Source organism: Aquabacterium sp., assembly GCF_035476535.1.
In the GTDB taxonomy this organism is placed as follows: Bacteria; Pseudomonadota; Gammaproteobacteria; order Burkholderiales; family Burkholderiaceae_C; genus Pseudaquabacterium.
Window position 1 is genome coordinate 1 of sequence record NZ_DATILJ010000203.1, and the last position, 48,056, is coordinate 48,056.

Annotated in this window: 45 protein-coding genes and 1 tRNA gene; 26 read left to right on the top strand and 20 right to left on the bottom strand. The window is 69.0% G+C overall.

The annotated features are described in order from the left end of the window. Together VLK61_RS19880 and VLK61_RS19885 are read right to left on the bottom strand one after the other, a co-directional pair. Positions 1-285, bottom strand: a 285-nt coding sequence (locus VLK61_RS19880) for a hypothetical protein (protein ID WP_325423363.1), incomplete at its 3' end; no start/stop codon positions are given. Positions 286-485: 200 nt separating this feature from the next. Next, positions 486-1,667, bottom strand: coding sequence for a sensor domain-containing diguanylate cyclase (locus VLK61_RS19885; protein ID WP_325423364.1), 1,182 nt, complete (start codon positions 1,665-1,667; stop codon positions 486-488). Between the two features lie 165 nt (positions 1,668-1,832). On the opposite strand from VLK61_RS19885, the gene VLK61_RS19890 reads away from it, so the two are divergent. The 5 genes from VLK61_RS19890 (at position 1,833) to VLK61_RS19910 (ending at position 10,794) form a co-directional block, all read left to right on the top strand. After that, positions 1,833-3,005, top strand: a complete 1,173-nt coding sequence (locus VLK61_RS19890; RefSeq protein ID WP_325423365.1) for a vWA domain-containing protein — start codon at positions 1,833-1,835, stop codon at positions 3,003-3,005. Positions 3,006-3,010: 5 nt separating this feature from the next. Continuing rightward, positions 3,011-4,822 carry an autotransporter assembly complex protein TamA gene (locus tag VLK61_RS19895; RefSeq protein WP_325423366.1) on the top strand — a complete coding sequence of 604 codons (1,812 nt, stop codon included), beginning with the start codon at positions 3,011-3,013 and terminating at the stop codon, positions 4,820-4,822. Between the two features lie 5 nt (positions 4,823-4,827). Further along, entirely contained in the window at positions 4,828-9,096 is a 4,269-nt protein-coding gene (locus tag VLK61_RS19900) for a translocation/assembly module TamB domain-containing protein (RefSeq protein WP_325423367.1), read from the top strand. 17 nt (positions 9,097-9,113) lie between these two features. Continuing rightward, positions 9,114-9,188 (top strand) — tRNA-Arg (locus VLK61_RS19905). Between the two features lie 163 nt (positions 9,189-9,351). Continuing rightward, on the top strand, positions 9,352-10,794 hold the full coding sequence (locus VLK61_RS19910) for a S41 family peptidase (protein WP_325423368.1): 1,443 nt from the start codon (positions 9,352-9,354) through the stop codon (positions 10,792-10,794). 62 nt (positions 10,795-10,856) lie between these two features. Here the strand turns inward: VLK61_RS19910 and VLK61_RS19915 are convergent, their stop codons facing one another. From VLK61_RS19915 to VLK61_RS19925, 3 genes are read right to left on the bottom strand one after another with little or no spacing between them, the layout of a single operon-like run. Continuing rightward, complete coding sequence (locus VLK61_RS19915; RefSeq protein WP_325423369.1) at positions 10,857-11,543, bottom strand: hypothetical protein; 687 nt, start codon at positions 11,541-11,543, stop codon at positions 10,857-10,859. Positions 11,544-11,550: 7 nt separating this feature from the next. Continuing rightward, entirely contained in the window at positions 11,551-13,230 is a 1,680-nt protein-coding gene (locus VLK61_RS19920) for a vWA domain-containing protein (protein ID WP_325423370.1), read from the bottom strand. Next, positions 13,227-14,360 (bottom strand): hypothetical protein, encoded by a 1,134-nt coding sequence (locus tag VLK61_RS19925; protein WP_325423371.1) that lies wholly within the window; start codon positions 14,358-14,360, stop codon positions 13,227-13,229. Before VLK61_RS19925 ends, VLK61_RS19920 begins: the two co-directional genes overlap by 4 nt. Positions 14,361-14,582: 222 nt before the next feature. Here VLK61_RS19925 and VLK61_RS19930 point away from each other — a divergent pair, with 222 nt between their 5' ends. Then, positions 14,583-15,338, top strand: a complete 756-nt coding sequence (locus VLK61_RS19930; RefSeq protein WP_325423372.1) for a HesA/MoeB/ThiF family protein — start codon at positions 14,583-14,585, stop codon at positions 15,336-15,338. 56 nt (positions 15,339-15,394) lie between these two features. Here VLK61_RS19930 and VLK61_RS19935 read toward each other — a convergent pair whose 3' ends face one another. Next, positions 15,395-16,078: an HAD family hydrolase gene (locus VLK61_RS19935; protein WP_325423373.1), complete on the bottom strand. Its 684-nt coding sequence runs from the start codon at positions 16,076-16,078 to the stop codon at positions 15,395-15,397. Positions 16,079-16,138: 60 nt separating this feature from the next. Here VLK61_RS19935 and VLK61_RS19940 point away from each other — a divergent pair, with 60 nt between their 5' ends. Continuing rightward, positions 16,139-17,047, top strand: coding sequence for a TIGR00730 family Rossman fold protein (locus VLK61_RS19940; RefSeq protein WP_325423374.1), 909 nt, complete (start codon positions 16,139-16,141; stop codon positions 17,045-17,047). Between the two features lie 34 nt (positions 17,048-17,081). After that, positions 17,082-18,002, top strand: coding sequence for an arginase (gene rocF, locus VLK61_RS19945; protein WP_325423375.1), 921 nt, complete (start codon positions 17,082-17,084; stop codon positions 18,000-18,002). 16 nt (positions 18,003-18,018) lie between these two features. Here the strand turns inward: rocF and VLK61_RS19950 are convergent, their stop codons facing one another. Then, positions 18,019-19,278, bottom strand: coding sequence for a cytochrome c biogenesis protein DipZ (locus VLK61_RS19950; RefSeq protein WP_325423376.1), 1,260 nt, complete (start codon positions 19,276-19,278; stop codon positions 18,019-18,021). Between the two features lie 14 nt (positions 19,279-19,292). Continuing rightward, complete coding sequence (locus VLK61_RS19955) at positions 19,293-19,784, bottom strand: DUF2147 domain-containing protein (protein WP_325423377.1); 492 nt, start codon at positions 19,782-19,784, stop codon at positions 19,293-19,295. A 157-nt stretch (positions 19,785-19,941) separates the two neighbouring features. Here VLK61_RS19955 and VLK61_RS19960 point away from each other — a divergent pair, with 157 nt between their 5' ends. The 4 genes from VLK61_RS19960 (at position 19,942) to VLK61_RS19975 (ending at position 23,692) form a co-directional block, all read left to right on the top strand. Continuing rightward, the gene (locus tag VLK61_RS19960) at positions 19,942-20,712 is read left to right on the top strand and encodes a response regulator (protein ID WP_325423378.1); all 771 of its coding nucleotides are present in this window, start codon (positions 19,942-19,944) and stop codon (positions 20,710-20,712) included. After that, positions 20,709-22,079 carry an ATP-binding protein gene (locus tag VLK61_RS19965; RefSeq protein ID WP_325423379.1) on the top strand — a complete coding sequence of 457 codons (1,371 nt, stop codon included), beginning with the start codon at positions 20,709-20,711 and terminating at the stop codon, positions 22,077-22,079. The genes VLK61_RS19960 and VLK61_RS19965 overlap by 4 nt, the downstream gene beginning before the upstream one ends. A 33-nt stretch (positions 22,080-22,112) precedes the next feature. Further along, positions 22,113-22,490: a hypothetical protein gene (locus VLK61_RS19970; RefSeq protein ID WP_325423380.1), complete on the top strand. Its 378-nt coding sequence runs from the start codon at positions 22,113-22,115 to the stop codon at positions 22,488-22,490. Between the two features lie 74 nt (positions 22,491-22,564). Then, the gene (locus tag VLK61_RS19975; protein WP_325423381.1) at positions 22,565-23,692 is read left to right on the top strand and encodes a PQQ-dependent sugar dehydrogenase; all 1,128 of its coding nucleotides are present in this window, start codon (positions 22,565-22,567) and stop codon (positions 23,690-23,692) included. Positions 23,693-23,719: 27 nt separating this feature from the next. Here the strand turns inward: VLK61_RS19975 and VLK61_RS19980 are convergent, their stop codons facing one another. Then, positions 23,720-24,649: a LysR family transcriptional regulator gene (locus VLK61_RS19980; protein ID WP_325423382.1), complete on the bottom strand. Its 930-nt coding sequence runs from the start codon at positions 24,647-24,649 to the stop codon at positions 23,720-23,722. Positions 24,650-24,766: 117 nt separating this feature from the next. Between VLK61_RS19980 and VLK61_RS19985 the strand changes: the two genes are divergently transcribed. The 4 genes from VLK61_RS19985 (at position 24,767) to VLK61_RS20000 (ending at position 27,296) form a co-directional block, all read left to right on the top strand. Continuing rightward, positions 24,767-25,042 carry a hypothetical protein gene (locus tag VLK61_RS19985; protein WP_325423383.1) on the top strand — a complete coding sequence of 92 codons (276 nt, stop codon included), beginning with the start codon at positions 24,767-24,769 and terminating at the stop codon, positions 25,040-25,042. Beyond that, complete coding sequence (locus VLK61_RS19990) at positions 25,018-25,677, top strand: TenA family transcriptional regulator (protein WP_325423384.1); 660 nt, start codon at positions 25,018-25,020, stop codon at positions 25,675-25,677. The genes VLK61_RS19985 and VLK61_RS19990 overlap by 25 nt, the downstream gene beginning before the upstream one ends. Positions 25,678-25,690: 13 nt before the next feature. After that, a complete protein-coding gene (locus VLK61_RS19995; RefSeq protein WP_325423385.1) occupies positions 25,691-26,710 on the top strand; it encodes a crotonase/enoyl-CoA hydratase family protein in 1,020 nt (339 codons plus the stop codon). 139 nt (positions 26,711-26,849) lie between these two features. Continuing rightward, positions 26,850-27,296, top strand: coding sequence for a hypothetical protein (locus tag VLK61_RS20000; protein ID WP_325423386.1), 447 nt, complete (start codon positions 26,850-26,852; stop codon positions 27,294-27,296). 7 nt (positions 27,297-27,303) lie between these two features. On the opposite strand, the gene VLK61_RS20005 is transcribed toward VLK61_RS20000, so the two are convergent. Further along, positions 27,304-27,798, bottom strand: coding sequence for a Crp/Fnr family transcriptional regulator (locus tag VLK61_RS20005; RefSeq protein ID WP_325423387.1), 495 nt, complete (start codon positions 27,796-27,798; stop codon positions 27,304-27,306). Between the two features lie 148 nt (positions 27,799-27,946). Between VLK61_RS20005 and VLK61_RS20010 the strand changes: the two genes are divergently transcribed. Further along, positions 27,947-32,761, top strand: coding sequence for an NAD-glutamate dehydrogenase (locus tag VLK61_RS20010; RefSeq protein ID WP_325423388.1), 4,815 nt, complete (start codon positions 27,947-27,949; stop codon positions 32,759-32,761). A 7-nt stretch (positions 32,762-32,768) separates the two neighbouring features. Continuing rightward, positions 32,769-33,308 carry a DUF1697 domain-containing protein gene (locus tag VLK61_RS20015; protein WP_325423389.1) on the top strand — a complete coding sequence of 180 codons (540 nt, stop codon included), beginning with the start codon at positions 32,769-32,771 and terminating at the stop codon, positions 33,306-33,308. A 19-nt stretch (positions 33,309-33,327) separates the two neighbouring features. Here VLK61_RS20015 and VLK61_RS20020 read toward each other — a convergent pair whose 3' ends face one another. Beyond that, positions 33,328-33,693 (bottom strand): nuclear transport factor 2 family protein, encoded by a 366-nt coding sequence (locus VLK61_RS20020; protein WP_325423390.1) that lies wholly within the window; start codon positions 33,691-33,693, stop codon positions 33,328-33,330. 142 nt (positions 33,694-33,835) lie between these two features. Here VLK61_RS20020 and VLK61_RS20025 point away from each other — a divergent pair, with 142 nt between their 5' ends. The 4 genes from VLK61_RS20025 (at position 33,836) to VLK61_RS20040 (ending at position 35,289) form a co-directional block, all read left to right on the top strand. Then, on the top strand, positions 33,836-34,261 hold the full coding sequence (locus VLK61_RS20025) for a PIN domain-containing protein (protein WP_325423391.1): 426 nt from the start codon (positions 33,836-33,838) through the stop codon (positions 34,259-34,261). Continuing rightward, positions 34,258-34,476, top strand: a complete 219-nt coding sequence (locus VLK61_RS20030; RefSeq protein ID WP_325423392.1) for a ribbon-helix-helix protein, CopG family — start codon at positions 34,258-34,260, stop codon at positions 34,474-34,476. Before VLK61_RS20025 ends, VLK61_RS20030 begins: the two co-directional genes overlap by 4 nt. A 124-nt stretch (positions 34,477-34,600) precedes the next feature. Continuing rightward, positions 34,601-34,786 (top strand): hypothetical protein, encoded by a 186-nt coding sequence (locus tag VLK61_RS20035; protein ID WP_325423393.1) that lies wholly within the window; start codon positions 34,601-34,603, stop codon positions 34,784-34,786. Continuing rightward, a complete protein-coding gene (locus tag VLK61_RS20040) occupies positions 34,786-35,289 on the top strand; it encodes a hypothetical protein (RefSeq protein WP_325423394.1) in 504 nt (167 codons plus the stop codon). The genes VLK61_RS20035 and VLK61_RS20040 overlap by 1 nt, the downstream gene beginning before the upstream one ends. Before the next feature lie 35 nt (positions 35,290-35,324). On the opposite strand, the gene VLK61_RS20045 is transcribed toward VLK61_RS20040, so the two are convergent. The 5 genes from VLK61_RS20045 to VLK61_RS20065 all read right to left on the bottom strand — a co-directional run bounded on the left by VLK61_RS20045 (position 35,325) and on the right by VLK61_RS20065 (position 38,900). Beyond that, a complete protein-coding gene (locus VLK61_RS20045) occupies positions 35,325-36,638 on the bottom strand; it encodes an RNA polymerase sigma factor (protein WP_325423395.1) in 1,314 nt (437 codons plus the stop codon). Positions 36,639-36,645: 7 nt separating this feature from the next. Further along, positions 36,646-37,173 carry an SRPBCC family protein gene (locus tag VLK61_RS20050; RefSeq protein WP_325423396.1) on the bottom strand — a complete coding sequence of 176 codons (528 nt, stop codon included), beginning with the start codon at positions 37,171-37,173 and terminating at the stop codon, positions 36,646-36,648. Between the two features lie 139 nt (positions 37,174-37,312). Continuing rightward, entirely contained in the window at positions 37,313-37,756 is a 444-nt protein-coding gene (locus VLK61_RS20055; RefSeq protein WP_325423397.1) for a GNAT family N-acetyltransferase, read from the bottom strand. Then, positions 37,753-38,424, bottom strand: coding sequence for an FMN-binding negative transcriptional regulator (locus VLK61_RS20060; RefSeq protein WP_325423398.1), 672 nt, complete (start codon positions 38,422-38,424; stop codon positions 37,753-37,755). The genes VLK61_RS20055 and VLK61_RS20060 overlap by 4 nt, the downstream gene beginning before the upstream one ends. A gap of 5 nt (positions 38,425-38,429) precedes the next feature. Then, a complete protein-coding gene (locus VLK61_RS20065; protein ID WP_325423399.1) occupies positions 38,430-38,900 on the bottom strand; it encodes an OsmC family protein in 471 nt (156 codons plus the stop codon). Between the two features lie 93 nt (positions 38,901-38,993). Between VLK61_RS20065 and VLK61_RS20070 the strand changes: the two genes are divergently transcribed. Then, complete coding sequence (locus VLK61_RS20070) at positions 38,994-40,424, top strand: PLP-dependent aminotransferase family protein (RefSeq protein ID WP_325423400.1); 1,431 nt, start codon at positions 38,994-38,996, stop codon at positions 40,422-40,424. 20 nt (positions 40,425-40,444) lie between these two features. Here VLK61_RS20070 and VLK61_RS20075 read toward each other — a convergent pair whose 3' ends face one another. Then, positions 40,445-42,727 (bottom strand): hybrid sensor histidine kinase/response regulator, encoded by a 2,283-nt coding sequence (locus VLK61_RS20075; protein ID WP_325423401.1) that lies wholly within the window; start codon positions 42,725-42,727, stop codon positions 40,445-40,447. Positions 42,728-42,782: 55 nt separating this feature from the next. Beyond that, entirely contained in the window at positions 42,783-44,462 is a 1,680-nt protein-coding gene (locus tag VLK61_RS20080) for a hypothetical protein (protein ID WP_325423402.1), read from the bottom strand. Positions 44,463-44,665: 203 nt separating this feature from the next. Between VLK61_RS20080 and VLK61_RS20085 the strand changes: the two genes are divergently transcribed. The 3 genes from VLK61_RS20085 to VLK61_RS20095 all read left to right on the top strand — a co-directional run bounded on the left by VLK61_RS20085 (position 44,666) and on the right by VLK61_RS20095 (position 47,410). Continuing rightward, entirely contained in the window at positions 44,666-45,724 is a 1,059-nt protein-coding gene (locus VLK61_RS20085) for an ABC transporter substrate-binding protein (protein WP_325423403.1), read from the top strand. A gap of 85 nt (positions 45,725-45,809) precedes the next feature. Next, positions 45,810-46,646 (top strand): ABC transporter ATP-binding protein, encoded by an 837-nt coding sequence (locus VLK61_RS20090; RefSeq protein WP_325423404.1) that lies wholly within the window; start codon positions 45,810-45,812, stop codon positions 46,644-46,646. Then, a complete protein-coding gene (locus VLK61_RS20095; RefSeq protein WP_325423405.1) occupies positions 46,643-47,410 on the top strand; it encodes an ABC transporter permease in 768 nt (255 codons plus the stop codon). The genes VLK61_RS20090 and VLK61_RS20095 overlap by 4 nt, the downstream gene beginning before the upstream one ends. 31 nt (positions 47,411-47,441) lie before the next feature. On the opposite strand, the gene VLK61_RS20100 is transcribed toward VLK61_RS20095, so the two are convergent. Both VLK61_RS20100 and VLK61_RS20105 read right to left on the bottom strand, forming a co-directional pair. Next, complete coding sequence (locus VLK61_RS20100; protein ID WP_325423406.1) at positions 47,442-47,666, bottom strand: hypothetical protein; 225 nt, start codon at positions 47,664-47,666, stop codon at positions 47,442-47,444. A 117-nt stretch (positions 47,667-47,783) separates the two neighbouring features. Then, positions 47,784-48,056: hypothetical protein (locus VLK61_RS20105; RefSeq protein WP_325423407.1), on the bottom strand; the 273-nt coding region annotated here is incomplete at its 5' end.

Consider the following 48,056-nt stretch of genomic DNA (forward strand, 5'->3'; position numbering starts at 1 on the left):
GAATGCAGCGATCTTGCCGCCAGCAAATGCGGCGCCAGCGTCCTTCGGCGGTAGCGGTTGCGGGTTCAGCGCGACCTTGTCCAGCAGCGAGCCGAGCAGCGAGCCGAGCCCGTGCGGAATCGGCGGATGGCCCGGCGTCGGTGTGCCGCACGGTGGCACATCGTCGACCGACGCGGCCGACGTGCTGGAGGCCGAGTGGGCGGCAGCTTGCTCAAGGGCAATGCTGGACAGTGCATGCAACGAGGCGGTCGAAACCCCGCCACTGACGGCGAAATTGAAAGACATGGGACGCTCCTTTGATCGAGGGGACGGCGCGTGTCGACATGACTGCGACGTGGTGTCATTTCATGGCGTCGAGCGAAACGCAACAAGCCGTGATCTGTCCCAATCGGACGAGTCCGACTGGGATCGACCCCAGCGCGGTGCGCCACTCTGTTCGCCGCGGCTCTGCTCAGCCTGCCCATGCGAGCGCGACGCGCCGGCGCTCAGCTCGCGATACGCGCCACCACCGTGCGGTTGCGGCCATTGTTCTTGGCCTGGTAGAGCGCCCGATCGGCCCGCTCCAGCACATGGCTGGGCGCTTCGTCGGCATCGGTGCCCAGCGCAGCGCCGATCGACACGGTCAGCCGGATCGGCTGGTCTTTCCAGCTCGTCTCGGCGTCACCCAGCGCCTGGCGCAGGCGCTCGGCGGCGCGGCGCACCGTCATGTGCTCGGAGCGCGGCAGCAGCACGCCGAACTCCTCGCCGCCGAGGCGGCCGATCACGTCCACCTCGCGGGCCGAGGCGGTCAGCACCTGGGCCACGGTCAGCAGCACCGCGTCGCCGGCGGCATGGCCCAGCGTGTCGTTGATCTTCTTGAAGTGGTCGATGTCGATCATCAGCACGCCGAAGGGCTCGCCGAAGCGGCCCAGCCAGCGGTGCTGGGCTTCGAGCTGGCGCGTCCACTCGGCGCGGTTGTAGAGGCCGGTCAGGGCATCGCGCTGCGACAGGTGGCGCAGCTTGCGCACCATGCGCTGCAGCGCCATCACCACCATGCTGGCGTGCTGGAGCAGCGTCAACAGCAGGATCAGCAGCGCCGAGGCCACGTTCAAGGGCGTGTCCATCGGCAGCGGCTGCAGCGTGGGCGCCTGGGGAATGAAGCCCACCGTCATGCGCAGCGTGAACATCGCCACGCCGGCCACCAGCGGCGCCACCAGCAGGAAGGCGGTGCGCTCGCCGAACTCGCCGCGCAAGGTCGGGTAGGTCTGCACGCTCATGCGCATCAGCGTCCAGGCCAGGGCACCGCAGGTCAGCATCACCTGGGCCAGGTGCACATGGGCCGCGGGCAACAGCAGGGCCAGCAGGTTCGACACCGTCACCAGCACCAGTATCAGCACGGCTTCGCTGTCGGCCATCGGCTGGCGCAGGAACAGCAATGCGCCGCGGCGCATCGCCAGCACCGACAGCACGCTCAGCACATTGCCACCGCTCATCGCCAGCCAATCCGGCGCCGTGCCGCGGGCCAGGATCAAGGCCAGGCTGAAGGCACAGAACAGCGCCGACCAGGTCCAGTGGCGCGCCGCCCGTTGCGACAGGTTCAGTGCCCGCCCGGCCATCGCCCAGCCGGCTGAAGCCGCGAGCAGCAGCAACAGCAAGGTCAGCAGAGTGAGCGCGACGTTTCCCAGCATCGTCGGGTCATCGACCGAGATAGTTCACAACTTGAGACAATTAGGCCGACACAGAGCATGCTGCGTGCCCGGCGGAACACCCCGTGTGAAGTCTGCACGGCCCCTGTGCTGCGGCTATGCTCGCCACCTGACCCTGCCCTGCCCGCCCCCGACCGGGACCTGACCATGCTGATCAACTTCTTCTTCACGCTGCGCGCGGCCAAGCTGCCGGTCTCGGTCAAGGAATACCTGATGCTGCTGGAAGCGATCAAGGCCGAGGTCATCGGCCCCTCGGTCGACGAGTTCTACTACCTGTCGCGCGCCTCGCTGGTCAAGGACGAAGCCCATTTCGACAAGTTCGACCGTGCCTTCGGCGCCTACTTCAAGGGCGTGGAGATGCTGGCCGACTTCACCAAGGAAGTGCCGCTGGACTGGCTGCGCAAGAACCTGGAACTCGAACTGACGCCCGAGCAGAAGGCGCTGATCGAGAAAATGGGCTGGGACGAGTTGATGGAGACGCTCAAGAAGCGCTTCGAAGAACAGAAGGAGCGCCACGAAGGCGGCAGCAAATGGATCGGCACCGGCGGCACCAGCCCCTTCGGCGCGTATGGCGTGAACCCGCAGGGCATCCGCATCGGCCAGGACAAGGGCCGCAACAAGAGTGCGGTGAAGGTCTGGGACCAGCGCGCCTACAAGGATTACGACGACACGCTGGAGCTCGGCACGCGCAACATCAAGGTGGCCTTGCGCCGGCTGCGCCGCTTTGCGCGTGAAGGCGCCGAGACCGAGCTGGACCTCGACGACACCATCCACTGCACCGCGGCGAATGCCGGCTACCTGGACATCAAGATGGTGCCCGAGCGCCACAACAAGGTGAAGGTGCTGCTGCTGATGGACGTGGGCGGCACGATGGACGAGCACATCCACCGCGTCGAAGAACTGTTCTCGGCCACCAAGAGCGAGTTCAAGCACCTCGAGTTCTATTACTTCCACAACTGCGTCTACGACTTCATGTGGAAGAACAACCGCCGCCGCTACAGCGAGAAGACGGCCACCTGGGACATCATCCGCAAGTACAACAAGGACTACAAACTGGTCTTCGTCGGCGACGCGACGATGAGCCCCTACGAGATCCTGCAGCCCGGCGGCAGCGTCGAATACAACAACGAAGAACCGGGCGCCGAATGGTTGCAGCGCCTGACCCACGCGTTCCCGAAGTTCGCCTGGATCAACCCCGAGCCGCAAGGCGTGTGGCAGTACCGCCAGAGCATCTCGATCATCCAGCAGTTGACGAACCAGCGCATGTTCCCGCTGACACTGGCCGGGCTCGAGGGGGCGATGCGGCTGCTCAGCAAGTGAGGGAAGTGAGAGATTGGCGCGTCTGGGCTGCGGCCCTGCTGATCGCCGCACTCGGCGGCGGCTGCGCCCAGCTGAAGCCGGCACCTGCCGCGGCGGACACCGTGCCACCGCCGCTGGTGCTGGTGGTCGAAGCCCCAGGCCCGTCGAAAGCCTTGCTCGAGCAGCACCTGGACCTGGCGCGGCTGGCGGCGATGCGCGTCGACGAATCCCTGGACGACACCGAATGGGCGCGGCTGATTGCCGCCACGCCCGCGCAAGCCCGCGAGCTGCTGCAGACCGAAGGCTTCTTCGAGGCCACGGTGCAGGTCACGCGGGAAGACACCAGCCCGCCCCGGGTGCGCGTGCGTGTGACACCGGGGCCCCGCGCCGAAGTCGACACCGTGCGCTTGTCCTTCGACGGCATGTTCGCTCAGCAATTGGCCGCCAAGGAGCCGCAGGCCCTGGCGCTGGAGAAGCAGTTGCAGGCCGCCGGCCCGCTGCGCCCAGGCAGCCCGTTCCGCAATGCCGACTGGTCCGAGACCAAGCTGCAGTGGCTGGCCCGGCTGCGTGCGGCCGGCTTTGCCTCGGCGACGGTGCAGCACAGCCAGGCCGATGTCGATGTGCCGACGCGCCTTGCACAGCTCGCGGTCACGCTGGCCAGCGGCCCGCTGTTCCTGGCCGGCCCGCTGCACATCGAAGGCCTGAAGCTGCACGACGAGCGCACCGTGCGGCGCCTGGCCGGCTTCGGGCCCGGCACGCCCTTGACCGAAACGCTGTTGCTGGATTACCAGGACAGGCTGCAGAAGAGCGGCTTGTTCGAGGCAGTGTCGGTCAGCTTCGATCCGGACGCCGCGCAGGCCAGTGGCGCCGCGGTCAGCGTGCGCCTGTCCGAGCTGCCCTTGCAGCAGGCCACCATCGGCGCGGGTTTCAGCGACAACACCGGCCCGCGCATCTCCATCGAACACACCCACCGCAAGCTGTTCGGCGCACGCGTCACCAGCTACAACAAGCTGGAATGGGGCCGCGACGCGCAGAAGCTGACCGCCGACTTCTACAGCCACCCCGGCGAGGACTTCGGCCGCAACCTGCTGGGCGTGCAGGCCGAGCGGGTCAAGGGCGACACCGACACCGTGCTGTCCCAGCGCCTGCGCCTGGGCCGCACCACCGACACGCCGCAGCTCGAGCGCCTGTACTTCGGCGAGCTCCTGCGTTCCCGGCAAAGCCTCAACAGCGGCGGCTTGATCGATGCCCGCGCGATCAGCGGCAACGTTCACCTGGTGCTGCGACGACTGGACAGCGTGCTGCTGCCAACGCGCGGCTACAGCGCGTCGCTGCAATTGGGCGCCGGCCAGGCCAGCAGCAACGTCGGCGAGCGCGGGCCCTTCGGCCGCGTCTACAGCCGGCTCACCGGCTACTGGCCGCTGGGCGGCCAGTGGTTCGGCACGGCACGCATCGAAGCCGGGCAGATCATCAAGCGTGATGCGGTGATCGTGCCGGACGCACTGGGCTTTCGCGCCGGCGGCGACGATTCGGTGCGCGGCTACGCCTACCGCACGCTCGCACCGCTGCGCGACGGCAACATCATCAGCGGCAACGTGCTGCTGACCGGCAGCGCCGAAATCGCGCGGCCGATCTTCGCCAAGCTGCCGGCGGTATGGGGCGCGGTCTTCGTCGACGCCGGCCGCGCCGCCGACAGCTGGGCCGACTACAAGCCCGCGCTGGGCTACGGCGTCGGCCTGCGCTGGCGCAGCCCGATCGGCCCGCTGCGCGTCGACCTGGCCTGGGGCGAAGAGCTGCGCAAGGCCCGGTTGCACCTCTCCGTAGGCATCGCATTTTGAACCCCGTGGACGACAGCCCCGATCCGACGCCAGCCGGTGCTGCCCCACCGGCGCCGCCGCCCAAATCGCGCCGCGCCCGCCGCCGCGCGGCCTGGGCGCTGGCCGTGCTGCTGCTGGTCGTCGTGGCGCCGGTGCTGCTGCTGATCGGCCTGTGGCGCTCCGAATCCACGCTGCCCTGGGGCCTGGGGCAGGTGTCCGGACTGGTCACGCAGGGCGTGCGCGGCAGTTTCTCCAGTGGTCATCTGGAAATCGACCAGCTCGACTGGACCTTGCCCGGCAACGCCGGCCGGCTGCAGCTGCGCGGCCTGGTGCTGCACGGCTTGGAGCTGCAGGACAAGCCCTGGCACTGGCGCGGCCTGCCGCGCATGCGCATCGAGCAGCTGCGCGTGCGCCAACTGACTTTCCGCAGCGGGCCGCCCTCGACCAGCGCACCGGTCGTGCTGACCGACCTGCGTTCGCCGCTGGCGCTGCAGATCCAGTCGCTGCAAGTCGAGACGACGCAAATCGACGAGCTGGCGCCGCTGCTGGGCCTGAAGGCCCGCGTCGACATCGGCGCCGACAACGGCAACTTGCACCGCCTCGACGCGCTGGCAGTCGATTGGGAGCAGGCCCGTCTGCGCGGCAGCCTGCAGATCGGCGCTGTCGATACGCTGGCGCTGCAGGCCCGGCTGCAGGCCGAATCGCTGGGCGGGCGCCGCTGGCAGGCGCAGGCGCAGGCCGATGGGCCGCTGGCGCGCTTTGCCTTGCAGCTGTCGGCCGAAGGCGAAGCCAGCGAAGGCCACGCGGCGCCTGCGCTGCAGGCCAAGGCGACGGTCACGCCGTTCACCGGCTGGCCGCTGGCCGCGCTGACGCTGACGACGCGGCAGCTCGACCTGGCCGCGCTCTCCGCGCGCCTGCCGCAAACCGCCATCAGCGGCAGCGCCGAGGTGCACACCAGCGGGCTGGATCGCAGCGCCAGCGCCAAGCTGCAGCTGGACAACGCCCAGCCGGGCCGCATCGACGAAGCCCGCCTGCCGCTGCGCCGGCTGCTGCTGGACATCGCCGGCGAGCCGCGGCGCCTGGACCAGCTGGCGCTGCAGCACTTCGAGCTGACGCTGGCCGACGCGCAGGCCACCGCCGGCACGGTGCGCGGCAGCGGCCGCTGGTCCGGCGACAAGCTCGAGCTGACGCTGCAGCTCGACGCGGTGCAGCCCGCGCGGCTGGATGCTCGCGCAGCGCCGCTGCGCGTCAGCGGCCCGTTGACGCTGCAGGCCAGCGGCTTGCCGGCTGCAGGCGCCAGCGCGCCGGCCACGCCGCGCATCGCCCTGCAGGCCCAGCTGGCCGGCCAGTCGCTGGACCGCAGCGGCGTGCCGGTGCAGCTGAAGCTGGACGCCGAAGGCGATGCTGAGCATTGGCAGCTGCGCCAGGCCGAAGCCAGCGCCGGCACGGCGCGCGCCACGGCCAGCGGCGAGGCCCGGCGTGAAACGGCCGGCTGGCGACTGGCGCTGCAGGCCCAGCTGGCGCAGTTCGACCCGCTGCCATGGTGGCGCGGCGACGCGAAGTCCGCCTGGCGCCAGGGGCCGCATCGCCTGAACGGCCGCGCCGAGGCCAAGCTGCTGTGGCGCGACCAGCCGGGCACCGTGCGCCCGGCCGGACCGGTTCTGCAGTTGCAACAAGCCTGGCGCGGCGACCTGAAGCTCGACCTGGCCGACAGCGTGCTGGCCGGCGTGGCGCTGAGCGGCCAGCTGTCGCTGGCCAACAGCGATGCCACGCTGAAACTCGGCACCACGCTGCAGGCGGCCGGCAACCGCATGACGGCCGAAGGCCAGTTCGGCGCCGATGGCAACAGCCAGCGCGGCCGCGTGCAGATCGCTGCGCCGACGCTGGCCGCACTCGCGCCGCTGCTGCGCCTGGTCGGCGACGCGGTACCGGCAAGCGCCGGCTGGCTGCCCAGCGCCGGCGCACTGGAAGGCGAGGCCGAGTTCGACGGCCGCTGGCTGGCCTGGCGCAGCAACGGCCGACTGGCGCTGCGCGCGCTGCGCAGCCCGAATGCCGCGCTGGCCCAGGCCGATCTCAGCTGGGCCCATGGCGACACGGCGCAGCAGCCGCTGTCGCTGAAGCTCGCGGCACGCGGCCTCCAGGTCGCGACGCAACCCAGCACGGCCGTGCAGCTGGACCGCCTGACGGCCGATGTGAGCGGCAGCCTGGCCAGCCACCAGTTGCGGCTGTCGGCCGACAGCCCGATGAAGCCACCCGCCTGGACCGAGAATCTGGCCGGCCCGGCCGGCAGCGGCAGCCGCATCGACGCGGCGCTGCAGGGCGAGTGGCAGGCCGGCAACGACGGCAGCCGCTGGCGCCTGCGCAACCTGTCGCTGCGCGGTGGCTCGCGCGACGCGGCCGAAGGCAGCGCCCCGTGGTTCGCCACCAGCCAGGTCAGTGGCGAGTTGGCGCTCGACGCCCGAGGCGCGCCGCTGAACCTGCTGTTGGCACCAGGCCGCGTCGAGCTGCTCAACTCGGCGCTGCGCTGGCAGCAGGTGCAGTGGCAGGCGGCACCTGCTTCGGCGCCCGACGCGTCGCGGCTGAGCTTGTCGGCCGAGCTGGAGCGCATCGATGTCGCGAGCTGGCTGAAGCGCCTGCAACCGACGATGGGTTGGAGCGGCGACCTCAGCATCAGCGGCCGCATCGACATCCGCAGCGACCGCAAGCTCGACGCCGACGTGGTGCTCGAGCGCAGCGGCGGCGACCTGGCCATCACCGACGAGCTCGGCAACCGCCAGGCGCTGGGCCTCACCGACCTGCGCCTGGCACTCGGCGTGCACGATGGGCTGTGGCAGTTTGCGCAAGGCCTGGCCGGCCGCCAGGTCGGCGAGATCGCCGGTGCCCAGGTGATCCGCACGACGCCCGAACGCCGCTGGCCGGCGCCCGAGGCGCCGATGGAGGGCGTGCTGCAGGCGCGGGTGGCCAACCTCGGCGTTTGGGGCACCTGGGTGCCGCCGGGCTGGCGGCTGGCGGGCAACCTGCGGACCACGGCCTCGCTGGGCGGCAAGTTCAATGCGCCGGAGCTGCGCGGCGAGATGCACGGCAGCGGCCTGGGCCTGCGCAACCTGCTGCAAGGCGTGAACTTCAGCGACGGCGACCTGGCAATCACCCTGAGCGGCGAGCGCGCGCAGATCGAGCGCTTCAGCTTCCGCGGCGGCGACGGCAGCCTGACGCTGACCGGCGGCGCCACGCTGGGTGAAAAGCCGACCGCGCAGCTGAAACTGGCCGCCGACCACTTCCGGCTGCTCGGCCGCATCGACCGCCGCATCGTCGCCAGCGGCCAGGCCGACATGAAGCTCGACGCCACCCAGCTGCAGCTGGACGGCCAGTTCAAGGTCGACGAAGGCCTGGTCGACCTGAGCCGCTCCGATGCACCGTCGCTGGACGGCGACGTGAGGGTGCACCGCGCCGTCGCATCGGCAGCGTCGGCGGCCGGCCCGGGGGCCAACGGGTCGGCCGCAGCGCGCTCAGCCGCGGCGCCGGGCGCGGCAGCATCGGCCGCCGGCAACGGCGCAGCAGCCGCCGACGCGCTGCCGGCGCCGCTGCGCAATGCCCAGGTCGCCGTGCGCATCGACCTGGGCGACAAGCTGCAATTGAAAGGCCGCGGCATCGACACCGGCCTGCGCGGCGACCTGCGCGTCAGCAGCCCCGGCGGCCGGCTGGCCTTGAACGGCAGCGTGCGCACGCAGGGCGGCACCTATGCGGCCTACGGCCAGAAGCTGGAGATCGCGCGCGGCGAAATCGTCTTCCTGGGCTCGATGGACAACCCGCGGCTGGACGTGCTGGCGATCCGGCCGAACCTGGACGTGGTGGTCGGCGTCAGCGTCGTCGGCAATGCGCAGAACCCGCGCATCCGCCTGACCAGCGAGCCCGAGATGGCCGATTTCGACAAGCTCTCCTGGCTGGTGCTGGGCCGCAGCCCCGACGGCCTGGGCCGCACCGACACCGCGCTGCTGCAGCGCGCCGCAGTGGCCCTGCTGGCCGGCGGCGATGGCAACAAGGGGCCGACCGACAAGCTGATCGAATCGCTGGGCCTGACCGACTTTTCGCTGCGCCAGTCCGAAGGCGAAGTGCGCGAAACCATCGTCAGCCTGGGCCGGCAACTGTCGCGGCGCTGGTACGTCGGCTATGAGCGCAGCGTCAACGCCACCACCGGCACCTGGCAGCTGATCTACCGCGTAGCCCAGCGCTTCACGCTGCGTGCGCAGTCGGGCGGGGAAAACTCGGTGGACGTGATCTGGTCCTGGCGCTGGTGAGGCAGAATTCGACGCCCGCCGCCGTAGTTCAATGGATAGAACGAGCGCCTCCTAAGCGCTAGATACAGGTTCGATTCCTGTCGGAGGCGCCAGGACATCACTTTCATCCCTTTGCAACTTCACAGAAGTTTGCGCATTCCGGCCGCATCTGGAATGCAACTTTTGTCAGTACCCGCTGTCGTAGAACGCTTGTGGTCCTTATACTGGACCAGGTCGTTCGTGGATGGCACCCTGGCGTGCCAAAGGTGGGTGAAGATGGGTCGCAAACTCAAGGTCGTCGGGCTTCTGTCATTGGGGGCGGTCGCCGGCGCGCTCACCACCATTCAACTGCAGGCCGTCGCGCAGAACTGGATGGCCCCCTACCCGCTGGACGAGTTGAAGCAGCTCGCCAACGTGTTCGAGATGGTCAAGACGACCTACGTTGAACCGGTGGACGAGAAGAAGCTGATCTCCGATGCCATCAACGGCATGGTGTCCGGCCTGGACCCGCACTCGCAATACTTCGACAAGAAGAGTTTCAAGGAATTCCGCGAAGGCACGACCGGCAAGTTCGTCGGCGTCGGCATCGAGATCGGCATGGAAGACGGCCTGGTCAAGGTCGTGACCCCGATCGAAGGCTCGCCCGCCTTCCGCGCCGGCCTGAAGAGCGGCGACCTGATCACCAAGATCGACGACACGGCGGTCAAGGGCCTGACGATGGACCAGGCCGTCAAGAAGATGCGCGGCGAGCCCAACACCAAGGTGCTGCTGACGATCTTCCGCAAGGACGAAAGCCGCAACTTCCCTGTCACCATCGTGCGCGAAGAGATCCACGTGCAGAGCGTGCGCGCCAAGGTCATCGAGCCCGGCTATGCCTGGGTGCGCGTCAGCCAGTTCCAGGAACCGACGGTCGACGACTTCGTGCGCAAGGTCAACGAGCTGTACAAGACCGACCCCAACATCAAGGGCCTGGTGCTGGACCTGCGCAACGACCCCGGCGGCCTGCTCGAAGGCGCGGTGGCGATTTCCGCGGCCTTCCTGCCGCAGGACGTGACCGTCGTGTCCACCAACGGCCAGATCGCCGAGTCCCGCTCCACGCTGAAGGCCTCGCCCGAGTACTACGTGCGCCGCGGCCCGGATCCCCTGAGAAAGCTGCCGGCGGCGTTGAAGTCGGTGCCGATGGTGGTGCTGGTGAACGAAGGCTCGGCCTCGGCCAGCGAAATCGTCGCCGGTGCGCTGCAGGATCACAAGCGCGGCGTCGTGATGGGTGCGCAGACCTTCGGCAAGGGCTCGGTGCAAACCGTGCGTCCGCTGACGGCCGACACCGGCATCAAGATGACCACCGCGCGCTACTTCACGCCCAACGGCCGCTCGATCCAGGCCAAGGGCATCGTGCCCGACGTCTGGCTCGATGAAACCGCCGAAGGCAACGTCTTCGCCGCCCTGCGCATGCGTGAGGCCGATCTCGAGAAGCACCTCGTCAACGGCGAGGAAAAGAAGGACGAAGCCCGCGAGAAGGCCCGCGAGGAAGCCAAGAAGAAGCTCGAAGAGCAGATGGCCAAGAGCAAGGAACCCCCCAAGCCCTTGCCCGAGTTCGGCAGCGCGTTGGACTTCCCGCTGGAGCAGGCCTTGAACCAGCTCAAGGGCCGGCCGGTCGCGGTGAGCAAGACGGTCACCGAGCGCAAGGCCGCGCTGGACGTCGAAACCAAGACCAAGTAAGGCGCCTACCGGCGGCATGACGCCGCCGGTACTGCCCCGCTATTCAGTCGGGCCCCACGGATTCACCGGCTCGCGCCGTCCGACAAGCGGCCATCGGGCTGGCCGCCGGCATCCAGTTCTTGCTTCAGGAAGCGCGAATGCAGCAGGAAGGCACGCGCATCCTGCGATGCCAGGTCGTCACCGAGCTGGCGCACCTTGGTTTCGAGCTCTGCGATCGTGTCCTTGAAGGTGTCCTGCGCCGTCTTGCCGTTGTCCAGCAGTTTGCCGGTGGCATAGGCCGCGGGAATCGACAAGTAGGTGTTCAGCGCTTCGGGCAAGTACTGGATTGCAATGTGCCGGGCGTGGAAACTGTCCTGCAGCGACAAGCTGCCGCGTGAGCGCTCCCACTGGTCCAGCAGGCCCTCGAGCGCCTTGCACAGCTCCAGCACCCGCGCCTGCAGGCTGGCCGGGATGCGGTTGTCCGGGTTGTGCTCGGTGAGCCGGCGCACACCGGACAGGGCCCGCCCCATCGCCTCATTCGCATCGCCTTCGTCGCTGAACTGCAAGGCTTCCCACTTGGGCGCCTGGGTCGACGGAAAACCCAGCCACATGCCGCCGATCACGAATCCGGCGGCATAGGCCAGCACCGCCAGCCCCAGGCCCAGCGTGCCGAGCAGACCCAGCGCCTTCAGCACCAGCACCACGATGGCCAGCCCCAGCCCGCACCAGTTGGCGGGCGAGGCAATCAGGCGCCACAGCTTCGCAGCCATCTCGTCTCTACTGATAGGCCCGGATGTCCTTGAACACGCTGTACAGCGGCGTCTTGCGCGCGTCGAAGACGCGGCCGCCGGTGACGCTGACAAGATCTTTCAGCGCCGCATCGTTGGCTTCGCCGAACAGCACCATGAACACCGGGATGCCGCGCACGTCTTCGGGCAGCGCCGCGTAGTCGCGCTTGAATTGCTCCAGCGAGCGGCCCTTGTTGTTCTCGCCATCGGTGAAGGCCACCACCGAGTACTGGTACTTCGGGTTCTTCTTCTTTTCGTCGAGCATGTGCTTCAGCGAGTCGTACACCGCGTCGTACAGCGCCGTGCCGCCGGTCATGTTCAGCCCGTCCGCGAACTCGCGCACCTTGGCCAGGGTCTGCTGCTTGGCGTCGCTGTCCGCCTGCAGCGCCACGCCCTTGGCGGCGGCGGCGCCGGCCGGCACCTCGAAGGCCGTCAGGCCATACGGCGATTCGGCAAAGGGCTGCAGCCACAGCCGTTCCCGATTCGTCAGCTTGGCGATGCGGCCGGTCAGCGAGGCATCCGCACCGGCGATGTAGTGCATGGCCTGCACCAGTTGCTGGCGGCGGCCGCCGCCTTGCATGCTGCCGCTGGTGTCGAGCACGAAGGTCGATGCGATGGGCGCGCGGAATTCGTTCAGGTAGGCCGCGATCAGGCCATCGGCCAGTGCGCGGTCCGGCGAGAACGGCAGTTCCACCTGCATGCCGCCCTTGGGCAGCAGGTCTTCGACACGTGCGGCGAACTCCGGCTTGATCGGCCGGCGCAGCGTCTGGCGCGCCAGCCACAGCTGGGCGGCTTCACCCTTGAGGTACTCGGCGACCTTCAGGTAATCGGCGCGCTTGCTGTCGTCCAGCAGCATGAAGGGGTAGTCTGCCGTGCTGACCCCTTCATGCGGGTAGATCAGCTGCAGCTTCTCGCGCAGCTTGCCCGAGGCATTCAGGCTCAGCAGCCAGCTCTCGTAATTGATGAAGGCATTGACGCGCGTGCCCTGCTGCAGGATGAACTGCTCGGACAGGTAGGTCGAGTTGTCGCCGGGCAGCTTGTAGCCCTTCAGGAAATCGCTGATCGCGCCGCGGTCGACATCGGCGGCGGTCAGCGCCTCGGCCTTCTGGCTGGCCGCGGCCACCACGCCCATCAGCGCCATGAAGCCCTGGTTCGAGGTGGCGGGGTTGGACAGCGCATACGTCAGCTTGCCGTTGCGCGAAGCCGTGGCGATGTCCTTCCAGCTCAGCTTGGCAGCCACCGCGGGATCGGCCCAGCCCAGGCGCTTGGCGTCCGACTCGCTAACGCCGACGACGATCGGCGACAGCATGATCTTTTCCTGCAGCTTGACGCGCGACTGGCCTTGCGCATCGCTCAGCAGGTACTTGGCATTCGCGAACCACGCGGCATCGGACTTGGCATTGCCGGTCAACACCGCCTCGGTGCTTTCCATGGTGCCGCCGAAGCGGAACTTCAGCTTCACGCCGGTGGCCTTGAGCACCATCTCTTCCAGCGGCTCGACATCCTTCAGGTCGCTGGTGGCCAGCACCTTGAACTCGGTCTGCGCAACCGCTGCCGTGGCCGATTTCGGTGCTGGCGCTTCCTCCTTGCGCTGACAGGCCGCCAGCAGCAGCACCAGCGCGGCCAGGCCCAGCGTCGCGCGCAGTGTCGCAATTCGACGGCTCATCATTGCGTCATCTCCTTGGCCACCGTGTCGATCATCTCGGCCATGATTTCGAACGAGGGCGGATCCACCACCTGCGTGAGGCGCGGCTCCACCGCCAGCCCGGTGGGCTGCACCGCGGCCATGAAGCGCTGCGTGTCGGCGATGCGGAAGCCGTACTCCACGGCAATGCCCTGCAGTTCGGCGTTATTGGCCAGCAGTTCACCCAGCGCCTTGGCGCGCTCGTTGAGCGACACGAAGACCACCTTGTTGACGATGGTGGGCTGCGGGTACAGCAGCACCATGTCGGCGCCGACGCCCTTCTTCGCCAGCGCGTAGTTCACCAGCTGGTTCTCGTAGATGAAGGCCATCGGCGTCTTGCCGATGCCGATGGCCACGTAGTCGTCGAAGTTGCCGTTGACATAGTTCTCCTGGTAGCCCTGGCGCTTGAACAGCTCGACCAGCTTCATCGCCGTCTGCTGCGCGGCGGCGCGGTCGGTGACGATGTCGCCGGTCAGCGCATGGCTGGTCAGCGCCAGGTACATCGCGGCGGAGTTGCTGCGCCGCACGTCGGTGGTCGAGACCAGCACGCTGCGGCTGACGTCATAGGCCGCTGCGTCCTTCAAATCCTTCCACTTCTTCTTCGCCAGCATCGCAGCGGTGAGCTTGGCCATGTCCACCGCATAGACCTTGGGGCTCATCGGCTTGGCCAGGCCGTTGGCCACCAGGATCTTGGCGATCGGCTCCCACGAAGCGATGACCATGGGCGTGAAGAACGGCGAGGCCTGGGCCGCCGCGATATTGGCCTTGCGCGCCGCATCGACCACCTGGTTCGCGGCGACGACACCGGAGGGAAACAGGAAGTCCGGCGACGCCCCGGCGACCACCTTGGCCGCCATCTCCCGGCTGCCGACGCGCACCACGCTGACCGGCAGCTTGTGCGCCGCCAGCACCTTGATCACCCGCGGGTCCTTGAAGAAGGGCTCGACATCGAGGGCGATGATGCCCTTCAACTCCACCGCATTGGCAACCGCCTGGGCTTCCTGCCACTGGGCCTGGTCTTCGCGTTGGCCCCGCAGCGCGAAGAACAAGGCGCCGCCAAACATGCCCGCCAGGGCCAGTGTGATCAACGCCCGCTTGCCTGTCGACATCGCCATGTGTGCGCCATACCCGCCCCGACCACCATGCGAGGCCGGGGGCATTATGCGGCGCGCTAAGGAGGCCGGAAGTCACCGTGCGACGAGTGGCAGCAGACGTCATATGCTCGTGGAGATGAAACCCCCACGCTCACTTCGTTCGCTGCCCCCAGAGACGCCAAAGGCGTCCCTTCGTGACGCTGGGGCGCGTCGGCCCCTTGGGAACGGCCCGGCGGTGCCGACATGAACGACGACCAACTGCTGCGCTATTCCCGCCACGTGTTGCTCGACGAGATCGGCATCGAAGGCCAGCAGCGCCTGCTGCAATCGCATGCGCTGGTGATCGGCGCCGGTGGCCTGGGCTCGCCGGTGGCGCTGTACCTGGGCACCGCCGGCGTCGGCCGCATCACGCTGGTCGACCACGACACGGTGGACCTGACCAACCTGCAGCGCCAGATCGCGCACAACCTGGCGCGCGTCGGCCGGCCCAAGGCCGAATCGGCCCGTGACAGCATCGCCGCGATCAACCCCGATGTGCAGGTGATGCCGGTACTGCAGCGCGCCGATGCAGCGTGGCTGGACACCGCGGTGGCCGAGGCCGACGTGGTGCTGGATTGCAGCGACAACTTCGCCACCCGCCAGGCCGTGAACCGGGCCTGCGTGGCCCATCACAAGCCGCTGGTGGCCGGTGCCGCGATCGGCTTCGACGGCCAGATCTCGGTCTACGACACCCGCCAGCCCGAGGCGCCGTGTTACGCCTGCCTGTTCCCGCCCGAGGCCACCGTGGCCGACGCGCACTGCGCGACGATGGGTGTTTTCGCGCCGCTGGTCGGCATCATCGGCACGATGCAGGCGGCCGAAGCGCTGAAGCTGCTCACCGGCGTCGGCCGTTCCCTGGCCGGGCGCTTGCAGATGCTGGATGCGCGCACGATGGAGTGGACCGAGATCCGCGTGGCCCGCCAGCCGGACTGCCCGGTGTGCGCACAACGCGCCACCTGAGCGGCAGTCCGAGCGGTTTTCAGAGCGACCGTCCGAGCGGCCGCCTCACCGATGGGTCAGCTGCCCAGTTCGTCCGCCAGTGCCAGCAGATCGTCCACCGTGTGATGCGGTGTGCCCTGCGGCGCCGGGGCCGGCAAACCGCTGCGCCGGACCCAGGCGGCCCGCAGGCCGGCGTTCAGCGCGCCGTCCACGTCCAGCGCGCCATCGTCACCGATGTGCAGCACCTGCGCCGGCGCCACGCCGAGTTGCCGGCAGGCGGCATGGAAGATCATCGGCGCGGGCTTGCCGACGCCGAACTCGCGTGCGCTCAGGCTGGCGCGAAAGAAGCGGCCGATGCCGATGCGCTGCACATCGGCATTGCCATTGCTCAGCGCCAGGATCGGCCAGCGTGCGGCCAGGCGCTCCAGCGCCGGCAGCGCATCGGCGTACAAGTCCACCTGCTGGCGCGCGGCGAAGAAGGCCTCGAACGCAGGTTCGGCCAGCGCCGGGTCGTCACCCTGCTGCTGCAAGGCCAGGCGGATCGATTCGCGGCGGATGCGGCTGAAGTCATGCGCCCAGTCGGGCTGCCGGCGCTCCACCTCATTGCGCAAGGCGCGCAGCGTGCGCGTGTCGTGCGCCGCCGCGGTGGCCGGGGCGTGGTGGTGCAACCACTCCATCAGCAGGTGCTCGGCGCGTTCGATCGCCGGCCACACCGGCCACAGCGTGTCGTCCAGGTCCAGGGTCAGTGCCAGCGGTGTCATGTCGGCGTTGGGGGTTTGATGTCGGATCGTAAGCGCTGCGCTTTGGCTTAAGCTGCGCGCATGGATACCTCCAAGCCAGAAGACCTGACGGCCCGCAACTTTCCCACTGCCGAAGAGGACGCCCATGCGGCCAAGCCGCCGTCACGCTACGACGGCCCGAAGAGCGCCTATCGGCTGGCCTTCACCGACACCGAGTTCCTGCTGCGCGAGGAGTTGCGCCCGGTGCGCATGCAGCTGGAGCTGCTGAAGCCCGAGATGGTGCAGACCGAGTTGGGCATCGAATCGACGATCGTGATCTTCGGCAGCGCGCGCATCCTGCCGCCCGAAGTCGCCGAAGCGCGGCTGGCCCAGGCCCGCGCCGCGGACGACGCACCGCTGGTGCGCCGCGCCGAAGCCGCAATGGCGATGAGCCAGTACTACGACGAAGCACGCCGCTTCGCCGGCCTGGTCACCGAGCGCTCACGCACGCTGGAGACGCCGATCTACGTCGTCACCGGCGGCGGCCCCGGCATCATGGAAGCCGGCAATCGCGGCGCACACGAGGTCAACGGCAAAAGCATCGGCCTGAACATCGTGCTGCCGCACGAGCAGGAGCCGAACGCCTACATCACGCCCGAGCTGTGCTTCCAGTTCCATTACTTCGCGCTGCGCAAGATGCACTTCGTGATGCGCAGCATCGCGCTGGTCTGCTTCCCCGGCGGCTTCGGCACGCTGGACGAGCTGTTCGAGACGATGACGCTGATCCAGACCGGTAAGAGCCGCCGCCGCCCGATCCTGCTGTTCGGCCGCGCCTTCTGGGAGAAGTTGATCAACTTCCAGCACCTGGTGGACACCGGCATGATCAGCCCCGGCGACCTGGACCTGTTCCACTTCGTCGAGACCGCCGAGGACGCCTGGTCGCGCCTGGCCGAGCACTATGGCTTCGACATCGCACCCACCGAGACCGGCGAGTTCGCCGACGACATCTGATCCGACGCGCCCACTCGCCTTTGCGCTGCGTGCCATGAACAAACGAGTCAGCCTGATCGGCGCGCCCACCGACATCGGCGCGGGCAGCCGCGGCGCCAGCATGGGCCCCGAGGCCTTGCGCGTGGCCAACATCCAGTCGACGCTCGAGGGCCATGGGCTGGAGGTGATCGACCGCGGCAACCTCAGCGGCCCGGCCAACCCCTGGTCGGCACCGGTGGCAGGCTACCGCCACCTCGACGAGGTGGTGGCCTGGAACCAGGCCGTGCACGATGCGGTGTTCGCCGAACTGCAGGACGGCCGCCTGCCCATCCTGCTGGGCGGCGACCATTGCCTGGGGCTGGGCTCGATCAGCGCCGTGGCCCGCCACTGCCGCACGGCGGGCAAGAAGCTGCGCGTGCTGTGGCTCGATGCACATGCCGACTTCAACACCAGCGTGCTGACGCCCAGCGGCAACATCCACGGCATGCCGGTGGCCTGCCTGTGCGGGCTGGGGCCGCAGGCGCTGATCGAGATCGGCGGCCAGGTGCCCGCGGTCAACCCGAAGTGGATCCGCCAGATCGGCATCCGCTCGGTGGACGCAGGCGAAAAACGCCTGGTGCACAAGATGGGCCTGGAAGTCTTCGACATGCGGTACATCGACGAGATGGGCATGCGCCACACGATGGAGCTGGCGCTGGCGACGATGGACGCCAACACCCACCTGCATGTCAGCTTCGATGTCGACTTCCTCGACCCCGATGTCGCGCCCGGTGTCGGCACCACGGTGAAGGGCGGCCCGACCTACCGCGAGGCGCAGCTGTGCATGGAGATGATTGCCGATTCCGGCGCCATGGCCTCGCTGGACGTGATGGAGCTGAACCCGGCACTCGATGTGCGCAACGCCACCGCCGAAGTGGCGGTGGACCTGATCGAAAGCCTGTTCGGCAAGAGCACGCTGATGAGAGCCGGGGGCTGAACAGGCCACCCCGGGCTCAGCGCAGCGCCTGCTCGATCTGCTGCTCGATGTGTGCGTAGTCGCCTTCGCCGACATGGCGGAAAACGACGCGGCCTTGACGGTCGACCAGGTACAGCGCGGGCCAGTACTGGTTGCGCCAGGCGCTCCAGGTGGCGTAGCGGTTGTCCTGGGCCACGGCATAGCCGATGCCATGGCGCCGGATGGCGGCCTGCACCTGCGCGGCCTCACGCTCATGGGCGAACTCCGGCGTGTGCACGCCGACGATCACCAGGCCACGCTCGGCAAAACGCTGATGCCAGCGCTGCAGGTGCGGCAAGGTGTTGATGCAATTGACGCAGGAAAAGGTCCAGAAGTCGACCAGCACCACGCGGCCCTTGAGACCGGCCATCGTCAGTGGCGGTGAATTGAACCAGGCTTGCAGGCCGGTGAACTCGGGCGCTATCGCATCGGCTGGCACAGGCGGCGCCTTCGCCGGCTCGGCAAGGGCCGGCGGCGCCTTCATCGGCTCGGCACGGGCAGCCGACACCAGCGTCGATAGCCAGGCCGCGGCCGACGCATCCCACTGCGCCTGCATCGCCAGCGCGGTGGCCAGCACCAGCACGCCGAAGCCGCGGCGCAGCGCCTCGGCGTGGCGCGCGAGTGCCCGCACCCGCTGCGCCGCCGCGCGGCCGCCGTAGGCAATCACCAGCATCGGCAGCCCGGCGCCCGCGGCATAGGCCAGCAGCAGCCCCGCGGCTTCGGCCGGCTGCTGCTGCGTCGCGATCAACGCCAGGATGGAGGCCAGCACCGGTCCGGCGCAGGGTGTCCAGACAACGCCCAGGCTCATGCCCAGCAGCAGCGCGGCACCGAGCCCGGGGCCTTGGCCGAACGCCATCGCCCGATCGACCAGACCGGAGAACGGTCGCCTGTCGCCCGGCAGACCGGCAAAGGGCAACAGGCGGCGCAACTGGCGCAAGGGACGCAACAGGCGCATCAAGTGGCCCGGCAGGCTCGGCCACAGCAGCACCAAGCCAAAACCCGCGAGCAGCACGATGCTGGCCGTGCGCAAGGCCTCGGGCGAGACACCCAGCACCCGCGTCGACGCGCCGAACAGCACCGCCGCGGCCGAGAACGCCAGCACGAAGCCGACGATGATCGCCAGCGGCCGCCAGGCCGAACCACCACCGCCACCGGCAGGCCCGAGGCTGGCCCCCAGCAGCAGCGGCAGGATAGGCAACACGCAGGGGCTGGCCACCGTGGCCATGCCCGCGCCCAGCGAGAACAAGGTCTGCCACATCGCCACGTCCCCGCTCACTGCGCCGCCGAAGCCGCCGCCGCGGCCGCCACCGGCACGCGCTGCCAGGCCTGTGTCTTGCCGAACAACGGCAGGCCGACATAGGCGTGCAGCAGCAGTTCGCCGCCGGCCTGCGATGCGGTGCTGACGCTCATCGTGCAACGGTAGGTCTTGCCGTTCTCGCGGTTGTAGATCTCGCCGCGCCACTCTTTCGGTGCAGCAGCCGCGTCGCCGCCGGCCAGCGGGCTGAAGTCCTTCAGCAGTCGCAGGCCCAGCGGCGAACGCGCATCGGCCGGCTGCATCTCGCCGCCGCCCGGTGTCATCGAGCGATTGCCGAGCACGCGCGTCACGGTGCCGCACAAGGCAGCGCCGCAGGACGCGATCTCCACCTCCAGGTTGCCGCTGGCGGTGATCCAGCGGCCGCGCGGGTCGCTGGCCGCCGAGGTCTGGGCCAGCGCGGCCCCACCGGCCAGCATCGCCACCAGGCCCATCCATCGCAGTTGTTTCATCGTGCACTCCAGGTTCGTCCAAGCTGCGGCGATTGAATCCGGCGCCGCCCGTCCGGCTGTGTCGACGCGTCCGCGGTTTTGTCAGCAACGATGTCGGCCGCACGGTCAGACAAAGAGCGATACAAAGCAGCCGGCCGAAACCAAGTAAGGTGGCGCGATGGACACCCCAGACCATCTGCTGCTGGTCGACGACGACCGCCAATTGCTGGGCCTGCTGGCCGCCTACCTGCAGCAGGCCGGCTACCGCGTCAGCACGGCCGCGAACGGCCCGCAGATGCGCCAAGCGCTTGCTGGCCACCGCATCGACCTGGTGGTGCTGGACCTGATGCTGCCGGGCGAGGACGGCCTGTCGCTGTGCCGCGACCTGCGCAGCCGCGGCGCGCCGAGCGCCAGTGCCGCCATCCCGGTGCTGATGCTCACCGCGCGCAGCGAAGAGGCCGACCGCATCCTCGGCCTCGAGATGGGCGCCGACGACTACCTGTGCAAACCCTTCGCCACGCGCGAGCTGCTGGCGCGCATCCGCGCGGTGCTGCGGCGCACGCGCATGCTGCCTCCCAACATGCAGTCCACCATGGGACCGGCGCGGCATGATCCGGCCGCGGCGCGCGAGCGCCGTTTCGGCGAGTGGTGCGTCGACACCATCGCCCGCCAGCTGCACGACGGCCAGGGCACGCTGGTGCCGCTGACCGGCGCCGAGTACCGGCTGCTGCAGGTGCTGCTGGACCACCCGCAAAGCGTGCTGTCGCGCGACCAGCTGCTGAGCCTGACGCAGGGCCGCGAGGCCGATGCCTTCGACCGCTCGATCGACCTGCTGGTCAGCCGCCTGCGCCGCCGCCTGCGCGAGGACCCGCGCGAGCCGCGCTGGATCAAGACCGTGCGCAACGGCGGCTATGTGTTCTGCGCCGACGTGACGGCCGAGCTGTCATGAACCTGCGCTGGCCCCGCACCTTGTTCGGCCGCATCGCGCTGCTGATGTTCGCGGCGCTGGCGCTGGCGCACCTGCTGACCTTCGGCTCGATCCTGCGGGAACGCGGCGAATTGACCCGCAGCATGATGACGGCCTACCTCGGACGTGACGTGGCCACCGCCGTCGCCGTGCTGGACCGCCTGCCGGCCGCCGAGCGCAGCGACTGGCTGCCGCGGCTGGCCCGGCAGAACTACCACTACACGCTGCAACCGGCCGGCGCGGCGGCCCCCGATGACAGTGCATTGGCTCTGTTGCTGGCGTCGGCGATCGCCGGCGAGATCGGTGCGGCCCGCGTCGGTCCGCCCGTGCGCGGGCCCGATCAGGCCACGCTGCAGCTGCCGCTGCGGCTGGCCGACGGCGGCCCGCTCACGCTGCAGCTGCGCCCGTCGACGACCTGGGTCTCCACCGGCACCGCGCTGCTGTTGGGCCTGCAGCTGCTGGTGCTGGCCGCCGCCACCTGGTGGGGCGTGCGGCTGGCGGTGCGGCCGCTGTCGCGCCTGGCCGCCGCGGCGGACGCCTCGCATGCCGGCCACGACACGGGCACCCTTGCCCACATCAGCGCGGGTCCGCTCACAGGCCACCGCATCGACGAACTCGGCCCGCAGGAAGTGGCGCGCGCCGCGCGGGCCTTCAATGCGATGCAGCAGCGCATCGAGCAGCAGTTGGCCGAACGCCTGCATCTGCTGGCGGCGATCTCGCACGATCTGCAGACGCCCATCACCCGGCTGCGCCTGCGCGCCGAACAGGTCAACGACGCCGGCCTGCGCGACAAGCTGCTGGCCGATCTGCAGGCCATGCAGGCGCTGGTCGAAGAAGGTTTGGCCTATGCCCGCACCGCGCAGGCCGCGCAAGAGCCGCTGCAGGCGGTGGACCTCAACGCGCTGGTCGATGGCCTGGTCTGCGATGCCAGCGACGCGGGGCACGACGCGCAATTCAGCGGCCGGCTCGACGCGCCGCTGATCACCCGCGTGCAGGCGCTGCGCCGGCTGCTGACCAACCTGATCGACAACGCGCTGAAGTTCGGCGGCGCCGCGCAGGTGCGGCTGCACACCGAAGCCGGCCGCGTGCGCATCACCGTGCTCGACCGCGGCCCAGGCATTCCCGAGGCCGAACTGACCCGGGTGCTGGTGCCGTTCTACCGCGTCGACAGCTCGCGCAACCGCGACAACGGCGGCACCGGCCTGGGCCTGGCGATTGCGCAGCAGCTGGCGATGGCGCTGGGCGGTGAACTGACGCTGCACAACCGACCCGAAGGCGGGCTGGAGGCCCGGCTCGCGTTGCCGCTGGCCACCGCGCCGATGCGCGCCCGCAGCCCGATCGCCCAGTGACCGGCCACGCCCGGTCACACGCACAATCCCGCCATGCCCGACCCCTTGAAGACCGCACTGGGCGAAGCCCTGCTGATCGGCCGCGACCGCGGCTGGACGCCGCCCGACATCGAGACCCTGGGCGAAGCGCAGCGCCTGATCGCGCTGGTCGACGCGCAGCGCCTTACGGCGCTGGTGGCCGGCGATGCCCGCGCGCCCGAGGTGCTGGTGGCGCCCGACGGTGCTGTCGCGCTGGAATGGGACGTGCCCGGCCGCGGCTGGCTGCAGCTGGCGGTGCATGGCCGGGGCACGCTGAGCCACAGCGCGGTGATCGATGGCGATGAATACGAACAGGCCGAAGCCTTCGGCCCCGAACTGCCCGCCTGGGCGCAGGAGTTGCTGAGCCGCTTGCGGCCGAAAGGATTAGGATGAACCCCCACGCTCACTGCGTTCGCTGCCCCCCAAGGGGGCGCTCAGTGCCTTCGGAACGGCCGGGCGGCACTGAGATGATTCAACGCGCATGGCGTCATGCCGCAACTGCCCTGCTGCTGGTCTTCAGCGGCCTGCAGGTGCAGGCCGCCGAGTTGCCGCTAGAGAAGCTGACGCTGCCGCCCGGCTTCACGATCGAGCTGCTGGCCCGTGTGCCGAACGCGCGCCAGATGGCCTGGGCGCCAGCGGCCAACGACGGCGGCGTGCTCTACGTCGGCTCGATGCAGGACGGCAAGGTGCATGCGCTGGAGATCGACGCCAACTACCGCGCCGGCAAGCTGCATGTCATTGCCAGCGGCCTGAGCCGGCCGGTGGGCGTGGCCTGGCGGCAGGGCAGCCTGTACGTCTCGGCGGTGAACCGCATCCTGCGGCTGGACAACATCGGCGCGCAACTCGCCAAGCCGCCGGCCCCGGTGGTCGTGCGCGACGACCTGCCGCGGGACGGCAGCCATGGCTGGAAGTTCATCGCCTTCGGTCCCGATGGCTGGCTCTACGTGCCGGTGGGGGCGCCCTGCAACATCTGCAAGCCCGACCCCGACCGCTACGCGACGATCCTGCGCATGCAGCCCGACGGCAGCAAGCTCGAGACTTTTGCACGCGGCGTGCGCAACACCGTCGGCTTCGACTGGCATCCGGGCACCAAGGCGCTGTGGTTCACCGAGAACGGCCGCGACATGCTGGGCGACGACCTGCCGCCGGACGAGCTGAACCATGCGCCCCGCGCCGGCATGCACTTCGGCTACCCGTACTGCCACGGCGGCACGCTGCCCGACCCCGAGTTCGGCAGCGAGCGGCCCTGCAGCGAGTTCACGCCGCCGGCGCAGACGCTGGGGCCGCACGTGGCCTCGCTGGGCATGCGCTTCTACACCGGCACGCAGTTCCCGGCCACTTACCGCGGCCAGGTGTTCATTGCCGAACATGGTTCGTGGAATCGTTCGCGCCGCATCGGCTACCGCATCAGCATGGTCACGCTGAACGGCGACCGGTCCACCGGCTACACGCCCTTCGTCACCGGCTGGCTGCAGGATGAATCGGCCTGGGGCCGGCCGGCCGACGTGCTGGTGGCGCCGGATGGTTCACTGCTGGTCTCCGACGATCAGGCCGGCGCGATCTACCGCATCCGCTACGGCGGCGCGGTGCGCTGAGCGGCGCGGGCGAACCCTGAGCGGTGCTCAGGCGCCGCGGGCGGACCCCGAGCGGTGCTCAGCGCCGCGTGCGAACCATTCAGCCCAGTAGTCGACACAGGCCTTGATCTTGGGCAGGCGCTGCCGCGCCGCGGCGAACACCGCATGCACCGCCATCGGCTCGGGGTCGACGAAATCGGCCAGCACGGGCACCAGCCGCTGCTGCTGAACCAGCGGCCCCGCCGCGATGGTCGACAGCCGGCCGATGCCCAGGCCCTGCACCACCATGTTGGCAATCAGCCCGGTGTCGTTGCTGCGCCAGTGGCCGTCGGCCGGCAGCTTCAGCGGGCGGCCCTCGACGATGAAGGGCCACTGGTTCAGCACCGTCACCGCGCTGTTGGTGATCAGCCGGTGGTGGCGCAACTCGGCCGGATGCGCGGGCGCGCCGGCCTGCGCCAGGTACGCCGGCGCGGCGTACAGCGCGCGGCCCAGCGTGCCGATCTGCCGCGCCACCAGGGTCTCCGGCAAGGCACTGCTGCTGCGGATGGCGATGTCGATGCCGTCGCGCGCCAGGTCGGCCAGGCGGTCGCTCACTTCCAGGTCCACGCGCAGGCGCGGATGGCGCAGGCTCAGGTCCATCAGACCGGGCAGCAGCTGGTACTGTGCGATCACCGTGCTCGCGGCCACGCGCACCAGGCCGCTGGGCTCGCCGGCCTTGCTGGCGAACTCACCCTCCAGCGCTTCGAGCGTGCCGGTCAGGCGATGGCAGTAGTCCAGGAAGGTATCGCCCTCGTCGGTGAGCGCCAGGCCATGGGTCGAGCGGTGGATCAGGCGCGCACCGCAGGCCTGCTCGATGCGAGCCAGCGCGCGCGAGACCTGGCTCACCGGCACATCGCGTTCACGCGCCACCGCCGACAGCGTGCCGAGCGCGGCCACGCGGGCGAACAAGCTCAGGTCGTCGAATGCCAGGTCCTTCATGGCGGCGATGGTAGTGCGCCGGCTTTGCAGGGCGTGCAAGACGCATTTGCCGGCCATGCCGTTTCCGATGCAACGCTGCCTGCCTAGAGTGGCAGCACCGCTTCAAAGGACCTGGCCATGCCACCCGACCTGCTCGTCTCCCGCCTCACACCGCAGCAACGCCTGGCGCTGATCGCCGAGGCCAAGGCCCGCGCGATGGCACTGCGCCGCGAAGCCGTCGGCGCAGTCTGGGCCACGCTGCGGCGCGGCTTGGCGAAGCTGTGGCCGCAAAGCCGCAAGAGTCCTGCGCCGGCAACGGCTGTCACCCGCAGCGTGGTGCCGCCCGTGCAGAATAGGCCGCAAAGAACCTTGCGCCTGTTGGACCCCCGATGCTCCCCTTCTTCGCTGAACTGATCACCCGAACCGACGAAGACCGCCGCGCCTTCGAAACCCACCCCACCGTGGTCGACGCGGTGGCCAATGGGATGTCGGTGTCGCGCTACCGCGCGCTGTTGCTGGAGCTGTACCACGTGGTGTGGCACTTCAATCCCGTCAGTGCCGCCGCCGCCAGCCGCATGGGCGACCCCGCGCAGGACGCGCTGCAGCCCATCCGCCATTTCCTCTACGAGCACATGCACGAGGAAATGGGCCACGAGACCTGGGTGCTGAACGACCTGGAGGCCATCGGTGTGACCCCCGCCGATGCCCGCGCCCATGCGCCCAGCGCCTTCACGCTGGCGCTCACCGGCTACAACCACTGGTGCGCCGAACGCCGCCACCCAGCTTCGGTGCTTGGCATGCTGTACGCGCTGGAGGTCATCGCCTCGGTCTACGGCGGGCCGTTTGCCGCGGCGATCCGCGAATCGCTGCTGCTCGAAGGTGACCGCGGTGTTTCGTTCATCGCCTCGCATGCCTCGCTCGATGCGCAGCACATGGCCGAGCTGCGGCAGGTGATGAACCGGCTGAACGGCGACGACGCACTGGCCGCAGTGGTGGAATCGGTGCGCGTGAACTTCCACCACTTCACGCGCATCCTCGAATCGGTCTGAAGCTGTTGCCCTGATGTTCACCCCTGCGATTGGCGTGGCCGGCATCCTGGGCCGGACCTACAAGACGATACGGCTCGAATGGAGCTCGGAATTCCGCCTGCTGCGCGTGCGCACCAGCGTGCGGCCGATCCAGTGCTACAGCCTGGCGGCGATGAGCGAGCTGCAGCTGATGCTCAGCGACATCAGCGCCAATCCCGGCCTGGTGCGGCACTTCGTGATGACCTCCGATGTGCCCAGTGTCTTCAGCTTCGGCGGCGACCTGGCCTTGTTCGTGCTGCTGGTGCGCGCCGGCGACAAGGAATCGCTGCAGCTGTATGGCCGCCGCTGCATCGAGCTGGTGTGGTGGATGGAGAACGCCGCCAACCTGGGCGTGCACACCACCGTGCTGTCGCAGGGCGACACGCTGGGCGGCGGGCTGGAATCGGTGCTGCCCTTCCACAAGGTGATCTTCGAGCGCCGCGCGCAAGGCGGCTTTCCGGAGGTGCTGTTCAACCTGTTCCCCGGCATGGGCGCCTGGGACTTCACGATCCGCCGCGCCGGCTTCGACGTGGCCAACGAGATGATCCTGTCCGGCCGCCTGTACAGCGCCGAAGAGCTGCATGTGCGCCACATGGTCGACGTGGTGGCCGACGATGGCCAGGGCGAAGCGGCCATCGATCGGGTGATCCGCGACGTCGATCCGCGCCACCGCGGCACGCTGGCCGCGCTGCGTGCGCAGCGCCTGGCCGCACCGATCCGCTACGAGACCTTGCTGGCCATCGTCGATCAATGGGCCGAGGCCGCACTGGGCCTGACCGACCGCGACCTGCGCCTGATGGAGCGCCTGGCCCGTGCGCAGGCGCGCAAGGCTGGCGGCGCCGAGGAAGGCGCGGTCGAGGAGATCAAGCGCATGGAGCTGGAGAACGCCTGGGGCGAAGGCCATCGCCGCACCGGCGTGGACCGCCGCGGCCCGATCAGCGAGCCGCTGGAACCCACGCAGGACCGGCGCGCGCAGGAAGACCGGCGCGGCCATGGTCCGACCCCAGGAACCTGAATCGGGACCTGAACAGCGACCTGAGCCGGGCACCTGAATTCGGCACCCGCACCGGGCGCGCCGGCAAGCCACGGCCCGGCCATTGCATCCGCGCCCTTTGCGCTTTATCGTCGATACCGAATTCACTTCGGAGTCGGCGATGAGCCAAGACAGCATTCCCCCCGCCGCCGGCTTCGGCTGGCCCTGGACCGTGAGCTGGCCGATGCCCGGCGGCGGCAGCGCACCGCAATTCACCTTCGCGCCCGAACGGCTGTGGCAGCCGATCAACCCGGGCTGGAGCTTCGGCAACCTGATCGTCAACCAGCAGAACTCGTCGGCGCCCGAGGTCGAGCAGGCGGTCGTCAGCCAGGTCAGTTATGGCAAACAGATCGGCAAGTTGATCGATGCCATCGAAGTGCTCATCGAAGCCGCGCCGGCAGTGTCGAAGGTGCCGGCCATCGAGGAGTTCGGCAAGCTGGTCGACAAGATCAAGGACATCAAGAAAGCCTCGATGCACCAGCGCCTGGACCGGCTGCGCGAGGAGCTCGAAGCGCTGAAGGCGCATGACCAGAGCGCCTGGCAGCAGCTGGCGGCGGCCTTGAAGTAGCGCCAGTTCAAGTCGAGCGGAACACCGGCTCGACGCCCTCCGGCACATCGCCCATGCGGGCGCGGAACAGCAGTTCGTCGGTGACGCGCAGGCGGCGGCTCATCTCGCGGGCGATGTTCATCTGGATCAGCGCGAACTGCTCCAGGTCGCGCTCGTACAGGCGCATCAGGTGGTCCGGCAGCAACTCGATCGCCGTGCAGTCTTCCACCGCACGCACCGAGGCGCTGCGCGGAAACAGGTCCAGCAGCGCCATCTCGCCGAAGCAGTCGCCCTGCTCCAGGTGGCGCAGCATCAACTCGCGGCCCTCCCAGGCCTTCAGCACCGCCACGCGGCCGGCCTCCAGCACATACATGCTCTGCGCCGGATCCCGCTCGCGGAAGAAGAACTGCCCGGCCTCGATGTGCACCGACGGCGCCGGTTCCAGCAGGAACTCCAGCGCATCGTCGCGGATGGCGCCAAAGATCGGCATCTGCTGCAACAGCTCGATGCGCATCGTGTGCATGGCCCGCCTCCTGCGCGCTTGCCGCGCGGCTTGAAGTCCTGCGCGCTTGCCGCGCGCCTCGAAAACCAGTGTACGGCTCGGCGTCGGGCCGTGCTACCGGGTCCTCGCTACACGATGTAGAGTGCAGCAGCGGCAACAGGAGACCAGCATGCCGACGACAACAACAGACAGCGGCCCGAACTCGGAACCCCTGGACAAGGTGATCGCGCTGGTGGCCAGCCGCCTGCCGCCCGAACAGCGCGAGACGATCGCAGCGTTCACCCGGCAGTACTTCGGCCAGGTCGACCCCGAGGACATTGCCGAGCAGGAGGTCGGCGACCTGTACGGCGCCGCGCTGTCGCACTGGCAGTTCGCACGCCGCCGGGAAGCGGGCCAGGCCAAGCTGCGGGTGTTCAACCCGAGCATCGCCGAACACGGCTGGCAGTCCACCCACACCATCGTCGAGATCGTCAACGACGACATGCCCTTCCTGGTCGATTCGGTGACGATGGAAGTCAACCGCCACGGCCTGACGCTGCACCTGATCATCCACCCGCTGCTCAACGTGCAGCGTGATGCCGGCGGCCTGCTGCAAGGCCTGGACGGCGATACCCGCGAATCCTTCATCCACGTCGAGGTCGACCGCGTGCCCGAGCCCGCGCAGTTGGAGGCGCTGGCCGCCGACCTGAGCCGCGTGCTGGCCGATGTGCGCGTGGCGGTGGGCGACTGGCAGCCGATGCGCCAGTGCGTGCAAGGCATCATCGCGGCGATAGACCAGCAACCGCCGCAGCTGCCGCCGCAGGAACTGGCCGAGGGCCAGGCCTTCCTGCACTGGCTGCTGGACAACCACTTCACCTTCCTCGGCCACCGCAGCCATGCGCTGGCCAGCATCGACGGCCAGGACCTGCTCAGCGTGGTGCCCGGCTCCAGCCACGGCATCCTGCGCGAAGTGAAGGCGCTCGACGCGGTGGCCGCCTTCTCGGCCCTACCACCTGAAGTACGCGCCTATGCCCGCCGCCCCGAACTGCTGGTGGTGACCAAGTCCACCGCACGCTCCACCGTGCACCGCCCGGGTTATCTGGACTACATCGCGATCAAGCGCTTCGACGCGCAAGGCCAGGTCAGCGGCGAAGACCGCTTCCTCGGCCTCTTCACCTCCACCGCTTACAGCGCCAACCCGGCCGACATTCCGCTGCTGCGCCGCAAGGTGGCCGATGTGCAGGCGCGTGCCGGCCTGGCCCCCGGCAGCCATGCCGGCAAGGCGCTGATCAACATCCTCGACACCTACCCGCGCGACGAGCTGTTCCAGACCTCGACCGACGAGCTGCTGCACACCGCCACCGGCATCCTGCACCTGGGCGAGCGGCAACGCTTTCGCCTGTTCGTGCGGCGCGACCCCTTCGAGCGCTTCCTGTCCTGCCTGATCTTCGCGCCGCGCGAGAACTACACCACCGAACTGCGCCAGAAGTGGCAGGCCATCCTGCTGAAGGCCTTCCAGGGCACCAGCTCGGAGTTCAACGTCAGCCTGTCCGAATCGGTGCTGGCGCGCATCCAGATCACCGTGCGCACCGAGCCCGGCCACATCCCGGCCTTCGACGAGCGCGAGATCGAAACCCGGCTGATCGCCGCCGCCCGCCGCTGGGACGATGATCTGAAAGCCGCGCTGGTCGACGCCGCCGGCGAAGCGCGCGGCATCACATTGCTGCGCCAGTTCGGCGGTGCGTTCCCGGCCGGCTACCGCGAGGAGTTCGCCGCCCGCGCCGCCGTGCCCGACATCGAACTGATGGCCGCGCTGACGCCCGAGCAGCCGGTGGCGATGAGCCTGTACCGCCCGCTCGAGGCGCCGGCCGGCACACTGCGCTTCAAGCTGATGCACCTGGCCAGGCCGCTCACTTTGTCGGTCAGCCTGCCGATGCTCGAGCACATGGGCATGAAGGTGCTGGACGAACACCCGTACAAGGTGCAGCCGCAGGACGGCGCGCCGGTGTGGATCCATGACTTCGGGCTGCAGTGCGCCGACGCGCAAGGCGATGTCGAGGTCGATGCGCTGCACGCGGTGTTCGAAGAAGCCTTTGCCGCGGTGCTGCGCGGCGAGGTCGACAACGACGATTTCAACCGCCTGGTGGTCGCCGCGCGCCTGCCGGCGCAGCAGATCGTGGTGCTGCGGGCCTATGCCAAGTACATGCGGCAGATCGGTTTTGCGCTGTCGCAGAGCTTCATCGAAGCCACGCTGGTGGCGCATGCCGGCGTCGCCCGTCACCTGGTCGAGCTGTTCATGCAGCGCTTCCGCCCGGCCGGCGGTGCCGAGGCCGATGCCCGCGCCAGCGCCACCGTGCAGGCCATCGAAGCAGCGCTGGAAGACGTGGCCAACCTGTCGGAAGACCGCGTGCTGCGCCAGTACCTGGGCCTGATCCTGGCCACCACGCGCAGCAATTTCTGGCGCCGCGATGCGGCGGGCCAGCGCCGCGACTTCGTGTCCTTCAAGTTCGACTCGTCCAAGGTGCCTGGCCTGCCGGCGCCCAAGCCGATGTTCGAGATCTTTGTCTACGCCACGCGCTTCGAAGGCGTGCACCTGCGCGGTGGCCGCGTGGCGCGCGGCGGCCTGCGCTGGTCAGACCGGCCGGAAGACTTCCGCACCGAGGTGCTGGGCCTGGTCAAGGCGCAGATGGTAAAGAACACCGTCATCGTGCCGGTGGGCTCCAAGGGCGGCTTCGTGCTCAAACGCGCACCGGCGGCCAGCGACCGCGAAGCCTTCATGAAAGAAGGTGTGGCCTGCTACCAGAACTACCTGCGCGGCCTGCTCGATGTCACCGACAACCGCGTCGGCAACGACATCGTGCCGCCGCCCGATGTGCGCCGCCACGACGACGACGACCCCTACCTGGTGGTGGCCGCAGACAAGGGCACCGCCACCTTCTCGGACCACGCCAACGCCATCAGCAAGGAATACGGCTTCTGGCTCGGCGACGCCTTTGCCTCCGGCGGCTCGGTGGGTTATGACCACAAGGCCATGGGCATCACCGCGCGCGGTGCCTGGGAATCGGTGAAGCGGCACTTCCGCGAACAAGGCGTCGACACGCAGACGCAGGACTTCAGCGTCGCCGGCATCGGCGACATGTCGGGCGACGTGTTCGGCAACGGCATGCTGCTGTCGCGCCACATCCGCCTGGTGGCGGCCTTCGACCATCGCCACATCTTCCTCGACCCCAGCCCCGATGCGGCGTCGAGTTTTGCCGAGCGGGAGCGGCTCTTCGCGCTGCCCCGCTCGTCCTGGGCCGACTATGACAGCGCGCTGATCTCGGCCGGCGGCGGCGTGTTTGCGCGCACGGCCAAGGCGATCGCGTTGACACCGCAGGTACAAGAAGTCCTGGGCCTGGCGGTCGATTCCCTGACGCCGACCGAGCTGGTCAACGCGATCCTGAAAGCCCCGGTCGACCTGCTCTACAACGGTGGCATCGGCACCTATGTCAAGGCCAGCAGCGAGAGCCACGCGCAGGTGGGCGACCGCGCCAACGATGCGCTGCGCGTCAACGGCAGCGATCTGCGCTGCAAGGTCTTTGCCGAAGGCGGCAACCTGGGCTGCACACAGCTGGGCCGCATCGAATTCGCACTGGCCGGTGGCCGCATCAACACCGACGCGATCGACAACTCGGCCGGCGTCGACACCTCCGATCACGAGGTCAACATCAAGATCCTGCTCGGCCTGGCGGTGGCCGAGGGCGAGCTCACCGAGAAGCAGCGCAATGCCCAGCTGCCGGCGATGACCGACGAGGTGGCCGCGCTGGTGCTGCGCGACAACATCTTCCAGACCCAGGTGCTGTCGCTGACCGGCCGCGTGGCCATCCAGCTGCTCGATGCGCAGACCCGCTTCATGCACTTCCTGGAGAAGGCCGGGCGCCTGGACCGCGCCATCGAGTACCTGCCCGACGACGATCAGATCGCCGAGCGCCGCGGCCGCGGCATCGGCCTGTCCAGCCCCGAACGCGCGGTGATGCTGGCCTACAGCAAGATGTGGCTGTACGACGAACTGCTGGCCTCGCCGCTGCCCGACGACCTGTGGGTGGCCACGGCCCTGGAGCGCTATTTCCCGCGCCAGCTGAAGACCCACTTCGGCGGCTACATGTCGCGCCACCCGCTCAAGCGCGAGATCATCGCCACGCATGTCACCAACAGCATGCTCAACCGTGTCGGCAGCACCTTCGTGCACCGGCTGTGCGAAACCACCGGCGCGCGGCCCTTCGAGATCGTGCGCGCCTACCTGATCAGCCGCGAAGTCTTCGGCGTGGTGGCGCTGTGGCCGCAGATCGAGGCGCTGGACAACCAGGTCGCCGACGCGGTGCAGGCGCAGATGCTGATCGACATCACGCTGCACCTGGAGCGCGGCACCAAGTGGTTCCTGCGCTCGCGGCGCCTGAACGACGACATGGCCGCAACGATCGCGCACTTCGCGCCCGGCGCGATGGCCTTGTCGGCACGCCTGTCCAGCCTGCTGGAGCCCGAAGAACGGGCCCGCGAAACCGCCGCCGTCGCGCAGTACCAGGCCAGCGGCGTGCCGCGCGACACCGCCGAACGCGTGGTGCAGCTGCATGCGCTGTACGCCACGCTGGACATCGCCGAAGTGGCCACGCTGGCGCAGCGCAACGTCGAGACCGTGGCCGCGGTGTACTTCGAGCTCTCCAGCCGCCTGGGCATCCCCTGGCTGCGCGACAAGATCGCCGCGCTGCCGGCCGACCAGCACTGGCGCCTGCTGGCCCGCGGCGCGATGGCCGACGACCTGTCCGGCCTGCAGCGCGCGATCACCACCGCGGTGTTCGCCGACGCCATGCCCGACGCCGGCCCGGCCGAGCTGGTCAGCCGCTGGGCGACGCAGAACCAGCGCGCGCTGGAACGCGCGGCGCAGCTGCTGGGTGAGCTGCGGGCCGTCGCAGCGCCGGATGCGGCGATGTTGTCGGTGGCGTTGCGGGAGTTGCGGGGCTTGGGTTGACGGGTCGATGAAGTTCGCCGCGTTCTTCCGCAACCTCAACCTCGGCCGAGCCAGGGCTCCGACCAAAGCGCAATTCGAAGACGCCTTCCGCGCGGCCGGCGCGGCCAATGCCGCGTCCTTCCTGGTCAACGGCACGATGGCCTTCGAGGCCACTTCACGCCGCCGCGCGCTGCAGATCGTGCGCGCGGCCTGCACGGCGATGCACGCGTCCTGCGGACTCGTCGAGCCGGCCTTCATCCGCTCACTCGACGCGCTGGCGGCGCTGGTGGCCAGCGATCCCTTCCAGGCCGTGGATCGCAGCACCGTCTACGCGTGCTGCGTGACCTTCCTGCATGACGATCTCGTGCTGCCGGACGAGCCGCCGCTGGCGAACTCGCGCAAGAACGTCGAGGTCATCGCCTACACGGCCGCCGAGATGCTGAGCGTCGCGCACCAGTTCGGCAGCAGCCCGGGCAGCCCGAACCTGTTTGCCGAGAAGGCCTTCGGCTTGCCGGCGACGACGCGGGCCTGGAGCACCGTCTGCCGGCTGGTGCAGCGGCACGGCTGAGGTGCAGGCGGGTACGTGCTCAGGCCGGCACGCGGTCGAGGAAGCCGATCACGCGGCTGACCCGGCCGTCGCGCAGCTGCAGCACATCGCTGCCCAGGATCGCCGTGTCGGCATCGCCGGTGCCCAGCGCCCACGAAAAGCGCACATGATCGCCATGGCCGTCGGGCTGGTTCGCCAGGCTGAAGCGGTAGCCGGGAAAGCGCTGATGCACCGCGGCGATCAGCTGGCTGATCTGCTCCAGGCCCTGGCCGCTCATCAGCGGGTCGACGTAGTGCGCGTCCTCGGACCAGGTTTCGCGCAGCATCGATGCGCGACGTGCGGCGTCGGTTTCGTTCCAGATGCGCAGGTAGCTCTCGGCAATGGCGCCGGCGTTGTGGGCTGACATGGTGGTTCCTTGCGGTGTGGCGCCGGGCGATTCCGGCAGTCGTCACCATAAGAAGTGCAGCGCCATGCGTCGATGACGTGCCAGGTCATCGACCTGCCGACTCCGACAGCACATATGGTGGCATTCTTGCTACCATGTTCAGGTGCTGATCGTTGTCGACACCAATGTCTTTGTTGGAGCATGCCTGGGAACAGGGGCTGCCAATGCGGTGGTAGCGTCTTGTCTTGAAGGCAGACATCAGGCCTTGATGGCATCGGCCCTCTTTGCAGAGTATGAAGATGTGTTGTCACGTGAAGCGTTGTTCACCAAGTGCCGGCTGAATCTTGGCGAGCGCCAGGAGTTGTGGAACATCTTTCTTGCGAGTTGCCGCTGGACCCGCATCTACTTCGGATGGCGACCGAACCTTCCGGACGAGGGCGACAACCACCTGATCGAACTGGCCGTCGCCGGTGGCGCCAGCCACATCGTCACCCGCAATACCAAGGATCTGAAATCCAAGGAACTGCGATTCCCGAACTTGACCGCCATCACGCCGGCGCAGTTCCTGCAACTGGAGAGACATTTATGAGCGCGCTCACCATTCGCCTGCCGGATGACAAGTACGAGCGACTGAAAGAACTGTCGAAGCGGCGGGGCACCAGCGTCAACCGATTGATCGACGAGATGGCCACTTTGCTGATCGCAGAATTCGATGCCGAGGCGCGCTTTCTGCTGCGAGCCGAACAAGGCAGCGGCAAGGCACAACGCGGATTGGAATTGCTCGCCAAGGCCAAGGGGCGCTGACTAGCGGCCGATCCTCGTCAACGGCGTCCTTGTCGCTGGTCCAAGCTAACATGGGCTTGGGTTCCCCCATCAATGCAGGTATGACGTGATGAGACAAGTGGGCTCGAGATGCGCGCAACCTGTTGTGTCAAAGGCCAGCGGGCAACTGCTCGCCGAAGGCGCCCGCTTCAATGAAGCGGTTTCACGGCTGGCACCCACAACCTTCATCCCCAAGGGCGTCTATCGCTTCAAGTCGCATGAGGACGCCAACCGCCAAGCGCAGGACTGCCTCGTGCAAGGCATGGGCTTGTTGGCTGCAGAGCGGGCGTGATGGACGAGTTCAGTCGGCCGGCAACGCTGGAAGACTTGAAGCTGCTGTTGCGCTCGCTGAACGAGCAAGGCGTCGACTACCTGCTGATCGGCGGCTACGCGCTCGCCGCCCATGGCTACCAGCGCGCCACCACCGATATCGATCTGCTGGTTCCGGCCACGGCCGAAGCCGGCGAGCGCATCAAGAATGCCTTGATGGTCTTGCCCGACCAAGCCGCCCGTGAACTGCAGCCGGAATGGTTCGAGGAGGGCGACAACATCCGCGTGGCCGACGCCTTTGTTGTCGACCTGATGCTGAACGCCAATGGCCAGTCCTTTGACTCGCTGCGCCAGTATGCCCAGACCGTGGACCTCGAAGGCATCCCCGTCAAGACGATCAGCCTGGAAGGCCTGCTGCTGACAAAGCAGACGATGCGCGACAAGGATGTCGGCGACCGCATCATCATCGAGCGGGCGCTGGAGGTCCTGCGAGCCCAGGCCCGACGCAAACCCCTCAAGGACTGACGCCTTACAGCGCCCGCCGCAGCGGGAATTGCGCTTCAGCGACGTCCCAAGCCCTGCGCCCGCTCCAGCAGCAGCGCCCGCTCGCGCGAATTGCGCGTCAGCCCGGCCGCGCGCTCGAACTCGGCGCGCGCCTCGGCCGCCCGGCCCAGCTTGGCCAGCAGGTCGCCGCGCACGCTGGGCAGCCAGTGATAACTCGCCAATGACTCGTCCTGGTGCAGCCGGTCGACGATCTCCAGCGCCGCCGCCGGGCCGAAGGCCATGCCGACGGCCACCGCGCGGTTGAGTTCGATCACCGGCGACGGGCTCAAGCGTGCCAGCGCGTCGTACAGCGCGACGATCTGCGGCCAGTCGGTGGCTTCAGGCTGCGGGGCGCGCGCATGGCAGGCGGCGATGGCGGCCTGCAGCGCATACGGTCCCAGCGGCCCCATCGACCCGCCCAGGCCGCGCTGGCCCTGGCCGCCGCCCAGCGCCTCGGCGCGCTGCAGCGCCGCCAGGCCGCGCCGGATCAGCAGCCGGTCCCAGCGCGAACGATCCTGTTCCATCAGCAGCACCGGCCGGCCTTGCGCGTCGGTGCGGGCGCGGGTGCGCGAGGCCTGGATCTCCATCAGCGCGACCAGGCCGTGCACCTCCGGCTCGTTCGGCGCCAGGCCGGCCAGCACGCGGCCCAGGCGCAGCGCCTCTTCGCACAGCGCGGGGCGCATCCAGTCGTCTCCGGCGGTGGCCGAGTAACCTTCGTTGAAGACCAGGTAGATCACTTCCAGCACCGAGCCCAGGCGCTGCGCACGCTCGGCGGCCTGCGGCACCTCGAAGGGCACGCGCGCGGCGGCCAGTGTGCGCTTGGCGCGCACGATGCGCTGCGCGATCGTCGCTTCGCTGGCCAGGAAGGCGCGGGCGATCTCGTCGGTGGACAAGCCGCCCAGCAGCCGCAAGGTCAGTGCCACGCGGGCATCGGTCGACAGCACCGGGTGGCAGGCGGTGAAGATCAGGCGCAGCAGGTCGTCGCCGATGTCGTCGGCACGCGCCGCGTCCAGGCCGTCGACGAAGTCGGGCACCACATGGGCCTGCAGCGCGTCCATGTCGGCGCCCAGCTCTTCCTGTTTGCGCCGGTGCAGCTGGTCCTGGCGCAGGTGGTCCAGCGCGCGGCGCTTGGCCGTGGTCATCAGCCAGGCCCCCGGGTTGTCGGGCAGGCCCTCGCCCGGCCAGTGCTCGAGCGCGGCGACCAGTGCGTCCTGCGCCAGTTCTTCGGCCAGTCCGACATCGCGCACCAGGCGCGCGACGCCGGCGATGATCTTGGCCGCTTCGATGCGCCAGACGGCCTGGATCGCGGCATGGGTCGCGGCTTCGCTCATCGCCGGATCAGGGCTTTTCGGCCAGCGCCTTCAGCGTGTTCAGGCCGTCCTCGAAGTCCTGTCCGACCATGCGGTCCATGTTGACGAACACGCCCATCAGCTTGGACATGAACGGCGACGGGCCCTGCATCGCCCAGGTCACCTGGGTGCCGCCGCCCTCGGCCTTCAGCGTGAAGTCGACGGTGTTGTGCGCCTCGAAGGGCTTGACGAAATCCAGCTTCAAGCTCACCTGCGAAGGCGACTGCACGGTGGTGATCTCCATGCTGCCGACACCGACCTTGTCGCTGTCCCACCCGTAGCGGGCGCCAGGGCCGGCGCTGAGGCTGCCGTAGGTTTCCTTCAGCGCCGGGTCCTTCTTGCGCCAGGGGTTCCAGGTGTTGAAGCCTTTCAGGTCGTTGATCAGGCCGTAGACCCGTTCGGGCGGCGCCTGGATGCGCTGGCTGCGCTCGATGCGGAACGTATCCGGCCGCGTCGCCGCATAGATCAGCAGCAGCACCAGCGCGGCGAGCACGACGAGGGCAAGGGACTTGAGCATGGTCGGGGCCTCCTGTGGCGTGATGATCGCTGATCAGGCATGAGCCGCTCGGCGACCCATGCCACCACGACGCGCCACCGGGCACCGGATCGACAAGGCCGCAGTGCTCCTCGGGAAAACCCCAGACCGGAATCTCGGATCAATCCAGCGCGATGTCGTAGCGCAGGAAACCGCGCCACTGCCCCACGCGGTCGTACAGCGCGCGGGCGCGGGCATTGTCCTGGTGCGTCAGCCAGTACAGCCGCGGTGCGCCCTGCGCGCGTGCCAGCGCCGCGAGGTGGGCAATCAGCGCCGCGGCCAGGCCCTGGCCGCGGGCTTCTTCGGAGACGAACAAGTCCTGCAGGTAGACCGCATCGGTCGACCACAGCGAGGTATGCTGCATCCAGTGCGCGATGCCCAGCACCCGGCCGCCCTGGCGTGCCGCGAGGCCATGCACGTCGCGGTTGGCGAGCAGGCGCTGCCAGGCCGCTTCGTAGCCGGCGTCGCTGACGTCCGTCTTGTAGAAGGCCTTGTAGCCGCGCGCCAGCGGCTCCCAGCCGGCGCGGTCGCCGGCCTGCAGCGGGCTGATGTGCAGCGTCGTCATCGCGCGGCCCCCGCCATCGTCGCTTCGGCCTGCAGCATGCTGTCGGCGGTCGCGTGCTGTGCCGCCTCACCACTTGCCCGCAGGCCCTGCACCACGCCGGCGCGGTCGGCCGCCGGGCGGTTCTGGCTGAGCTTGAACTTGCCGACCAGCGAGACCAGCGGAATGCGGATGCCGACGATGGTGCGCAGCAAGGCCTCGGTGAACTCGGGCGGCGCGTCGTCCGGGGTCCAGGGCCTCGGCTGCGTGGCCTCATGCCGCGCGGTCAGGCGCGTGACGATGTCGCGCACCGATGCCGGATCGTCCAGCACCTGCAGTGGGCCGCGGGCCTGCACCATCGCGTAGTTCCAGGTCGGCACCACCTTGCCGTGCTCGGCCTTGCTGGGGTACCAGTTCGGGCTGACGTAGGCCTGCGCGCCCTGGAAGACGATCAGCACGTTCGCATCACGTGCCTCGCGCCACAGCGGGTTGGCGCGCGCCACATGGCCGACCAGCGTGCCCAGCGGCTGATCGGGCAAGGGCCCGGGCTCGACGACGAACGGCAGCGCATTGGCCACCGGGCCGGCCGATGCGTCAGCGCCGGGCGTGACCAGCAGGCCCAGCGGATGGGCACGCAAAAACTCGTGCAGCGGTTCAGGCCGGGTCTCTTCAAAATGCTTGGGCAGGTACATCGGGGTCACTCCACGAGTGAAGGTTCGCACAGCACTTCGCTGCGCACGGAGTTGGCGATGTAGCAGGCTTCGTGGGCGGCATGGTGCAGCCGCTCATGTTCGGCGCTATCGGGGCGTTTGTCGCCGGCAAAGCGCACGCGTGGCCGCAGGGTCACGCGGGTCATCGCCATGCGGCCCTGGGCGTTGGGGGCCATCACGCCGACGGCATCGTCGACATAGTCGTCGACCAGCCAGCCGGCCTGCGAGGCGTAATCCAGGAACCACAGCAGGTGGCAGCTGGACAGCGCGGCAACGAAGGCCTCCTCGGGGTCGACCGCCGAGGCGTCCGACAACGGCACCCGCACCACGTGGGGCGACGACGAAGCCGGCACCCGCGCGCCGCCGTCGAACAGCCAGTCGTGGCGACGGCTGTAGCGCTTGTCGACAAAGGCTTCGCCCTGGCGCTGCCAGGTGATGCGGGCGGTGTACTCGGCCATCGTGGGGTTCCAGGTCGGGGTGAATTGGCCCTCAACCTTAACGCGCTATGCTGCCGATCAAGGAACCAATTCAGGGCCGGCGACGGAACCAATATGCAGCGCGTGAACCTGCGCCAACGCGTCTACCTGCAGCTGCGCAGCGCCATCGAGCAGGGCACGCTGGGCGCCGGCACGCGGCTGCCGCCTTCGCGTGAACATGCGCAGGCGCTGGGCGTGGCGCGCAACACCGTGCTGTGGGCGCTGGAGCGGCTGCGCGTGGAAGGCTTCGTGCAGGCCCGGGTGGGCGACGGCACCTATGTGGCGCAGGGCCTGGCGGCGCTGGCGCCGCCCTCCGCGCGCTCGGGGCCGCGTGCCGCGCTGATCGGCGAGGCCTGGCTGTCGCAGCGCGGCCGGCTGATGGCGGATACCGCGCTGCGCTGGCGCCCGCCGCTGCAGGCGGCGGCGCCGTTTCGCATCGGCGCGCCGGAAATCGCGAGCTTTCCGTTTGCGCTGTGGGACCGGCTGGCGCGCAGCATCGCGCCCCAGGCGCGCCACGCCACCGCGCAGTACCTGGACCCGGCGGGGCTGCCGGCGCTGCGCGAGGCCATCGCGCACTGGCTGCTGGTCTCGCGGGGCCTGAGCTGCACGGCAGAGCAGGTGCTGGTGACTTCCGGCTCGCAACAGGCCATCGACTTGATCGGGCGACTGCTGCTGGATGTCGGCGACGAAGTGATGGTCGAAGACCCCGGCTACCCCGGCATCCGCGCCTGCCTGCTGGGCCATGGTGCGCAGGTGCGGCCGGTGGCGGTGGACGGCGAAGGGCTGGACATCGCCGACGGCGCTGCACGCTGGCCCGCGGCGCGCCTGGTGGTGGTGACGCCGACGCACCAGTTCCCGCTGGGCCTGCGCATGAGCCTGACGCGCCGGCTGGCGCTGATCGACTGGGCCCGGCAGCACGGCGGCTGGATCGTCGAGGACGACTACGACGGCGAATTCCAGTTCGGCACGCACCGCATCGCCGCGCTGGCCAGCCTGCCACATGCCGAGCGCGTGCTCTATGTCGGCACCTTCTCGAAGACGCTGCACCCGGGCCTGCGCCTGGGCTTCATCGTGCTGCCGCCCGGGCTGGCGCCGGCCTTTGCCGCGGCCAAGGCGCTGGCCGACCGGCACAGCCCCGGCGAGCAGCAGGCCGTGCTGGCGCGCTTCATCAGCGAAGGCCACTTGCTGCGCCACCTGCGCCGCATGCGAGAGCTGTACCCGCAGCGCCAGGCGCTGCTGATTGAAGCGCTGGCGCGCGCCAGCGGCGGCGCGCTGCGGCTGGCGGCGAGCGAACAAGGCATGCACCTGATGCATGAAGTGAGCGGCCGCCGCAGCGACGTGGCCTTGTCGGCCCGCGCGCGGGAGGCCGGTGTGTTCCTGGCGCCGCTGTCGGGCTATGCGATCGAATCGGGCCGGCGCGGCTGGCTGTTCGGCTATGCCGGCTACGACAGCGCGGCGCTGCGTGATGCGGCACGGCGGGTCGGGCCGCTGTTCGCCCGGGGCTAGGCCCTCAGCTGGGCCCTCAGCTAGGCCTTTTGCGAGGCCTTCAGCAAACGGTGCAGCTTTGCCAGGAAGGCATCGAAGTCCAGCGGCTTGGTCCAGTAATCGGTGGCGCCGGCCTCCCGCGCCTGCGCCACTTCGTCCGGCATCGCGCTGGCCGACAACGCGACGATGGCCAGCCCCTGCGTCGCCGGGTCGGCGCGCAGCGTGCGCAGCACCTGCAGGCCATCGATGTCGGGCAGGTGCATGTCCAGCAGCACGACATCCGGCTGCAGCGAACGGGCCAGCGCGATGCCGTTGCCGCCGTCTTCTGCCTGCAGCAGGCGCACGTCGGGCCAGCGTGCCAGCAGTTGCTCCACCAGCAGCAGGTTGACGGGGTTGTCCTCGATGTAGAGCACCACGCCCGCGGCGCTGCTGTCGTGCGCGGCGGCGGCCACGGGTGGCGGCGCCGGCGCGGCGGGCGCCATGGGCAGCTGCAGGCTCACACGCGTGCCCTGGCCCAGCTGGCTGTCCAGCGCCAGCCGCCCGTGCATCAGGCGCACCAGTTGGCGGGTCAGCGACAGGCCGATGCCGGTGCCTTCGATGTCGCCACGTTCGCGGCCCAGGCGGTTGAAAGGCTCGTACAAATGCGCCAACTGCTCCGCGCTCATGCCCAGGCCGTTGTCGATGACCTCGATCTGCACCGCCGCGTCCTCGGTCCGCCACAGCAGCCGCACCGTGCCATCGGGCCGGTTGTACTTGACGGCGTTGGACAGCAGGTTGATCAGCACCTGGCGCAGCCGGATCGGATCGGCCAGCACCCAGGTGGGCGCCGCGCCGGCCGGTGCCTGCAAGTGCATGCTGACGCCGTGCTCGCTGGCCAGCGCTTCGGTCATGCGCAGCGCTTCGTCCAGCAGGGGTTCCAGCGCCAGTGCACGCGGCTCGATCTGCAGGCGGCCGGCCTCGATGCGCGCGACATCGAGCACGTCGTTGATCAGTGCCAGCAGATGACTGCCGGCCTGGCCGATGTGGTCCAGCTGCGCCTGCTGGCGCTCGCTGAGCCGCTCCACCACGTCCTCCTGCAGCAGCTTGGAAAAGCCCAGCACCGCGTTCAGCGGCGTGCGCAGTTCATGGCTCATGCGCGACAGGAATTCGGTCTTGGCCCGGCTGGCGGCCTCGGCCTCGGCCTGGGCCTGCCTCGCCTGTTCGGCGCTGCGCAGCTCGGTCACGTCCAGGCTCATCGCCAGCAGGCAGGGCTCGCCGAGGTAGTCGATCACCTCGCCGTTGAGCAGCGCATCACGCAACTCGCCCGGGCGCGTGCGCACGCGCACCGGCAGGTTGTGAACGCGGCGGTTCAGGCGCAGTTCTTCGTACATGCGCTGGCGGTCGGCTTCGAGCAGGCCGATGCCCAGGTCGAGCATGGCATGGCCGATGATCTCTTCCCGCGCCACGCCATAACGGGCACAACCGATGTCGTTGATGTCGAACACCCGCTGGTCAGCCAGGGCCACGATGACGGTGGTGATCGGTGCGCGGTGGAACAGCTGGCTGAAGCGCGCATAACCGGCCTCGGCCTCGCGCAGTGCCTGTACGCGCGCGGCTTCTCGGTCGATGCCGTCCAGCGCGAACGAGAGGTCGCCGCACATCTGCTGCACCAGCTGCACCACGGCTTCGTCGAAGAAACCGCTGACATCGGCGTACAGCCCTAGCGCGCCAATGACTCGGCCGCCGCGGCAGAGCGGAAACACCGCCATCGTGCGCAGCCCCTGCGCCAGCGCGCGGCTGCGCCAGGCGGCGGCGCGCGGGTCGTTCGGGTAGTCCGCGCTGAGCGCCGGCACGCCTTGCTGCAGCGCCTGCAGCGTGATCGGGCAGGCGGTGTCGCCGCTGGCGAGGTCCCGGCGCTCGGGCAGGCCGGCGAAGAAGGCCGCGGCCGGCCCGGCGCTGGCCGCCTGCCGCACGAACGACCCGTCTTCCACCAGGTTCACGCAGCTCAAGCGGGCATGGCCGGTCTCGACGCAGATGCGGCAGATCTCGTCGAACAGGCGCTGCGCATCGGTTTCGCGCACCACCCGCTGGTGGGTCTGCGACAAGGCCGTGTAGAAATGCTGCAGCCGCTGCGCGCGGGCCTGCGTGATGCGCCGTTCGGCCGCCTGGCGCGCCATCACGGTCCAGCCCAGCGCCAGGCCCACCAACACCGCGAGCAGGCTCAAGACACCCAGGCTCCACACGCTGCTCGGGCGCTGCACGGCCAGGCCGCCGGCCAGCCCGATCAGCAGCAGCACCGCCAGCAGGGCGCCGAGTCGTGCCCTGAGCCGCCCAGGGGTGTTCATGGCCTGCATCCTGCCCCAGCTGGGAGGGACGCGCAATTCATCGGCCGGCGCCCGCTCAATCGACTTCGCGCCGCCAGACGTTGGCAATCGCCTTGATCTTGGTCCAGCCCGACAAGCGCTCGTCGGACAGCGCATCGAGGTAGTCCGACAAGCGCTTGGACTTGACCATCGTGAACACCGTCAGCGCCGTGGTCAGGCCGAACACCAGCGAGAAGAACGCCACGCGGCGCGACAGCGGTGCATCGGCCTCGGCCAGCAGGTTCATGCCGAGGAAACCGGTGGTCACGGTGCCGATCAGGCCGAAGATCGTCACCACCGTCAGCCGGACCACGGTGTTGGCCTGGCGGCGCAGGCTGTCGGCATCGAGGTAGGCATTCATGTCGGCGATGCGTTCCTTGACCTCGACATACAGCGGCGCCAGCCCGAGGTGGTCCGACGCCAGGCGGAACAGCGCGCGGGACTGCGCCTGCTCGGCGATCTCGCGGAACCAGTAGCGGTGGGTGAAGCGCAGAAAGCCTTCGAAGCTGGAGCGGATGGCACGCTTGAAACGCTTGACGCTGCCGGCATCACGCACGTTCAGCCGCTTCAGCGCCTCGACCAGGCGGTTGCTGTACATCAGCAGCGCGGCCTTCTGGAAATGCACGATCAGGAACAGCAGGAAGTGCTGGTGGCGGAACTGCGCCAGCACGCCGCGGTCGGCGCAGCGGTAGAACTGCGACTCGGCGCGGCCGACCACCACCAGCGCGTGGCCGCTGCACATGTAGCGCGTGTCCGGCGCGTCCCCGCCGGGGGCCCAGAAGCGGTCGTAGCAGTAGCGGGCTTCGAAGTCGGCGACGTGGCGCTCGCCATAAGGCAGTGCGTCGGCGCCAGCGCCGGCCGCACCGGTCACCAGGCCCAGGCGCACGAAATCGTTGCGGCTCAGGGCGCAGGGATCGTCCAGCGCCAGGTAGGCCATCATCGGCATGCGGTGGTATTCGATCTGGCGGTAGCGCAGCACGCCATCGTCGGCGGCTTCGGGCGAGTGGTCGGCGGCCAGCGGCTCGAGCATCCAGGCCCAGTGCGCGGCGATGCGGGGCGCACGGTGTTCGGCCACATGGGCCAGGAAGGCGTCGCGCTGGCGCGCATCGGACGCGGCCAGCACCTGGCCCTCGGCGCCCAGCCATTCCACTTCGCTGAGGCAGTGCATCGGCTGGCCCAGCGCGTCCCAGCCCGGCGGGTAGGCGCGGCCGAAGCGATACAGCAGGTCTTGCGCCAGCGCCAGCGGCAGGTCGTCGGTCTCGACCTCGACATTCAGCAGCACGATGTCGACATCGAGGAAGAAGTACAGGTCCACGTGCACGACACGCAGCGTCAGCGGCGCGCTGCCGGGCCGGGTGACCACGCGCACGGCCTTCACGTCGCGGCGGCGGAACACCCGCATCGGCGCAGCGCCCGAACCATCGTCGCTGTTCCGCCCGGCGCGGCCTTCGCCATACAGGAAGCGCTGCACGTAAGGCAGGAAGGTCACGAACTCGTTGTAGTGCCGCTCGTGGAACTGGCTGGCGTCGCCGGTGTACTCATCCACCTGCTCCTGCCACGGCGAGGCCGTGCCCAGGTCGCGCAGCACCTGCCAGGGTGGGCCGGCGTCGTCCCCGGCGGCGCCGCGCGCCGGCAGCAGCTGCAGCGGCCACAACAGCACCTGGCGCAGGTGGCGCACCGGTGTGGCGCGGGTGTCCGTGGGGGAGGCAGGGCTCATGGTGCGATCGAGTGTAGGGCGCCGTTCGCCGCGGCCGCACTGGGCATTGCCCCGGGGGAGAAAGGCCTGCGCGGGCAAGCCCCGATCGGGTGCGCGCTGGCGGCATGGGAACATTGCACGGCGCGGCGCCGTGCATGAATCTTGCGGAGCGCCCTGAGCCATCGATGCCAGCCTGCCCCTTGCCCAACCTGAGGAGTTCTTTCATGTCCTTGCCGACCCTTGCCCGCCGTGCCCTGCTGGCGGGCGCCGCGGCCACCACGCTGCTGAGCGGCCTGCTGAGTGCCACACCGGCAGTTGCCCAGGAAACCCCGATCAAGTTCCAGCTCGACTGGCGCTTCGAAGGCCCGGCCGCCTTCTTCCTGCTGCCCGTCGCCAAGGGCTACTTCAAGGACGAGAAGCTCAACGTCACGGTGGACGCCGGCAACGGCTCGGGCAATGCGGTGAACCGCGTGGCCTCGGGCACCTACGACATGGGCTTTGCCGACCTGGCCGCGCTGATGGAGTTCCATGCCAACAACCCCACGGCGCCGAACAAGCCGGTGGCGGTGATGGTGGTCTACAACAACACGCCCTCGGCGGTGATCTCGCTGAAGAAGAGCGGCATCAAGACCCCGGCGGACCTGGCTGGCAAGAAGCTGGGCGCGCCGGTGTTCGACGCCGGCCGCCGCGCCTTCCCGGTGTTCCAGAAGGCCAACGGCGTGGGCGCCGTCAACTGGATCAGCATGGACCCGCCGCTGCGCGAAACCATGCTGGCCAAGGGCGACGTCGACGCCATCACCGGCTTCTACTTCACCAGCGTGCTGAACCTGGAGGCGCGCGGCGTGAAGGCCGAGGACGTGGCGGTGATGCTGTACCCGAACCACGGCGTGAAGCTGTACGGCAACGTGATCATCGCCTCCGAAGAGATGGTCAAGAAGCGACCGGAACAGGTCAAGGCCTTCCTGCGCGCCTTCACCAAGGGCGCACGCGACGTGCTGGCCAACCCGAAGGCGGCCACGGCCATCGTCAAGGACCGCGACGGCATCGTCAACAGCGAGCTGGAAGAGCGCCGGCTGCGCCTGGCCATCGATTCGTCGATCGCCACCGCCGATGCACGGGCCGAAGGCTTCGGCGCCATCAGCGGCCCGCGCCTGGCGCTGATGGCCAGCCAGGTGGCCGATGCCTACACCACCAAGAGCCGCATCGACCCGGACGTGATCTGGAACGGCAGCTTCCTGCCGACGGCCGCCGAACGGAACATCCTCGGCGCGCCGAAGAAGTGACGCGGGCCGAGCGCCGGGCCGCTCCCAAGCCGGCCCGCATTCCCTCGGGGGATCGACTGAGGTACTCCTCGGGCGAGGGGCAGACATGAGCTTCGTCGACTTCAACGGGGTCTGGCTGGCCTACAACGACGAACTGGCCGCGGCAGGCCACTACGCCGTCGAAGACATCAGCTTGCAGGTGGACGAAGGCGAGTTCATCGCCATCGTCGGCCCGTCGGGCTGCGGCAAGTCGACCTTCATGAAGCTGGCCACCGGCCTGAAGCGGCCGACAAAAGGCAGCATCCACATCGGCGGCCAGCCGGTGACCGGGCCGCTGAAGATCACCGGCATGGCCTTCCAGGCGCCCAGCCTCTTGCCCTGGCGCACGACGGTGCAGAACGTGATGCTGCCGCTGGAGATCGTCGAGCCCTACCGCTCCAGCTTCAAGCAAAAGCGCGCCGAGTACGAAGCCAAGGCCCGCGCGCTGCTGCAGAGCGTGGGGCTGGGCGGCTACGAGGACAAGTTCCCATGGCAGCTCTCGGGCGGCATGCAGCAGCGCGCCAGCATCTGCCGCGCGCTGGTGCACGAGCCGAAGATGCTGCTGCTCGATGAGCCCTTCGGCGCGCTGGACGCCTTCACCCGCGAAGAGCTGTGGTGCACGCTGCGCGACCTGCAGGCGCTGCAGCAATTCAACGTGATCCTGGTGACGCACGACCTGCGCGAAAGCGTGTTCCTGGCCGACACGGTGTATGTGATGAGCAAGAGCCCCGGCCGCTTCGTCGTGCGGCGACAGATCGACCTGCCGCGCCCGCGCGACCTGGAGGTGACCTACACCCCGGCCTTCACCGACATCGTTCACGAGCTGCGCGGCCACATCGGCGCCGTGCGCAACCCATTCGGCAACACCTTCGGCAAGGCCGCTGCAGAGGCGGCCAAGCCATGAAGCCGAAGACACTGGAATCCTGGTCGCCCTGGGTGCTGCTGATCGCCGTGCTGCTGCTGTGGCAGCTGATCTGCAGCGTTTTCAGCGTCAGCGAGTTCATCTTCCCCAGCCCCGTGCGCATCTGGCAGCAGCTGCTCGAATTCAAGGGCGAGATCGCCAAGCATGCCTGGCGCACCTACTGGGTCACGATGCTCGGCTTCGGCATCGCGATCGTCGTGGGTGTGCTGCTGGGCTTCCTGATCGGCAGCTCACGCCTGGCCTACGCGGCGATCTACCCGCTGATGACCGGCTTCAATGCCTTGCCCAAGGCGGCTTTCGTGCCGATCCTGGTGGTCTGGCTGGGCATCGGCGCCGGCCCGGCGGTGCTGACGGCCTTCCTGATCTCGTTCTTCCCGATCACCGTGAACATCGCCACCGGGCTGGCGACGCTGGAGCCCGAACTGGAAGACGTGCTGCGCGTGCTCGGCGCCAAGCGCTGGGACGTGCTGGTCAAGGTCGGCCTGCCGCGCTCGATGCCCTACTTCTTCGGCTCGCTGAAGGTGGCCATCACGCTGGCCTTCGTCGGCACCACGGTCAGCGAGATGACCGCGTCGAACGATGGCATCGGCTACCTGCTGGTCTCGGCCGGCAGCTCGATGCAGATGGGCCTGGCCTTCGCCGGCCTGGTGGTGGTGGGCGCGATGGCGATGGGCATGTACGAGTTCTTCTCGGTGCTGGAAAAGCGCATCACCGGATGGGCGCATCGGGGCTCGCAGGGCGCTTGACGCCGCCGCCCCGCCGCCACGGGGCGCAGCGTCAAGGCACCGGGCAGGACTTGGTGTCCGGCGCGGCGCAGCGCTGGTAATCCTTGCCGAACGGACCGTCGAAGGTGGCGCAACTCATGCCGCTGTCGCACTGCGGCGAACTCGATCGGCAGGGTTGGCATTCGTCCCCTTCGCCATCGCCGACGTCCTTGCAGGACATCAGCAGCGGCAGCAGCAAGGCCGCGGCGACACAGTGGCGCCAGATGTGCTTCGACATGGATCCCCTCCTCCCTGATGAACAACGGAGTGTCCTCACCGGGCCTCCGCGCTGGCGGTGCAAGCCGCGTGCAGCGCGTTGATTGTGGCGCAGGCCGGCGTCGCTCGGCAATCCCGCTCAGCGGACCACTCGCAGCTCGGCCATCACTTGCTGCGCCAGCGCCAGCCGCGACACGGCCGGGCCGGCGCCGTCGCGCGACAGCGCGATCACGAATTCACCGCCGTTCTCGACGAAGCGCTGCTCGCGCAGCCCGAAGCTGCCGATCTCGTGCAGGTCGTTGACGATCAGCCGAAAGCTCGACGGCGTGAACTGCCAGGCATGGATGTCGTGGAAGTCGTCGCTGTGGCGCACCTGGTCGTAGATCGCCTTGGCATCGGCCAGCGGGCGGAA

Coding starts and splice junctions, on each gene's coding strand:
- VLK61_RS19885 (WP_325423364.1), bottom strand. CDS start 1,667: ATGCTGGGAAACGTCGCGCTCACTCTGCTGACCTTGCTGTTGCTGCTG.
- VLK61_RS19890 (WP_325423365.1), top strand. CDS start 1,833: ATGCTGATCAACTTCTTCTTCACGCTGCGCGCGGCCAAGCTGCCGGTC.
- VLK61_RS19910 (WP_325423368.1), top strand. CDS start 9,352: ATGGGTCGCAAACTCAAGGTCGTCGGGCTTCTGTCATTGGGGGCGGTC.
- VLK61_RS19915 (WP_325423369.1), bottom strand. CDS start 11,543: ATGGCTGCGAAGCTGTGGCGCCTGATTGCCTCGCCCGCCAACTGGTGC.
- VLK61_RS19920 (WP_325423370.1), bottom strand. CDS start 13,230: ATGATGAGCCGTCGAATTGCGACACTGCGCGCGACGCTGGGCCTGGCC.
- VLK61_RS19925 (WP_325423371.1), bottom strand. CDS start 14,360: ATGGCGATGTCGACAGGCAAGCGGGCGTTGATCACACTGGCCCTGGCG.
- VLK61_RS19930 (WP_325423372.1), top strand. CDS start 14,583: ATGAACGACGACCAACTGCTGCGCTATTCCCGCCACGTGTTGCTCGAC.
- VLK61_RS19935 (WP_325423373.1), bottom strand. CDS start 16,078: ATGACACCGCTGGCACTGACCCTGGACCTGGACGACACGCTGTGGCCG.
- VLK61_RS19940 (WP_325423374.1), top strand. CDS start 16,139: ATGGATACCTCCAAGCCAGAAGACCTGACGGCCCGCAACTTTCCCACT.
- rocF (WP_325423375.1), top strand. CDS start 17,082: ATGAACAAACGAGTCAGCCTGATCGGCGCGCCCACCGACATCGGCGCG.
- VLK61_RS19950 (WP_325423376.1), bottom strand. CDS start 19,278: ATGTGGCAGACCTTGTTCTCGCTGGGCGCGGGCATGGCCACGGTGGCC.
- VLK61_RS19955 (WP_325423377.1), bottom strand. CDS start 19,784: ATGAAACAACTGCGATGGATGGGCCTGGTGGCGATGCTGGCCGGTGGG.
- VLK61_RS19960 (WP_325423378.1), top strand. CDS start 19,942: ATGGACACCCCAGACCATCTGCTGCTGGTCGACGACGACCGCCAATTG.
- VLK61_RS19965 (WP_325423379.1), top strand. CDS start 20,709: ATGAACCTGCGCTGGCCCCGCACCTTGTTCGGCCGCATCGCGCTGCTG.
- VLK61_RS19970 (WP_325423380.1), top strand. CDS start 22,113: ATGCCCGACCCCTTGAAGACCGCACTGGGCGAAGCCCTGCTGATCGGC.
- VLK61_RS19975 (WP_325423381.1), top strand. CDS start 22,565: ATGATTCAACGCGCATGGCGTCATGCCGCAACTGCCCTGCTGCTGGTC.
- VLK61_RS19980 (WP_325423382.1), bottom strand. CDS start 24,649: ATGAAGGACCTGGCATTCGACGACCTGAGCTTGTTCGCCCGCGTGGCC.
- VLK61_RS19985 (WP_325423383.1), top strand. CDS start 24,767: ATGCCACCCGACCTGCTCGTCTCCCGCCTCACACCGCAGCAACGCCTG.
- VLK61_RS19990 (WP_325423384.1), top strand. CDS start 25,018: ATGCTCCCCTTCTTCGCTGAACTGATCACCCGAACCGACGAAGACCGC.
- VLK61_RS19995 (WP_325423385.1), top strand. CDS start 25,691: ATGTTCACCCCTGCGATTGGCGTGGCCGGCATCCTGGGCCGGACCTAC.
- VLK61_RS20000 (WP_325423386.1), top strand. CDS start 26,850: ATGAGCCAAGACAGCATTCCCCCCGCCGCCGGCTTCGGCTGGCCCTGG.
- VLK61_RS20005 (WP_325423387.1), bottom strand. CDS start 27,798: ATGCACACGATGCGCATCGAGCTGTTGCAGCAGATGCCGATCTTTGGC.
- VLK61_RS20010 (WP_325423388.1), top strand. CDS start 27,947: ATGCCGACGACAACAACAGACAGCGGCCCGAACTCGGAACCCCTGGAC.
- VLK61_RS20015 (WP_325423389.1), top strand. CDS start 32,769: ATGAAGTTCGCCGCGTTCTTCCGCAACCTCAACCTCGGCCGAGCCAGG.
- VLK61_RS20020 (WP_325423390.1), bottom strand. CDS start 33,693: ATGTCAGCCCACAACGCCGGCGCCATTGCCGAGAGCTACCTGCGCATC.
- VLK61_RS20030 (WP_325423392.1), top strand. CDS start 34,258: ATGAGCGCGCTCACCATTCGCCTGCCGGATGACAAGTACGAGCGACTG.
- VLK61_RS20040 (WP_325423394.1), top strand. CDS start 34,786: ATGGACGAGTTCAGTCGGCCGGCAACGCTGGAAGACTTGAAGCTGCTG.
- VLK61_RS20045 (WP_325423395.1), bottom strand. CDS start 36,638: ATGAGCGAAGCCGCGACCCATGCCGCGATCCAGGCCGTCTGGCGCATC.
- VLK61_RS20050 (WP_325423396.1), bottom strand. CDS start 37,173: ATGCTCAAGTCCCTTGCCCTCGTCGTGCTCGCCGCGCTGGTGCTGCTG.
- VLK61_RS20055 (WP_325423397.1), bottom strand. CDS start 37,756: ATGACGACGCTGCACATCAGCCCGCTGCAGGCCGGCGACCGCGCCGGC.
- VLK61_RS20060 (WP_325423398.1), bottom strand. CDS start 38,424: ATGTACCTGCCCAAGCATTTTGAAGAGACCCGGCCTGAACCGCTGCAC.
- VLK61_RS20065 (WP_325423399.1), bottom strand. CDS start 38,900: ATGGCCGAGTACACCGCCCGCATCACCTGGCAGCGCCAGGGCGAAGCC.
- VLK61_RS20070 (WP_325423400.1), top strand. CDS start 38,994: ATGCAGCGCGTGAACCTGCGCCAACGCGTCTACCTGCAGCTGCGCAGC.
- VLK61_RS20075 (WP_325423401.1), bottom strand. CDS start 42,727: ATGAACACCCCTGGGCGGCTCAGGGCACGACTCGGCGCCCTGCTGGCG.
- VLK61_RS20080 (WP_325423402.1), bottom strand. CDS start 44,462: ATGAGCCCTGCCTCCCCCACGGACACCCGCGCCACACCGGTGCGCCAC.
- VLK61_RS20085 (WP_325423403.1), top strand. CDS start 44,666: ATGTCCTTGCCGACCCTTGCCCGCCGTGCCCTGCTGGCGGGCGCCGCG.
- VLK61_RS20090 (WP_325423404.1), top strand. CDS start 45,810: ATGAGCTTCGTCGACTTCAACGGGGTCTGGCTGGCCTACAACGACGAA.
- VLK61_RS20095 (WP_325423405.1), top strand. CDS start 46,643: ATGAAGCCGAAGACACTGGAATCCTGGTCGCCCTGGGTGCTGCTGATC.
- VLK61_RS20100 (WP_325423406.1), bottom strand. CDS start 47,666: ATGTCGAAGCACATCTGGCGCCACTGTGTCGCCGCGGCCTTGCTGCTG.